Below are 56,267 nucleotides of genomic sequence, written 5' to 3' on the forward strand. Positions count from 1 at the left end.
GCCCATGATGCCGAACATGTCGGTGACGCCGTTGGCGACCAGGGTCTCCACGAAGGCCTCCGAGGGCGTCATCTTCTGCTTGCCTTCCACGACCTGACGGGTATCTGTGGTGTTCTCTGTGCTCATGGCTGGCCTCCTGAATGCGACCGATATATTTTTTATGGTACGAAAAGTTCCGCATAACGAAACCTGACTCAAATCTAGCCGCCTCCCCGAGAAAGGTCAACCTTAAATCTCGTAAAACGGTACAAATTGATTTCTTTTACAGAACACGCTACCTTGAGCGCACAAGGGAGACCTGCCATGACCAGTCACAAGACAGAGACAACGCGTATAGAAGGCGACACTCCTGCACAGCGTCTGTTGGCGCTGTTGGAAGTCATCGCTGACAAGGATCACTTCTTCACCTTGCAAAGCCTGGTGGAGGAGACCGGCATGCCCAAGCCGACGCTGCACCGCATGCTGCAGCAGCTCGAAGGTTCCGGCATGCTGCAGCGCGAGGCCGACAGCCGCCACTATGGCAAGGGCAGTCGCCTGCGCCGGCTGGCCGAGAACCTGCTGCTCAACGATACCGTGCATGGCGCGCGACACGCCGTGCTGCGTCAGCTGGTCGACGAAGTGGGCGAGAGCTGTAACATCACCGCCCTGTCGGGAAGCGAAGTCCTCTACCTGGACCGGGTCGAGACCTCGGAGGCCCTGCGATTTTATCTCCATCCCGGCTCACGGGTGCCGGTGCACTGCTCCGCCAGCGGCAAGCTCTTTCTGGCACAGATGTCGCCGGCCCAGCGCAGGCGCCTGTTGGGCGAGGTGCCTCTCAAGGCCTTCACGAAAAACACCCTGACCGATATGGACCAGCTGGAACAGGAGATCGACGAGGTACGCCAACAGGGCTATGCCTTCGACGACGAGGAGTTCCTGTCAGGGTTGTTATGCATTGCCGTGCTGGCCAATAATCCTCAGGGTGGCAAGTCCAATATCGGAATAGCCATTCAGGCGCCTATCATGCGCCTCACTCGAGACAAGGCGCTGGAGTGCCTGCCGGCACTGCAGCGAGCCGCTGACGCCATCGCCGCGATCGACAGCGACGCCATGCTTACCCAGCACCACACTGCCAGCAGCGTCTAGCGACGCGGCCGGCAAACACCAGCCGACGACCCAGCGTCGTCGGCAACCACGCTTGACGGGGTGCCGTTGAAGACGGCTGAGATCATGCCTCTCTAACCGGAGACACAGCATGGATCCCGTTGAACCTGAACTGGTTAGGACCAGCGTAGGGATCAAGCGACAGGCCGCGCGCACCCGATGCCGCGGCCCCTGTCCTCCCCGCCTGTGTCCTCCCTGACAAGACTCCGACAATCCAGGGGAGAACACCATGAGCAAGACCGCCCACTTCCTCGCCGAGAGCGCCCGCGTCGACGAGGCCGCCATCCAGCCGCTGCCCGGCTCGCGCAAGCTCTACATCGAGGGCTCGCGCCCCGATATACGCGTGCCCTTCCGCGAGATCGCTCTCTCGCCGACCCGCACCTCCGGCGAGAGCCCGGATGAGCAGAACCCACCGCTGCTGGTGTACGACACCTCCGGCCCCTACACCGACCCCGAGGCCGAGATCGACCTGCGCCGCGGCCTGCCCGAGCTGCGCCGGGCCTGGATCGATGAACGCGGCGACACCGAGTGGCTCGACGGCCCGACCTCCGAGTATGGCCGGCGCCGCGCCAACGACCCGATGCTCGCCAACCTGCGCTTCGACCTGACCCGCACGCCTCGTCGCGCCAAGGCAGGAAAGAACGTCACCCAGCTCCACTACGCCCGTCAGGGCATCATCACCCCGGAGATGGAATTTATCGCCATTCGCGAAAATCAACGCAGGCAAGCTCTGGGGTCCGAGGAAGTCGAACGCATCCTCGGCCACCAGCACGCCGGCCAGGGCTTCGGCGCCTATCTCCCCGACGAGATCACTCCCGAGTTCGTGCGCGACGAGGTGGCCGCCGGCCGGGCGATCATCCCCTGCAATATCAACCACCCGGAATCCGAGCCGATGATCATCGGTCGCAACTTCCTGGTGAAGATCAACGGCAACCTCGGCAACTCGGCAGTCACCTCCTCCATCGAAGAGGAGGTCGACAAGATGACCTGGGGCATCCGCTGGGGTGCCGATACCATCATGGACCTCTCCACTGGGCAGAACATCCACGAGACCCGCGAATGGCTCATCCGCAACGCTCCGGTGCCGATCGGCACCGTGCCCATCTACCAGGCGCTGGAGAAGGTGGGCGGCGTGGCCGAGGACCTCACCTGGGAGGTGTTCCGCGACACCCTGATCGAGCAGGCCGAGCAGGGCGTCGACTACTTCACCATCCACGCCGGGGTGCTGCTGCGCTACGTGCCGCTGACCGCCAAGCGGGTCACCGGCATCGTCTCCCGGGGCGGGTCGATCATGGCCAAGTGGTGCCTCTTCCACCACCGGGAGAGCTTTCTCTATGAGCACTTCGAGGAGATCTGCGAGATCTGCAAGCGCTACGATGTGGCGTTCTCGCTGGGCGACGGCCTGCGCCCCGGCTCGGTGGCCGACGCCAATGACGAGGCGCAGTTCGCCGAGCTCGAGACCCTGGGAGAGCTGACCCGCATCGCCTGGCAGCACGACGTCCAGGTGATGATCGAGGGGCCGGGCCACGTGCCCATGCACCTGATCAAGGAGAACATGGACAAGCAGCTCGTCGAGTGCGACGAGGCGCCCTTCTACACCCTGGGGCCGCTGACCACCGACATCGCGCCCGGTTACGATCACATCACCTCCGGCATCGGTGCGGCGATGATCGGCTGGTACGGTTGCGCCATGCTCTGCTACGTGACCCCCAAGGAACACCTGGGGCTACCCAACAAGGAAGATGTGAAGACCGGCATCATCACCTACAAGATTGCCGCTCACGCCGCCGACCTGGCCAAGGGCCATCCAGCCGCCCAGCGTCGCGACAACGCCCTGTCCAAGGCACGCTTCGAGTTTCGCTGGGAGGACCAGTTCAACCTCGGCCTCGACCCGGACACCGCGCGGGAGTACCACGACGAGACGCTGCCCAAGGACTCCGCCAAGGTGGCGCACTTCTGTTCCATGTGCGGTCCCAAGTTCTGCTCGATGAAGATCAGCCAGGAAGTCCGCGACTACGCCAGGGACAAGGGCCTCGACGGCGACCAGGAGGCGGTGATGCAGGGCATGGAGGAGCAGGCTGAGAAGTTCCGCGACCAGGGCGCCGAACTCTACAAGCCAGTCTGACAGGACGACGCCCCCACCGAACGGTGGGGGCGCTTGCATTGACGGCGACTGCCAGCGAGCATCAGAAGCGGTAGCGCACACCCACGCTTGCCGCATCGAAGGTGTACTGATCCTCGTCGAGGTAGCGCATGTAGTCGGCACCCAGTGCCACATTGGGCGCCACATCAAACTCGGCACCGGCGCCGTAGGAGAAGCCGGACTCGCTATCGACATCTCCGTCCACCTCGGTCATGCCGGCCAGGCCATAGAGACGAAACTCCTGGGAAACCGGCAGGATGCCCTTGGCGTAGAGCCCCACCAGGGAGTCCAGCTCGACCGGACCATCCGATCCGCCACCCCCCAGATGACCCTCCACGGCGAAGAAGTCGTTGAACTTCAGGCCGCCGTTGACCCGCAGGCCGACACTGTCGCGGCTGCTTGCCGGGCCATCCGGATCAAGCTCCCAGAACATGGCGTCACCGCCCACATAGCCCTGGGGATAGGGAGGCTGCTGGGCCTGGGCGGCGGTAGCACCAGCGGCAAGCAGGGCGGAAGTCACGGTGGCAATGGTAAGGGTCTTCATAACGCACTCCTCATTAACGAACAGTGTTTCCTAACACCTCCAAGTGTGGCCCCTCTACGACGAAGTATCAAGGGACAAATGTGCAACGTTGCGCTACCGAGCGTCGGCGAGTCGCGACATACCATCGACCACCCTGCCTGGCTATACTCATCTATCACGCAGGTATCACGCAGGCAGGGCTGACTCATCGGGAAAGGAATCAGGGATGCGTTACTGGTTGATCGCCAACACTCGTGCCGGAAGCGGCTCCCGCGGCGCAGACTTCTGGAAGCCGCGCCTCGAGCATGCCGGCATCACGACACATCGGGTATGCGACCTGGCCGATGATGACTGGGAGACGGCGCTCGAAACCGACGACACCGCGCTGGTCGCCGGCGGCGACGGCTCCGTCAACCGGGCCGCCAGGGTATGCCTGGACCGGGGTGCCACCCTCGGCGTGCTGCCATCCGGCACCGCCAATGACTTCTCGCGCAACCTCCACCTGCCGGAAGATCCCGACGCCCTCTGCCGGGTTATCGCCAGGGGACGAGTCGAGCGGGTCGATGTCGGCTGGCTCGACGACCAGCTGTTCCTTAATGTGGTGCATATCGGCCTGGGCACCCTGCCGACGACCCAGGCCTCGACACGCCTCAAGCGCTGGCTGGGTCGCTTCAGCTATGCGGCCATGCTACCGCAGCTGCGTCGCCTGGGCCTGACGCGTGGCTTCAAGGCCACCATCCACACCGATGATGAGCGCATCGAAGGGCGCTGGCTATCGCTGGCCATCGCCTCGGGGGCCTTCTTCGGCGGCGGCACGCGAGTCCCCGGCGCCTCTCCCCGGAGTGGACGACTGACCCTCGTCGCCGTGCGCCCCCGCCCATGGTGGGAGCTGCTGTGGACCTTTCTGATCACCCGCTACCAGGGGGCGCCCCCCAGCGAGAACGACAGCGTCGAGCAGTACGCCACTGCCGCCTGTCGCATCCAGATGGAGCAGGAACATCGGGTCACGGCCGACGGCGAACTGCTCGGCAAGTTCGCTGAACTGCAGTTGCGTATCGAGAAGGGTGCCCTGCCGGTGATTACCGGCAAGCGATAGGCGCCTCCTGCTCCTGCTTCCTACTCCTGTTTCGAGAGCCCCAGTATCACGATGCCCGTAAGCACCAAGCCGCCGCCCAGCAGCTGCACGGACGACAGCGTCTGGCCAAGCACCAGGTAGCCGAGCACCAGCGCCGCCACCGGTTCCATGTTCATGGCCGGGGCGTTACGCGCCATGTCCAGGCGCGGCACGCTGATAAACAGAATGGAGAAGGCCACGCCGTAGAACAGCCCCAGCGCGGCCAGCCCCCAGGCACCCGCAGCGCTCTGGGGCAGGTCCATGCCGCCCGGCACCAGACCGGCGGCGCCGGCCGCCAGCATGCTGACCAGCACCGTGAGCATGGTCAGCAGGCTGCGCAGGGTACTGCCCACGGCGGCCAGACGATGCTCGGTGATCCAGATGGCCACGGCGAACACCAGCGCGGCAGTCAGCCCAAGGCCCACGCCAAGCAGCCAGTCGGGCCCCATGGCGGCGGGGTCGGCGAACCAGGTCGGCACGTCCAGCACCACGACCAGGCCGGCGAGAATCACCCCCATGACCAGCGCCGCGCGCAGTGTCGGTCGCGGCCCACCCAGCGCCCAGTTGAGCAGCGCCAGCTGGATCGGCGCGGTGTTCATCAGCAGCAGTGCCACCACCACCGGAATCCGCGCCACCGCCGAATAGAGCGAGAGACTCTGCACCACGATCAACAGCCCCACCAGCAGTTGCCAACCGGCGGTACCCGCCGGCAGGCGCAGCGACTTGCGCTGCAGCAGCACCAGGCTACCCAGCACCATCACGGCCACACAGGAGCGCACCAGTATCGCCAGCAGCAGTCCGGTCCCCTCATCGAAGGCGACCCGGGCGGCGACATGGTTGGTGGCAAACAGCGTGGCCACACTGCACAGCAGCATGATGGCCAGTGGACGAGGCAGTGCGGCGGCTTTCGACATGGGGCTTCCTTGCGTAAGCGGTATTGCGAGCGTAAACGGGATGGCGACCGATGCTTCGAACCGAAGCATGACGCGCATCAAGTGCCGGGTACGACCGAGATCGAAGCCCCATGGTAGCCTAGCGTCTTATTCTTTCCACGAGGCCCCTCGATGCGTGCCCCGATCCTGGTGATCAACTGCGGCTCCTCCTCCATCAAGTACGCCCTGGTCTCCGACGCCCCCAGCCAGCCACGCCAGTCGGGCCTGGCCGAGCGCCTGGGCGGCGGCGACGCGCGCCTCAAGGGCATGGATGCCGACGGCCACGAGTTCTCCCGGCCGCTGCACGGTGCCGACCATACCGAAGCCATGGCGGCGATTCTCGATGCCCTGAGCGGTCCGGCACCGGCCGCGGTGGGCCACCGCATCGTGCATGGTGGCGAGCGGTTCACCGCCGCCACCCGCATCGACCCCGCCGTGCTGCGCGCCATCGAGAGCACAGGCGCCCTGGCACCACTGCACAACCCCGCCAATCTGGTGGGGGTACGCGCCACCCTGGAGCTGTTTCCCGAGCTGCCCCAGGTCGCGGTCTTCGATACGGCCTTTCATCAGAGCCTGCCGCCACGCGCCTACCGCTATGCCCTGCCCCAGCATCTCTATGCCCGCCACGGGATTCGTCGCTACGGCTTCCACGGCAGCAGCCATGCCTATGTCAGCGAGCGCGTCGACCACCTCTCCAATCGCCCCCATGGCGGCTGGCTGATCGCCCATCTGGGCAACGGTTGCTCGACCTGCGCGGTGTGGCAGGGCCGGAGCGTGGATACCAGCATGGGGCTGACGCCGCTGGAGGGCCTGGTGATGGGCACCCGTAGCGGCGATGTCGACCCCGGCCTGCATGCCCACCTGAGCCGCCAGCTCGACTGGTCGCTGGAGCGCATCGACACCCTGCTCAACCGGGAGAGCGGGCTGCTGGGCCTCTCCGGGCTCTCCAACGACATGCGTCGCCTGGAACAGGCCGCCGCCGAGCACCACCGCGGCGCCGAGCTCGCCATCGAGGTGTTCTGCTATCGCATCGCCAAGTCCCTGGCCGCCCTCTCCTGCGCCCTGCCCCGGCTCGACGGCATCGTCTTCACCGGCGGCATCGGCGAGAACGCCAGTGCGGTACGCGCCCGGGTGGTGGAGGCCCTGCCCCACTTCGGGCTGCGCCTCTCGGCCGCCGCCAACGCCGCCACCGTGGGCGGCCAGGAGGGGCGCATCGATGCCGGTGACAGCGGCCCCGAGCTGTGGGTGATTCCCACCGATGAAGAGGGCCAGATCGCCTTCGAGACCCGTCAACTCCTCAGCGAGGCCACCGCATGAGCACCAGCGCGACACGCCCCGAACCCCGCACCCTGCTGCTGGTCCCCACCGGCGCCAATGTCGGCCTGACCTCCGCCTGCCTGGGGCTGATACGCGCGCTGGACACCCTGGGCCTCAGAGCCGGCTTCATGCGCCCCTTTCGCCAGGATGACATCAACGGGCCCGGCTCGGATCGCTCCACGGCGCTGGCCCGAACCACGCTGGGGCTCACGCCTCCCGAGCCGCTCCCCCAGGCACGCCTGGAGCGGCTGCTGCGCGACGACCGCATTGCCGAGCTGATGGAAGAAGCCGTCGCCCGGCACACCCGCGTCGCCTGCGGCGATGAGGAGACCTGCCCCGATCTGGTCATCGTCGAGGGACTGGTCGCCGGCCCCCAGAGCAGCTATGCCGGTCTGCTCAATGCCGAACTGGCTCGCGCCCTGGACGCCCGGGTGATCCTGGTGGCCGATGGCGACCTCGAGAATCCGCGCCAGCTGGCGGAGCAGCTCGACATCCATGCCCAGCCCTTCGATGGCACGCGCTCCGCGCGTACCCTGGGGTGCATCCTGATGCGCGTGCGTCCGCTGCCTGCCGCCGCCGGCAATCCCTCGCTGGCCGCTCCGGAGCTGGCCGCCCACGGCAACGGGGCGCTTGCCGAGACCCTGCGCCAGCACCTGCCGGCGCTGGATGGCGAGCAGTTCCGGCTGATCGGTGCCGTGCCCTGGCACGACGCCCTCTCCGCCCCGCGCATCATCGATGTGGCCCGCGCGCTGGACGCCCGCTTCCTGCATGAAGGCGATGCCGCCACGCGCCGAGTGATGGGCACCAGCCTGTGCGCGCGCAGCGCCTACCGCGCACTGCACGTCTTCAAGCCGGGGCGGCTGGTCGTCTCCCCCGGCGACCGGGACGATATTCTGCTGGCCGCGGCCCTCTCCACCATGAACGGCGTGCCCCTGGCCGGCGTGCTGCTCACCCACGGCGAACAACCCGGCGAGTCGATGGTGGAGATCTGCCGCCCCGCGCTGCGCACCGGCCTGCCGGTGCTGTCGGTCGACTCGGACAGCTTCGAGACCGCCAAGAGCCTCGACCGCATGGCCAACGATATCCCCATCGATGATGCCGAGCGCGCCGAGCAGGTGACCCGCTTCGTCGCCAGCCATCTGGATCTGCACTGGCTCAAGGCCACCCTGAGCCGCGGCTACTCCCGCCGGCTCTCCCCCGCCGCCTTCCGCCATCAGCTGGTACAGCTGGCCCAGCAGGCCGACCGGCGCATCGTGCTGCCCGAGGGCAGCGAGCCACGCACCCTGGAGGCGGCGGTGATCTGCCAGCAACGCGGCATCGCGCGGTGCGTGCTGCTCGGCAGACGCGAGGAGATCGAGGAGGTGGCCCGACAGCGCGGCATCGAACTGCCCGAGGGGCTCGAGATCATCGACCCCGATACCATCCGGTCGCGCTATGTGGCCCCCATGGTGGCGCGGCGTGCCGGCAAGCTGAATGAACTCACCGCCGAGGCCCAGCTGCAGGACAACGTGGTGCTCGGCACCATGCTGCTGGCCGAGGGTGAGGTCGGTGGCCTGGTCTCCGGTGCGGTGCACACCACCGCCAGCACCGTGCGCCCCGCCTTCCAGCTGATCAAGACCTCGCCGGACTACCGCCAGGTATCGTCGATCTTCTTCATGCTGCTGCCCGAGCAGGTGGTGGTCTACGGCGACTGCGCGGTGAACCCCGACCCGAGCGCCGAGATCCTCGCCGAGATCGCCATCCAGAGCGCCCGCTCGGCGGCGGCCTTCGGCATCGAGCCGCGGGTGGCGATGATCAGCTACTCCACCGGCGAATCCGGCTCCGGTGCCGACGTCGAGAAGGTTCGTCAGGCCACGCGCCTGGCCAGGGAGCGTGCCCCCGAGCTCTGCATCGACGGGCCGCTGCAGTACGACGCCGCCGCCATCGAGAGCGTGGGACGTCAGAAGGCACCCGACTCCCCGGTAGCCGGTCGCGCCACGGTCTTCGTGTTCCCCGACCTCAACACCGGCAACACCACCTACAAGGCGGTGCAGCGCAGCGCCCAGGTGGTCAGCGTCGGCCCCATGCTGCAGGGCCTCAACAAACCGGTGAATGACCTGTCGCGTGGCGCGCTGGTCGACGATATCGTCTACACCATCGCCCTCACCGCCATCCAGGCGAGCCAGCCTGGCTAAGAGTGCCATTGCCCTTTTCGAGCCGCTGCCACGGCTGGCCCCGAACGGGCAATGCGAATATGCTTGAAATACCAATTGCCTTCACACTGGAAGGCTAGAACAACCATGGAGAGAGAGATGCCCGGCCTGCTTCCCGATGTCGACCCCGATGGCCTGCTGGAGTACTCGGTGGTCTATACCGACCGCTCGCTGAACCACATGTCGGCGCGCTTCCAGGAGGTGATGCGCGATATCTCCGCACACCTCAAGAGGGTCTACAACGCCCACAGCGCTGTAATCGTACCCGGCAGCGGCACCTTCGGCATGGAGGCCGTTGCCCGCCAGTTCACCAAGAATCGGCGTGCCCTGATTCTGCGCAACGGCTGGTTCAGCTACCGCTGGAGCCAGATTCTCGAGATGGGCCAGATCGCCGGCGATGTCAATGTGCGCAAGGCGCGTCGCCTGGACGAGGACGATGCCACGTCACCGTTCGCCCCGGCGCCGCTCCAGGACGTGATCGACGCCATTCGTGACGCCCAGCCCGACATCGTCTACGCCCCGCATGTCGAGACGGCCTCGGGCATCATGCTGCCCGACGACTACATTCGCCAGGTGGCCGACGCCATCCACGAGGAGGGTGGCCTGTTGGTGCTCGACAGCATCGCCTCCGGCGCCATGTGGGTGGACATGCAGGACCTCGGTGTTGATGTGCTGATCAGCGCGCCGCAGAAGGGCTGGAGCGCCTCGCCCTGCTGCGCCATGGTGATGCTGTCGCGGCTGGCCCGCGAGACCATCGAGGAGACCACCAGCACCAGCTTCGCCTGTGATCTGAAGAAGTGGCTCACGATCATGGAGGCCTACGAGAATGGCGGGCACGCCTATCACGCCACCCTGCCCACCGACGGCCTGGTCAAGCTGCGTGACGTCATGCTCGAGATCGACCAGTACGGCCTCGACAAGCTGCGTGACGAGCAGCAGGCGCTGGGCAGCGGCGTGCGTGAACTGCTCGCCGACTACGGCTTCAAGAGCGTGGCCGCCCCCGGCTACGAGGCTCCCGGCGTGGTGGTCAGCTACACCGATGACCCCGGCATGGTGGGACGCTTCGCCGAAGAGGGCCTGCAGATCGCCGGTGGGGTACCGCTGATGTGCGACGAGGGCGACGGCTTTCAGACCTTCCGCATCGGCCTGTTCGGGATGGAGAAGCTTCACCACCACCAGCGCGCCATCGATAGCCTGCGCCAGGCCCTGGAGAAGATCGCGAAAGCGAATCAGCCCACGCCCGACGAGGCGTAGTGTCGACTCTCGAAGGCTCGAGAGTTCAAGAGCTCGAGCAGGTGCATAAAAGAAGCGGGCGGCCCTGGGGCCGCCCGCCTCGTATTTGACGTTGGCGCCGCAAAACCATGCGGCACCCTCTCAAGCGCCGCCGAAGCCACGCGGCACATAGCCCAGGTTGTTCTTTACTTCCTTGACGCCGGCAGCATTCTCGGCCGCGACCTGAGCCGCCATGCGCTCCGTGTCGTTCTCCACCAGGCCCCACAGCTCCACCTGGCCCTGACTGACGATCACGTTGATGCGGTCCACCAACACGCCGGTGTTCTGATCGATCTCCTTGCGAATCGCCTCACGAATCTCGCGATCATCGGCGCTGGTCGCGGCAGTCTCCGGATCGACCACGGCGAACCCCTGGAGCAGGTTGGCACGGCTGACGATACCCACCAGCTTGCCGTTGCTGACGACCGGTACCCGCTTGATGTGATGCTTCTCCAGCAGCCGCGAGATCTGCGCAAGCGGCATATCTTCGCTGATGGTCAGTGGGTCGGGAGTCATGATCTCGTGAGCGCGGCGACCATGAGACTTGACGTACTCGCCGGGGTCATTGACCGCAAACAGCCGCAGCCACCAGGACTTGCGCTTGTCATCCTCGACCCGCCGAATGAGATCGCCTTCGCTGACGATACCCAGCACCTCATCGCTGTCACTCACCACCGGCACGGCACTGATGCCATGCTCGAGCAGCAGGCTGGCGATCTCTCGCACCTCGCTGTCACGGCCTACGGTGATGACGTTACGGGTCATGATATCGGCGGCTTGCATCGACGTTCTCCAGCGGGTTCAGGGGCTTGTAAACTCAAGATAGCAACGAGCCGGGCCTTTTGCCTTGACCCTGAGCAGGATCCGTTAACGCTTCTTCATCACGCCGAAGGTGACATTACTCCACCCGAGGCGACGTTGCCGGTTCGGCGTCGCTGATCAGCAGATCGATATCGTCGAGGGTGCCGAAACGGGCCGGGCGGATCACCCCCAGCTTGGTGGCATCGGCCACCAGGATACGCTCACCGGCCATGGCGATGGCGGCACGCTTGGGGGCTACCTCATGAAAGTGGAAGCAGCTCAGACCATGGCGAGGATGCACCCCCGCCGCCGAGAGAAAGGCCCGGTTGATGCCCAGGCGCCCAACGGCCGAATCCACCGCATCGCTCTCGAAGGACTGCGAGGCCGGGTGATAGAGCCCACCCAGCAACACCAGGCGAAGCCCCGGGTGGCGAGCCACGGCGCTGGCCACGTTGAGGGCGTAGGTGACCACGGTGAGCTCTCGATAGTCGGCCAGTTCGGCCACCAGCGGCGTCAGGGTGGTGCCGCAATCGATGAACAGGGTATCCCCCTCCTCGACCCGGGCCGCCGCTTGACGGCACAGTTCACGCTTGGCGGCGGCCTGGCGGTCCCGCTGATCGTCGAGATCGTAGACCGGGGCGTAGCGCGGGTCGGCGGCACGCACCAGGTAGCCCCCCATCAGCATCAATTCGCCATCACTCGCGGCCAGGTCACGACGAACGGTCATCGGCGAGACACCACACAGGGTCGCCGCCTCCGCCAGGCGCAGGCGACCCCGCTCCGCCAGCACCTCGGCCAGCCGTGCTACCCGCCGTGCGCTGCGTTCATTGATGCGTTGCGCCATGCAACGAGCCCTCGCGGCAAGATGAAAATGTTAGAAAAATAACACTGTCTGTTATACTTTTCACGTGAGCCACGCCCCCCAGGGCGACAACCGCAACGCCAGCCATCGAGACCCGTTCATGATTCGCCATCTCTCCCTTCTCGGCCTGGGCACCGGCCTGCTGTTCAGTGTCGTTCCCGCCCAGGCCGACGGCGTTGCGACCCCGCTCTGGTCCTTCGCCAACGTATCCGCCAACTACCTCGACTGGTCTAGCGGCAGCGAGACACGTACCGCGAGCAACGCCGCCAAGAGCGACTTCGTCTATCTCGAGCTCGAGGGCGGTGCTGGCTACAGCTGGGGAGAGTTCTACGGCTTTCTTGACTTCGAGAATCCGGGCAACGACCGCTTCGACGAAGACAGTGGAGGCAAGGACAACTTCCGCACCGCCGCCAAGGTGACCACGCATCTCTATATGGGCGAGACGCCGTTCTCGGTCTACGCTCACGTCTACGACTTTCGCGACTACGGCTTTGAGGCGCGTGAACAGGACCAGATCCTCGGGCTCGGCTATCGCCACACCTTCGACAACGGGCTGTGGTTCAAGCCATTTCTCGGCGCCGCGCGAGTGCAGAGTGACGGCTTTACCGGCATGAATGGCTTCATGGCCGGCTGGGTCGCCGGTTACGACTTCAGCGTCCTGGATCAGGCGTTCAGCCTCACCCAGTGGCACGAGCAAACCTTCGACCGCGACGATGACTATCTGCGCCAGAACTACATCGGTGACAAGGCCGGTGAGGTAGGGACCAACGGTGCCCTGAGCCTGTGGTGACATCCCCATCGCCGTCTCACCGCCGGGGTTCAGTACCGCTACGCCGACAACAAGCTTGGCACGCCGGGGCAGTATCAGAACGCCATGATCTATACCCTCAAGTTCAATCTGCTGTAGACCCGAACTCACGCCCAAAGGGGACACCCATGACCCTCATCATGAGCCTTGTCGGGATGATGACGCTGATCGCCATCGCCCTGCTCTTCTCCTACGATCGCCGCGCGATCCGCCTGCGCACGGTGGTCGGTGCCTTCGCCATCCAGCTCGGCATCGGCGCCTTCGTGCTCTACGTGCCCTTCGGCAAGACGGTGCTCAAGACGCTGTCCGATGCCGTCACCCAGGTGCTGTTCTATGCCAACGATGGCATCGGCTTCGTCTTCGGCGGCCTGGCCGATATGGACAGCATCGGCTTCGTCTTCGCCATCAAGGTGCTGCCGGTCATCATCTTCTTCTCATCGCTGATCGCCGTGCTCTACTACATCGGGGTCATGCAGTGGGTCATCCGCATCCTCGGCGGTGCGCTGCAAAAGGCGCTGGGCACCTCGCGTACCGAGTCCCTCTCGGCCACCGCCAACATCTTCGTCGGCCAGACCGAGGCCCCGCTGGTGGTGCGCCCCTTCATCGCCCGCATGACGCCCTCGCAGCTGTTCGCGGTGATGTGCGGTGGCCTGGCCTCGGTGGCAGGCTCGGTGCTGGCCGGCTACGCCGCCATGGGGGTGCCCATGGAGTATCTGATCGCCGCCTCCTTTATGGCCGCGCCGGGCGGGCTGCTGTTCGCCAAGCTGATCATGCCCGAGACACGCGCCCCCGAAGACAGCATCTCGAAGATCGAAGAGGAGCAGGAGGAGGACGAGGACAGGCCCAGCAACGTGCTCGACGCGGCGGCCTCCGGCGCCTCCTCGGGCCTCAGGCTGGCCGCCAATGTCGGTGCCATGCTGCTGGCCTTTATCGGCCTGATCGCCCTGATCAACGGCATCCTCGGCGGCATCGGCGGCTGGTTCGACTTCGAGGCGCTGAGCCTGGAGTGGATCCTGGGCTGGCTGTTCTCACCCCTCGCCTTCCTGCTCGGCATCCCCTGGGAGGAGGCCACGCTTGCCGGCTCCTTTATCGGCCAGAAGATCGTGGTCAACGAGTTCGTGGCCTACATCAACCTGAGTCCCTATCTCAGCGGCGAGCAGGTGGTGGCCGCCACCGGCCAGGTCATGAGCGCCCATACCATGGCGATCCTCTCCTTCGCCCTGTGCGGCTTCGCCAACCTGTCATCGATCGCCATTCTGCTAGGCGGGCTGGGCGGCATCGCCCCGAGTCGCCGCCACGAGATCGCCCGTTTCGGCCTGAAGGCGGTGCTGGCCGGTACACTGTCCAATCTGATGTCAGCCTCCATCGCCGGATTCTTCATGGCCCTGTCGGCGCTGGGCTGACACCCGCTCTTCACCACGCCCGGGCCGCCCCGGGCGCCTAACCTTCACGACCTATCCTTCACGACCTATGGACGCGACCATGACCCACGATCTCAAGCGCACCGCACGCCAGGCCCTGGCGCTGATGGACCTGACCAGCCTCAACGACGACGACACCGATTCTCGCATCGAGTCGCTGTGCCGCCGCGCCCGCACCACCGCCGGCACCCCGGCGGCGATCTGCGTCTACCCCGCCTTCGTCACCACTGCCAAGCGTACTCTCAAGGCGCTGGACCTGGCGGACAGGATCCGGGTAGCCACGGTGACCAACTTCCCCCATGGCGGCGACGACATCATGGCCGCCGCCCGCGAGACCCGCGAGGCGGTCGCCGCCGGTGCCGATGAGGTGGATGTGGTATTTCCCTACCGCGCCCTGCTGGCCGGCGATGAGGAGACCGGCCGCGAGCTGGTCGCCTGCTGCCACCAGGCCGCCGGGGACGCGACCCTCAAGGTGATCCTGGAGACCGGCGAGCTCAAGCAGCCGGCGCTGATTCGTCGCGCCGCCGAGCTGGCCATCGAGGGCGGTGCCGACTTCCTCAAGACCTCCACCGGCAAGGTGGAGATCAACGCCACCCTCGAGGCCGCCGAGATCCTGCTGGAGACCATCAAGGCCAGCGCCCCCACGCTGCAGCGCAGCGTAGGCTTCAAGGCCGCCGGCGGTGTGCGCACCGTCGAGGATGCCCAGGCCTACCTGCAGCTGGCCGAGCGGGTGATGGGCGCCAACTGGATCACCCCGGCGCACTTCCGTTTCGGCGCCTCGGGCCTGCTCGACGACCTGCTGCACACGCTGGACCTGGCGGTGGCGCCGGTCGAGGGTCAGAAGGGGTACTGAGATGACCTCGCCGCTACCCCAGGAGCTGATCCGCGCCAAGCGTGACGGCCATGCCCTGGACGCCACTGCGATCGGCGAGCTGGTCAACGGCGTCGCCGACGGCCGGCTCTCCGATGCCCAGGTCGGTGCGCTGGCCATGGCGATCACCCTCAACGGCATGAACGAGGCCGAGACGGTAGCGCTGACCACCGCCATCCGCGACTCCGGCGTCATCCTGGCCTGGGACGACCTGCCCGGTCCGGTGCTCGACAAGCATTCCACCGGTGGCGTGGGCGATCTGGTCTCGCTGGTGCTGGGGCCCTGGGTCGCCGCCTGCGGCGGTCACGTACCGATGATTTCCGGCCGCGGCCTGGGCCACACCGGCGGTACCCTGGACAAGCTCGAGGCGATCCCGGGTTACGGCATCACCCCGGACACCGCCACCTTCCGCCGGCTGGTACGCGAGGTCGGGGTGGCCATCGTCGGTCAGAGCGGCGAGCTGGCTCCGTCGGACAAGCGCCTCTACGCCATCCGTGACGTCACCGCCACGGTGGAGTCGTTGCCGCTGATCGTTTCCTCGATCCTCGGCAAGAAGCTCGCCTGCGGGCTCGACGCCCTGGTGATGGACGTCAAGAGCGGTAGCGGCGCCTTCATGCCCACCCATGCCGCCTCCCTGGAGCTGGCCGCCTCGATCGCCAATGTCGCGACCCGCGCCGGCACGCCGACCACCGCACTGGTCACCGACATGAGCCAGCCGCTGGCCCCCTGCGCCGGCAATGCCCTGGAGGTGCACGAAGCGATCCTTGCGCTGACCGGCAAGCGGGGCGACAGCCGCCTGATGACGGTGACGCGCCGCCTGGCCCGTGAATTGCTGATCGCCGGACGCCTGGCCGACACCCCGGCCGCCGCCGAGGCCCGCCTCGAGGCCGCGCTGGCCTCGGGCGAGGCCGCCGACCGCTTCGCCCGCATGGTGGCAGGCCTGGGCGGCCCTGGTGACCTGCTCGATCACCCCGAACGACACCTGCCCCGAGCGCCGGTCACCCTGGCGGTGCCGGCCGAGCGCGCCGGCATCGTCCAGCGCCTGGACACCCGCGCCCTGGGGCTTGCGGTGGTCGAGCTGGGCGGTGGACGCCGCACCCCCGGCGCCGCCATCGACCCGGCAGTCGGCCTGAGCGAGGTGGCCGCCATCGGCGAGGCGGTCGACACCGAGCGTCCGCTGGCGCTTGTCCACGCCGCCAGCCATGACGCCGCCGAGCGCGCCGCGGCCCAGGTGCGTGCGGCCATGGTCGTGGGTGACGCCGCCGCCACGGCGCCGGCGCCGATCCATCAACGACTCCCGGGAGAGACCCCATGACTCACGGCAAGCATCGCCGCGCCATCGTACTAGTCCTCGACTCCTTCGGCATCGGCGCCGGCCCCGATGCGGAGCAGTTCGGCGATGCAGGCGCCGACACCCTGGGCCATATCGCCGCCGCCTGTGCCCGCGGCGAGTGCGAGCCTACCCAGGTCTCCACCGCCGGCCCGGAGGCGGCGCGCAGCGGACCGCTGTCGCTGCCGAACCTGGCGCGCCTGGGGCTGTTCCATGCCCATCATGCCGCCACCGGCGCCTGGGCCGAGGGGGTGACGCCGCCCACCGACGTGATCGGCGCCTGGGGGCATGCCGCCGAGATCTCCTCGGGCAAGGACACTCCCTCCGGCCACTGGGAGCTTGCCGGCGTGCCGGTACGCTTCGACTGGGGCTACTTCCTCGAGCGCGACAACAGCTTTCCCGAAGCGCTGCTGGAGGCGCTGGTCCGCGACGCCAACTTGCCCGGCGTGCTGGGCAACTGCCACGCCTCGGGCACCGATATCATCGCTCGCCTGGGCGCGGAGCATCTGGCGAGCGGCAAGCCGATCGTCTATACCTCGGCCGACTCGGTATTTCAGATCGCCGCCCACGAAGAGGCGTTCGGCCTCGAGCGACTCTACGCCCTGTGCGAGACGGCCCGGCGCCTGCTCGAGCCCTACAACATCGGCCGGGTCATCGCCCGCCCCTTCACGGGCGACGCAGCGACCGGCTTCACGCGCACCGGCAATCGGCGTGACTACAGCATCGAGCCGCCATCGCCCACGGTGCTGCAGAGGCTTCACGACGCCGGCGGAGAGGTGATCGCCATCGGCAAGATCGCCGATATCTACGCCCACTGCGGCATCTCGCGTACCCTCAAGGCCAGCGGCCATGAGGCCCTGATGGACGCCACCCTGGCGGCCCTCGATGATTCGGGCGACGAGCCGGTCGGCACCCTGGTGATGACCAATTTCGTCGACTTCGACACCCTCTACGGTCACCGCCGCGACGTCGCCGGCTACGCCGCGGCACTGGAGGCCTTCGACGCCCGGCTGCCCGAGCTGCTGGCCAGGCTCAAGCAGGACGATCTGCTGATTCTCACCGCCGACCATGGCTGCGACCCCACCTGGCGCGGCACCGAGCATACGCGCGAGCAGGTGCCGGTGCTGGCCCTGGGCGGCGGCCTGGCGCCCGGCCCCCTGGGGGCCCGTGACAGTTTCGCCGATATCGGTCAGAGCCTGGCCACCTGGCTCGGCTTGCCGGCCATGGATGACGGCGTAAATTTCCTTTCTTCCTGTTCTTCAGGCTCCAACGCTCAAGGAGAGTGCTGATGGCAACCCCGCATATCGACGCCGCCCCGGGCGACTTCGCCGACATCGTGCTGATGCCCGGCGACCCGTTGCGCGCCCAGTACATCGCCGAGACCTACCTGGCCGACGCCAGGCAGGTCAACCGCGTGCGCAACATGGCCGGCTACACCGGCACGTATCGCGGCCGCAGGGTCTCGGTCATGGGCCACGGCATGGGCATTCCATCGGTGTCGATCTACGCCAAGGAGCTGATCACCGAGTACGGCGTGACGCGACTGATCCGGGTCGGCTCCTGTGGCGCGGTGCGCGATGATGTGGCGCTGCGCGATGTGGTGATTGGCCTGGGGGCCTCTACCGACTCGGGCGTCAACCGTGCGCGCTTCGCCGGCATGGACTTCGCCGCCACCGCCGATTTCGCCCTGAGCCGTGCCCTGGTCGATGCCGCCGACAAGCTGGGCGTGACCACCCGCGTCGGCAACCTGTTCTCTGCCGATCTCTTCTACGACCCGCGCCCCGACACCGCCGAGCTGCTGCGGCGCTACGGGGTCGTCGGCGTGGAGATGGAGGCCGCCGGCCTCTACGGCGTGGCCGCCGAGTTCGGCGCCCGCGCGGCCACCATCTGCACGGTCTCGGACCATATCCTCAAGGGCGACTCGCTGGACAGCAGGGCCCGCGAGCGCAGCTTCGACGACATGATGCGGGTGGCGCTGGATGCCGTGCTGCTCGACGACCACCACCAAGGTGGCAGCGAGGCCGACGCATGAACACGCTGGATCCAAGCCTGATCGAGACGCTGGTGGCGGTACGCAACCGCGCCTACGCTCCCTACTCGCGGCATCCGGTGGGTGCCGTGGTGGTCAGCGAAAGCGGTAGCCGCTACGCCGGGGCCAACGTCGAGGTGGCCCACTACAAGGGGCTGTGCGCCGAGGCCTCCGCCATCGCCGCCATGGCCAGCGCCGGCGAACGGCGCCTGCGCGAGGTCTACGTGATCGGCCCCGGTCAGCAGCTGTGCACGCCCTGTGGCGACTGTCGCCAGCGCATCCGCGAGTTCGCCGACGAGCACACCCGTATCCGCGTGGTGGACGCCGACGGCAACCTGCTCAAGCAATACACCATGGCCGAACTGCTGCCCGACGCCTTCGGGCCCGAGAACCTGGAAAATTGAGAGCTTGAGGGCCTGAAAACCGAGTGCCGAGGCGCGCCAAGGCCAGGGGCAGCCGCCCCTCGCCTCAATCGGGGTCGGACGCCTCCTCGTGCCCCGGCCCCTCGGCGTGGACCCGCTCCACATCGACGATGCGCGAGCGGCTCATGACGATCTTCCAGCGCTGCAGGGTGGCGGGGGCACTGCCCTGGGTTTCGCGAATCACCAGATTGAAGAGGTGGCGTTTCTCCACCTCCTCACGCAGGACCTGGTCCCCCTCCCCCAGCCGGTAGACACGGCGACTGCTCTTGTCCATCAACCTGGCGATCGGCGACAGATCGAGTGTCAGGGTCTCGCGGGTGTGGTCGTAGCCGCTCAGGAAGCGGGTCGGCGACATCCGCGAGCTGGAGCGATAGTGCAGCACCACCTCCTCGCGCTGTGCCACGCTGCGCTTGCGCACACGCTTGATCTCATCGTCGAGGCGGTTGAAACGCTTGTAGTCGAACCACTCCAGCTGGCGCCCCACCACCTGGTCGCGAGTCGGATCCAGATATTGGCGACGCCACTTGGGGCGGCCACGACGCAGCAGCCGCCACAGGGTATTGCGCAGATCATCCTTGAACACCTCACGCAGGGCGTAGATGCCGGCCATGGCCAGCACGAAGAGCGCGGTGAGGTCGGCCAGCACGGTGCGGATCTCGAGCAGACCCAGGGAGACGAATATCATCACCACCGCGGTGGCCATCGCCTTTACCGCCTTCTGCTCGGCACCGCCCAGCTCCTGGTTCTTCTGCTTGAGTGTCACCGGATGCTCGATCAGCCGACGCAGCAGACGCATCTTGTTGGACATCCGCGTCGGGTCACGGGTCACCCGGGCGGAGTTGTACTCTCGCTCGCGGCGGTAGGCATCCTCGGCACGACTGATCTCCACCAGCCGTGCGCGTATCGGGCGAAAGCGTGACCCCCGGGGCAGGCCGGCGAGCAGCGCCAGCAGGCGCTGCTCGGTAAACCAGGAGAGGTAGTTGTCGATGGTGGCGAAATAGCGGTGCAGGCTCTCGTCACTGGGCTCCTGACGCCGCAGGCGGCTGAGAATGCTGACCGCCAGGTCGACATGCTCGGCCAGCCTGTGCTCCAGCTCCGACATCTGCTCGCTTTCCGACGCCTTCTGCGGCTGAGAACGCGGCTCGCAGGCGCGTCTATCGACGCCCCTGACCTGGGCGTCTCCCTCCTCCTCCCTCTCCCTCTCGGCCTTTTCCACCTTCTCGTCCTTCCTGGCGCGCCGCACATCATCGATCAGCGGCTGAATCGCGCCCTCCATGGCCACCACATACTGGTAGGCATAGAGGCTCAGGCTGAGCCGATAGTGCTCGGCATCGAGCTTGCCGCGCTCGGCCAGGCGGCTGAGTACCAGCGGCAGGCGATAGCGGTCGCTGAAGTAGGTACGCTTCACATAGATGGAGCCGTGATAGAAGTCCTCTTCGGGAATCACCTGACCGGTCAGGCCCAGCTCCCCCGGCACGAACAGAAAGAGATCGAGCCGGTGCGAGGTCTCCTCCTGCAGCACACGGGAAACCTTGAGGTGGAGACTGTCCTGACGTTCGACCTGAATCATGGGCGACTCACTCTAGGCTGGGCGACTAGCCCGGATCGGGCGAGCCGCCACTGCTGCTCGTCTGGTGGTGAGGGTCGGCGATGCCGGCACGCCCCGGGGCGCGACCGGATGCATCGCGCTCACTGGCCTGGTCGTCGCCGTACTCGCTGGCGCCATCCAGGCGGCCACCACCTCGCCCCTCCATGCTGACGCTGAGCCGTGGCACGCCGAGATCGACACCCTGGGCCTCCATGCGCTGCTTGAGCAGCAGGTTGAAGGCGCGGGAGACGTCCCACTGCATTTCGGGGGCGGTACGAAAGCGCATCCGTAGGATCGGACAGCCATCCTCGAAGGCGTGGATCCCCTGCATCTCCAGCGGCGACCAGATGTAGTGACGCATCATCGGGTCCTGACGCAGCGCCTGGGCGGTCTCCTGCATCAGGGTGATGGCGTCGTCGATCGGCATCGCGTAGGGGATGCGTATCTTCATCAGCGCGATGCCGAACTGCCGCGACATGTTGTGGATCGACTCGATGCGGCTGAAGGTGATGATATGCACGATGCCATCGAGGTCACGCAGGCGCACGGTGCGCAGCGTCAGCCCCTCCACCGTGCCCATATGGCCGTTGATCTTGACGAAGTCATCCACGGCCAGGGAGTCCTCGATCAGGATGAAGATGCCGGTGATCAGGTCCTGCACCAGCGTCTGGGCGCCGAAACCGAGCGCCAGGCCGATCACACCGGCACCGGCCAGCAGCGGCGTGACATTGACCCCCAGATTGGCCAGCCCGACGATGGCCGCGATGATCACGATGGTGGTGAAGATGACGTTGCGGATCATCGGCGTGATGGTCTGGGCACGGGCCTGATTGACACGCCGCCTACGGGAGCGCACCGAACTGGTCAGGGCGCGCTGGATGGCGGTGTCGGTGAAGATCCATGCCAGCCAGGCCAGCAGCAGGGTCAGGGCGATGGCCATCAGCGCCTGGCCGATACGGGCACTGGCGACCCCCTCGCTGCCGACGCCCAGCAGCGAGCCGCCCCACACCTGCAGGAACAGCTCGGCGAAGGCGACCCAGGCCGCAACATGGCCCAGTACATACCCGAAGCGCTCGAGGCGCACGCGATACTGGCTGACGCGACGCCGGCGCTGACGCCGCTTGCGCCGCTCGCCATGGCGACGCACCAGGCCGGTGACCACCAGTGCCAGCACCAGCAGTGCCGCCGAGATGATGAAGCGCGCCAGGGCGGTGCCCACGTCACCCCCGGTCACGAAGATCGCGACCAGCGAGCCACCCACCAGCAGCAGTGCGGGCACGTGCCACAGGCTGCCCAGCACCTGCACGATACTGGCACTGGCACCGGGTTCGCGGCGCTCACGCCAGGGCCGATTGCGGATGATATGTTCGATGGGCCGCTTGAACCGGAAGATGAAACGCACGCTGAGCAGCGCCGCCAGCATATTGGCCAGCACCGAGAGCAGGCCGGCCAGCTCGACACCGAGCAGCACGGTGAGGCGTCCGGAGTTGAAGGCATCTCCCAGCGCCACCAGGGCACCGATCACGAACAACGGACGCAACCCATGGTTCTGCACCAGCTGTACCGCCACGAAGCGATGCCCCCGGGTAAACTCCGAGATAAAGGTTTCTACCACCACCGACAGGGTGCGACCACACAGCGCGACATAGGCCACCACCAGTGCCAGCACGCGCCCGCTGCTGGGCGGCACCAGCTGGCCCACCCCCAACACCAGCACGAAGGCCAGGGCCCAGGGCAGCATGCGACGCAGGAAGTGCACACTGAGCAGCCAGGCACGCGGCTCCCGGGGCAGGTCCAGGGGCCAGCCGCGACGCCTGGCCAGCAATCGCCCGAGGGCGATCAGGATCACCAGCAGCCCACCCCAGATCATCAACAGCACCATGGCTTCGATCGTGAAGCGAATCAGGTCGGCGTTACCGGTCTCGGCCACCAGGGCGCTCAGGTCATGCCAGCCCTGGTTGAGCTGCGCCTTCCAGTGTGCCACCGGTGACGCGTCCCCTTCGGCCTGCTGGCCCAGGTCGCTGATGGTCTCCGCCAGGGCCCCGAGCAGTCCCTCCCGCGGGGCGATGCCGTGCTCCTCGACTGACTCGCCATGCACGCTCTGCAGGTCCTGCAGGCTCTCCAGCAGCTGGCCACGCCGCTCGGCATCCTCGAGGGTGGCGATGATACGCTGCAGCGACTCCTGGAAGGCCTGGGGGTCATGCTGCTGCTGATCCTCCGCGGAGGTCACCAGGCCCGGCAGGTTGACCGACTGCGCCTGAGCGGATGCCACGGGCAGCAGCCAGGCGGCAAGACTCAGCAGGAGTCCAAGCAGTAACGCCCAGGTGGTTGCGTATAGGCCGGGGCAGCGGTAGGGGTACATCACACCTCCATGTCGATGGGTAAGCGAGGCGCCGTAGGCAGAGGTCAGTATGATACGCTCCCAGACGCTCCCATGTGACGCACAGGATGCCGCCATGACGCCACTATCGCCACCCGAGCCCACGACTCACGAGGGCAAAACCCGCCGCGTGGGTGTCGAGATCGAGTTTGCGGGCCTGCCACCTCAGGATACCGCCAACGTGGTGTGCGCCCTGTTCGGCGGCGAGGTCAAGGCGCTCAGTCCCCACCGTCTCAAGGTGGAAGAAACTCGCTGGGGCACCTTCACCATCGAGCTAGACACCCAGTATGCCCATCCCGACACGGAAGTGCTGGATGCCATGCCCAGCGGCGAGAGTGAATGGGAGCGTCACCGCCATCAGATGCGAGTCGACCTGCATAGCCGCGCCCGGGAGCTGATCGGCGATGTGGTCATCGGCCTGGTGCCCACCGAGATCGTCTGTCCACCGATTCCCTGGAATGAACTCGAACAGCTCGATGCGCTGTTCGCGGCGCTGCGTAAGCATGGCGCCAAGGGAACCGACGACAGCCTGCTCTATGGCTTCGGTCTGCACCTCAACCCCGAGGTCCCCAGTCTCGAAGTCGACAGCCTGCTCGACCACCTGCGCGCCTATCTGCTCACCGCCGAGTGGCTGCGTGAGCAGATCGACGTCGATATCACCCGTGAGGTCCTGCCCCACGCCAACCCCTTTCCCAAGGCCTACGCCCTGAAAATACTGGCGGCGGACTACACCCCGGATATTGATACCCTGATCCGCGACTATCTGGCCGACAACCCGACCCGTAACCGCGAGCTCGACATGACCCCGCTGTTCGCCCACCTGCGGCCCGACTACCCCCATGGACTGTTTCGCAACAAGCTGGTCAAGGGGCGTCCCACCTTCCACTACAGGCTGCCCGACGCGCGACTCTCACAGCCCGACTGGGGCTCGGCGGTCGAGTGGAACCGCTGGCTGGAGGTGGAGAAGCTGGCCGCCGACACCGACACACTCAGGCGCCGCTCCGCCGGCTATGTGGCCAAGCACACCCGCTCGCCGCTCACTCGGCTGTGGCTGAACCTGCGCCGCTGGGTGAAGGCATCATGAGCAAGCGTCCACTGATCGGCATCACCACCTCGGATCGCAAGAGTCATACCGCCTGGCTCTTCGACTGGTTTGCGGTATGGCGCCACGGCGGCCGCCCTCTTCGACTATCGCCCTCAAGGCCCTGGCCGGAACACCTCGACGGCCTGATCATCGGTGGTGGTGACGACATCCAGGCCCACCTCTATGACGCCGAGGTGCAGATCGACGTGCGTGTCGACCCGCAGCGCGACGAGCTGGAGCTGGAACTGCTCGAGACCTTTATCCCCCGAGGCACACCGGTGCTCGGCATCTGCCGTGGCGCCCAGCTGATCAACGTCTACCTGGGCGGCACCCTGGACCCGGATATCTACACCACTCACGAGGGGCTCAAGCGGCGCCGCACCGTGCTGCCGCGCAAGACCGTGGATATCGTGGGGGACAGCCAGCTGCATCGCATCCTGGGGGTCAGCTGGTGTCGCATCAACAGCCTGCACCACCAGGCCGTCAGGCAGGCCGGGCACGGCATCGAAATCGTCGCCCGGGATCGCGATGGCCTGGTGCAGGGCATCGAGTCTCGCGAGCACGACTTCCTGATCGGCGTGCAGTGGCACCCGGAGTGGCTGATCTTCAACCGCCCCCAGCAGCGTCTGATCCGTGCCCTGGCGAAGGCGGCAATGCGCCGCCGCCGTGAGGCCGAATCCCCCGCCTGAGGCGACGACGACAAGGCGGCGTCTTGGTGGCCACGATAACAACGCCGGGACCGCCATTCGGCAGCCCCGGCGTGATAGTTACCGCTTAGGGCGGTAACTATGTTTCGCAGAGTGTTCCGGAGAGGCGCTCCGTCACTCTTTCAGTGTCGCCTCCAGGGTGATCCTGGCGGTCAGCAGCTTGGAGATCGGGCAGTTCTCCTTGGCGCCGTTGGCCGCCTCCTCGAAGGCCGCCTGATCGGCACCCGGCACGCGGCCCACGGTGGTCAGGTGGACATCGGTGACCGTCAGGCTGTCCGGATCCAGGGTCACCTTGGCCTGGGTGTCGATGCTGTCGGCGGTGTAGCCCGCCTCGCCCAGCACTAGCGACAATGCCATGGAGAAACAGCCCGCATGGGCGGCCCCGATCAGCTCTTCGGGGTTGGTGCCCTCGGCACCCTCGAAGCGGCGGCGAAAGTCATAGGGCGTCTCCTTGAGTGCGCCGCTACCGGTGGAGAGCGAGCCGCCCCCCTCCTTAAGGCTACCCTTCCACTGTGCACTTGCGGTGTTCTCGATGCTCATGACGTCTCCTTATACTTGGCTCATGTGAGTCGGTCGATCATCCTTCACCATAGACTATGGGGATGAGAGCCTCTTACAGCAACCAGTCGTCATCGATCTGCCCCCGCAGCCTGGCGAGGGCCGTGCTGAGCCCAGCATGGCCCTCCTCGCGCAGCGCCGCCATATTGCGCTCGGGTATCGCCTCGGGGTCGGGGTAGTGAGCCAGTGCCTGCTCCAGCCCCGCCTCGCGCAGCAGGTGCAGCATCGGCAGGGGTGAGCGGTTGGTGAAGTTGGCGGGATCCTCCGGCTCGGCATCCGCGAAACAGTAGTCCGGATGAAAGCTGGCTAGCTGATAGACCCCTTCATAGCCCTGGTCCACCAGCAGCGCCTCCGCTATCTCGAGAAAATCCAGGTAGTCATCGAAGGCCGCTAGCCCCGGTGTCAGCACCACCAGGGTCGTCTCGATGCCGGGCGTCTCGTCGAGACGCTCACATTCGGCCACCAGCGCCAGCAGGGCAGGCTCCCAGTCGCTGGCATCCTGTACCACATAGCGGATGGTGTCGCGGGCCACCTCTCGGCCGGCAAAGGGGCAGATATTGCGGGCGACCACGAAGGTCTCCACCCACTGGCGGGTCGCGGCAAGGGGATCAACGGCTGGGGTCATGGTCGGCTCGCTGGGGGAGTGAGCCGGCAGTATAGCGCAGCGGCGGCTCGCCTCGATGTCGGCCGTAGGTCTCTCAACCGCCTCCCCTGCTCATGGCGCCGGGTCACCCTCTCCCCCGCGACGCGAGGCCAGGCGGTCCGCCAGCCGAGTCGGCTCCGGCAGCTTGGTACGCCGCAGACACGCCGTCACCCACTCGAGGGCCGTGGGCAACGAGACCCGGTGCCCGGTGGAGACGAAGATCGGCTTCACCCTGGGCCGCGAGCGCAGCACCGCCGCGATCACCTCATCGTCAGGACCGTCGACCAGCGGCGTCCACTCTCCCCGTTCGTCGCCCGGCTCGGCGTGACGACCACACAGCCGCGACTTGGCCACGCCGATGGTCGGCAGGTCGAGCCACAGCCCCAGGTGACTGGCCACCCCGAGCCGCCGCGGATGCGCGATGCCCTGGCCGTCCACCATCACCAGATCCGGTCGTACGCTCAACCGCTCGAATGCCGCCAGCGCCGCCGGCACCTCTCGAAACGACAACAGCCCCGGGATATAGGGCATCCGCGTCGGCTCGCGATGGACCACCCGCTCCACCACCGAGAGTTCACCGCCGGCCTCCGGCGGCCAGGCCAGCACCACCACGGCGGCTCGGGTGATCTCGCCGCCCTGTTCGAAGCCGATATCCACGCCGGCGAGATGGCGCACCTCGGCCAGGCGATCCTCCCGTTCGATACGCCCGGCCAGGCGCTTCTGCAGGCTGATAGCCGCCGCCGGGGCGAGGTTCCAATCGTGAAGGGGATTGAGTGACATGGGGACTCCTGTTCCACAGGATGAGGAGCGCTGGAGACAAGCCGAAGAGGAGGTCCTACGCCAGGGATGGCGTCGGTAGCGCCCAAGGAGGGGTTCACAGCGCCTCCTCGTCGGTCCGGCGCTCCGGGGCTTGTCGCCAGGTCAGCTCCGATGAGAACCCTCAGCGTGCTTCTGAACAGCGGCTCTGGAGTCACGTAGACTAACGCCTTCGGGACGCTGGATGGAAAGGGAGACCACCATGAAGTTGATTCACACCGCCGACTGGCACCTGGGCCAGAGCTTTCATGGCCAGGAACGCCACACCGAACACCGCGCCTTCCTGAGCTGGCTGCTCGACACCCTGGAGGAGCGTCAGGCCGACGCCCTGCTGGTGGCCGGCGATCTCTTCGATGTGGTCAATCCCTCGCTGCGCGCCCAGGAGCTGCTGTTCAACTTTATCGTCTCCGCCCATGAGCGGCTGCCGGCCCTGGATATCGTGCTGATTGCCGGCAATCACGACAGCGGCAACCGCATCGAGCTACCCGCCCCACTGATGCGCCGCCTGCGCACCCACGCCCTGGGCCGGGTCAGCTGGCTGGACGACGGCACCCTCGACGCCGAACGCCTGCTGGTGCCGCTCACCGGCGCCTCGGGCGAGACGCGTGCCTGGTGCCTCGCCCTGCCCTTCCTGCGCCCCGCCGAGGTGACCGGCGCGGCGCTGGCGAACGACGACGACGGTCCCGACGATACCCCCAACGACTATGTTGCCGGCATCACCCGGGTGCACCGACAGCTGATCGAGGCCGCCGGAAAGTGCCGCGAGCCGGGCCAGGCGCTGGTCGCCATGAGCCACGCCCACCTGCACGGCGCCGCGGTGTCCGAGGCCAGTGAGCGCCCCATCGTGATCGGCGGCGAGGAGTCGATCTCCGCCGCCCTGTTCCCGAACTCTATCGCCTACGTTGCCCTGGGCCACCTGCACCGCGCCCAGCAAGTCGGCGAGGCACGCATCCGCTACAGCGGCAGCCCCCTGCCGCTGGACTTCAGCGAGGTGGCCTATCCCCACCAGGTGGTGGAGGTGACCCTGGCGGGCGAGGCCCTGGATGAGATCCAGACGATTCCCGTGCCCCGCCCGGTGGCCATGCACCGCGTCGGACCCGCGCCGCTGGAGCAGGTGCTGGCCGAGCTCGAGGCCCTGGAGGATGACCATGCACAACCCGGCGCTCGGGGGCGGGAGCGGCCGAGAGACCTGTGGCCCTGGCTGGAGGTGCGCGTGGAGCTCGACTCACCGACCCCCGATCTGCGTGCCCGCGTCGAGGCCGCCCTCGAGGGCAAGGCGCTGCGCCTGCTGCGCCTCGAGCGCCGCCTGCCCCGGGTCGAAGACGACGACCAGAGGGCCCGAGTCGACCTGGAGACCCTGGGCCCGCGCCGGCTCTTCGAGCGCACCTGGGAGAAACGCTGGGGTCAGCCGCCGGAGGAGGACGTGCTCGCCGACTTCGACCGCCTGCGCCAGGACGTGCTCGACGCCGATGCCACTTCGGACGACAACACCTTGGCTGAACAGTCACCAACCGAGGAGGCTCGCTCATGAGAATCCTCGCCCTGCGCCTGGAGAACCTGGCCTCCCTGCCCGGCCCCCTCGAGCTCGACTTCACCACGCCCCCCCTCGGCGAGGCCGGCCTGTTCGCCATCACCGGCCCCACCGGAGCCGGCAAGAGCACCCTGCTCGACGCCCTGTGCCTGGCGCTCTACGGCGGTACACCGCGGCTGCGCCAGGCACCGGCCCGGGACAGCCAGGTCGACGACACCCCAGATTCCACGCTGACCACCAGTGACCCGCGCACCCTGCTGCGCCGGGGCACCGCCTCGGGCTTCGCCGAGGTGGACTTCATGGGCCGCGACGGGCGCCGCTACCGCGCCCGCTGGGCGGTGCGTCGCGCCAGGGAGAGGGTCACCGGCAAGTTGCAGAAGGCCGAGCAGTCGCTGCGCGACCTCGAGGATGACCGCCTGCTCACGACCCAGAAGCGTGAATTCGATCGTCTGCTGCCGGAGCGCCTGGGACTCACCTTCGACCAGTTCACCCGCGCCGTGTTGCTCGCCCAGAGCGAGTTCGCCGCCTTCCTGCAGGCCGACGACAACGCCCGCAGCGACCTGCTGGAACGCCTGACCGGCACGCATGAATACTCCGAGATCTCGATGGCCGCCTACCACCGCGCCAGCCAGGCAAGAAAGGGAGTGGAGGCGTTGGAAACGCGGCTCGCCGAGGACCTGCCCGCCACGCCGGAGATCCGCGCCGAGCTGGAGCACGCCGCCCAGGTCAGCCGCCAGGCACTGAACGATCTGCAGAAGCAGGCGGAGTCACTCAAGAGCGAGCAACGCTGGCTCCATGAGGACGCCCGGCTGCACGAAGGCTATCGGGACGGCCATGCCGAGCAGCAGGCCGCCGAGCATGCGTGGCAGGCCCTCGCCGAGCAGCGTGCCGACCGTGACTGGCGTCGGCTGATCGCCCCGAAGCGCCATGCCCTCGCCCGTCATGCCGAGCTGCCCGGCGAGATCGCCGAACTGCAGTCGACCCACACCAGGACCGTCACGGCTCGCGACACCGCCGACGCCGAGCAGCAGACTGCAGGCACGGCGCTCGAACGGGCCGAGCAGGCCATGAACGAGGCGCGTGAGAGCTACCGCCGCGCCGAGCCCGAGCTGCGCCAGGCCCGCGAACAGGCCCAGAGCCTGGCGACTCTGGATCAGCGCCTCGAGGAGCTGCAAGCGGCACGCGACAAGCAGCAACGACTCGCCAACGACATCACGGAGCAGCACCGTCACGCCCAAGCCAGCCAGCATGAGCGTCAGCGCCAGCGCGACGAGTGGCAGGCAAGGCTACACGAGCTGATGGGCACTCACACCGACCTCGACGCCGCCCGCCAGGCCTGCCAGCAGGCCCATGACCGGGCGGCCCAGCGTCATCTCGCCCTGGAGGAGCTAGGCAGCCGCTGGCAGGAGCTCACTCGCGCCCAGCAGGCCCACCAGAGGCTCGCCACCCAGCTGGGGCAGGAGCGCGACCGCCGCGACAAGTTGCTGGCAGAGGGTCAGGCCGCCCGTGAGCGCCTCGACCGTACCCAGGCACACTTCACCACCGTCTCCGCACTGGTCGAACGCAGCCGCGCGGTGCGCAGCGAGAGCGTGATACGCCTGCGCGAGGCCCTCGAGGAGGACACTCCCTGCCCGGTCTGCGGCGGCCTCGACCACCCCTGGCGGCACCACCCGCCGTCAACGCCGGAGGCCGCCCAGCTCGTCGCCCAGCAGCAGGAGGAGAGCCGTCAGCTGGAGGAGGCGCGCAGCGCCCTGGATACCGCCCAGCAGCAACGCGATGAGCTGGTCGGCGACTATCGCGCCCTGGAACGCTCCCTCAAGCAGCTGAATCACGACCTCAAGGCCGCCGAACAGTGGCGCGACGACACCCTCCAGGCGCTGACCAGGCATTCGCTTTGCGGGGAACTCGAGGCCATCGACGAACCCGAGCGCGACGCCTGGCTACAGGCCCAGCGCCGGCAGAGCGAAGAGCAGCGCCACCGGCAGCGCCAGTCGCTGGAAGCCCTGAACCGCGCCAGCGCCGAACTGACCCCACTGGAGAAGGCCCTCCACGAGGGGCAGCTCGCGCTGGCCCGCCTGGAGACCGAAACAACCAGCGCCACCAAGCGGCTGGCCGAGCTCGACGCCCAGCTGCCTCCGCTGCGCCAGCAACGCGACACGCTCGCGCGGACCCTTGCCGAGTGTCTCGGCGAACACGCCTCGCCCGACGCCTGGCAGCAGCGACTCGACGCGCACCAGGAGAGCGCCCGCCGGGCCTATGACGGCGCCCTGGCCCGGCTGCATCAGGCCCAGCGTGAGCAGCAGCGGCTTGCCCAGCAGACAGAGCACGAGGCCAGACAGCTGGAGCAGCAAAAGCGGGAACAACAGCGCCTGACTCAGGAGCTCGACGCCTGGCGCCAGGCAAATCCCGAGCTGACCGATGCCACCCTCACCCGGCTGCTCGCCCAGACAGAAGAAGCGGCTCGCGAGGAGGAGCGGAGGATCGAGGCAGCCGATGCCCGGCGCCAGCGCGCCACCGCCACGCTGGCGGAGCGCCGCACCGCCCTGCTGAATCATCGCCGCGGACAGGAGCTGGTCGAGGACGAGAGCCTTGAAGGCAACGACCAGGCGTTGCTGAACGAGGCCGTGACCGCCGAGCTGCAGCGACGCCAGGAAGCACTGGAACAGGCCCAGGCCGAGCTCGCCCCCAGGCTGGAGGCGGCCCAGAAGGCGCGGGACGAGGCCGCCTTCGCACTCAACGATGATGATCGCCGGCGCGAGCGCCAGCAGGCCGGGCAGAGCGAACTGGAGGCCGCCCGGGCCGAGTACCGTCGCTGGGGGCGTATCAGCGAGCTGATCGGCTCCGCCGACGGCAAGGTATTCCGGCGCATCGCCCAGGCCTACAACCTGGAGCAGCTGCTCGAGCACGCCAACGCCCATCTGGCGGGCCTGAGCCGCCGCTATCGACTGGTTCGCGGCGGCAGCGAGCTGGGGCTGCTGGTGGTGGATCTGGACATGGCCGACGAGCGCCGCTCGGTGCACTCGCTCTCCGGCGGCGAGACCTTCCTGGTCTCGCTGGCCCTCGCCTTGGGGCTCGCCTCCATGGCCTCGGGCGAGCTCACCATCGAGTCGCTATTTATCGACGAGGGCTTCGGCAGCTTAGACCCACAGTCGCTGGCGCTGGCCATGGAAGCACTGGATGGCCTGCAGGCCCTGGGCCGCCGGGTCGGCGTGATCTCCCACGTGCAGGAGATGCACGAACGCATCTCGGTACAGATCCAGGTGGAGCCTCAGGGCAACGGCACCAGCCGGGCGAAGCTAGTCAACCAGTAAAGGTAGAGAAACGGCTCGCTAAGGTGGATAAACTCATCGTCAGCGAGCCGGTTTTACCTGCATCGAGTAGGTAACTTTCGGCCATAAGCTGTCATTCAGAAAAATGAAAAAGAACATCTATATGATAGCTCAACAACATTAAAGCTAGACTTAACCAAGCCACGCTCTAGTCTCTAATCTCGTAGCCACTAAGTTCAAGAAGTGCCTTGTAAGCACGCAAAGCATCACCCCAATCTTCGATAGTAAATGTTCTATGATATCCTTTCCCAGTTACAGTCACGCCCTTACCCCCGTTATAACCATGAGCATATATAGCAGGAAAATTTCCAGAACCACCCAAGTTTCCTGAGAAATATTTAAAACCTATGTAAGTCGGAACATCAGCAATCCGAGCTTTCCCAAGCTCCTCTGGTGAAGAAGATAATTCTGATTGATCATCAGAAAAACAGTATGGTGAGGCTAACAAAAAAAACAAACACACATTAGTGAAAACTAAAATCCTCATAGTCCACCTCACGCACAAGAAAAACTCTGGGTACAGTTAGGGATCTTTCCTATTTCTAAACATTCATTTTGGCGCCGTGCCCTACCGCATTCATTTTTTAGAATAGTCTAAAATTCTCCTTGCGGCCATAAGCGGTCCTTCAGGACTCCCTCATACAACGCTTTGCTCACCGGCACATACTGCGGAGAACGTTTTTGTGTAAAGTAGAGCGCAGCGATACACAAAAACGAGCGTAGCAGTATGTGTCCGCGTGCAGCAACTTGTTATACGGTGTTTTAAGCGGCCTCGAGCTAACTTTATTCATCTCTTCGAAGGCAGTATTTGCACCTGCTCGCTATCTAACAACTCACTTTCGACGAGTGCAACACGAGCCGCTTTTGCATCCTGACAATAAAGAAATATTCTTAGATTCATCCGAGCTCGTGAAAAACAAACGTATGCCAATTTCCTGCTGCGAGCTAATTGACCTTCTGTGCCATCTCCAGCAGCAGCGGGCGTCAGAAGCTTATTGAAGCTGTACATGTTCCAGCTGGCTTCAATATCATCAAAAACAACTAAGACATCTTCGTATTCTTCCCCTTTTGATCCGTGCTGAGTACTGAGTGCCGTGTGATCAGAAACGAAACCGTAGTATGGGAGGAGCTCATTCGTTGACATTGATAAAAATTCGTCGGCTAACCAATCAGACTTTTCTTCAGCGTGAATTGCCTTATCGTAAGCCTCATTTCTTGGTTCTCTATCTAATGTTTCAGCCAAACGGTCAGAAATATTGCAAAGTCGATTTTCTTTTGCATATCTCAAGATGTCTCCAATTGGACGTTTTGTCCACATTTCGGAAAGCTCGGTCACAAGATTATGAGCACTATCTAGCATCTCCTTAAGAGGGCGATCCTTATTTATGCCCAATATATCGAAAGCAGGTGTCTCTTCCCGTAATATATTGACAATCTGTTTTTTGTTGCCGCTCTGTAGTGAAGCTATCAAAGGGCATAGCGATTTGATAAATGGCTTAACTAAGAAATGGTCCCCATCGATATACTCATCTTGTGCTTTGTTCGAGGCATATTCTCCCGTAAATAGATTTTGTAGTGATGAAAACCCAAGACGTCTTGCAATCATCTGTCGCACCAAGAACAGTCTTTTAGCTCCCTCATTATTCTGCCAACCGATGTATTGCAGGGCTTCATCGAATTTCGATAGAGACTGGTCTAGTTGTTCGGGGGTATATCTTCCACGAGGCCCAGCAGGTGCTTCTGTTTCAATCAAGGTCAGTAGCACACTACCTACATTCAAGACGCTTTCGCCAGCGGGCACCTGCTGAATGTCATTCCGAAGCTTATTAGTCAGCGCAACGATTGAGGTAGCCGATCGAAAATTTTCCTCTTTCTCGATTAACCGGAACCCTTCAGGCCCATCAAATACACCGGCTCCATTATCATAAATCTGTTGCATAGGGTCACCAAAATAGGCAACCATCGGAAGACCTTCACCTGAACAAATTGTGTTGAATGCGCCAATAACACTATCAAATGTATCCTGCGCTTCATCGACAAAAATGTAGGGAAACTGGAAGCCAAGCCCACGTTGCAAAATAGGACTCTCGGATATCAAGTATGCAGCTAAGTCGATGACGTCATCATGACCGATTTGCCCTTTCGAAAAGCTACTAAACTGGCTCTCATCGTATTTAAACGTAGTCACTTGATCTAAAAGTTCTAATTCTGCCGTCAATTCAGCAACTCGAGCGCGTGCTCTATGGGCTGTTTGAGAGTTACCACCATTGTCTTTTTCGCGTGCTTTTGCGATATGGGTTGGAATGAGGTTATCACGAAGAGCTATACGAATATCTTTCGTAAATCGGCCGATGGAACTCCAAAGGAAACTATGAATTGTTGAAACCAAATAAAGTTCATCGAACCCAAGCCGTTCCTCAATTACAGCAGTTGCTCGCTTAGTATAGGTAATACAAACGATTTTCTGACCATTTTTTCTTAAATCACGTCCAACTTCATCACGAAGAAAATTCAGTGCCGTCACAAGTGAAGTTGTCTTCCCAGAACCGGCTCCTGCTACTACAGAAAAAGACTGAGCGGCCAAAATGCATTCTTCGATTTCCTTATCTGCTTTAGTCGGCTTGAGCAATTTGGTCATTTGACAGACTCCTCAATTGCCTGATCTTGGCTTCGTAGCCTCTGTTCAAGCCATTCCAATCCTTCACGGATGTATAAAGGTACTTGCCAATCATCAGAAGACAGGACAGTGAGTGCAAAATCGGTTTTCTTGAAGCTCGATTCTCGAATGAGCTCAAACATTGACTGGTTCAACTCTTCAGCTTTCGCTGGAAGTACAACGCCTTTGAACGTTTCTCCTTCACCAAAGACTTGGATGTTTTCATAGATGAATGCTTCTTCTAAAGTTCGACCATGAACCATTATATTCTCACCTAAAAAATCCACTTCAACTGGACGCTGAAAAGCAACAAAACGGTCAAAATCAGCCTGCGATTGATCCTGAGCAGAAATCTCATTGAAATCACTGATCGACAGTTTTCCTACGAACATGTCTTTGAGGCTAGCATTAGAAGTTATTGCACCAGCATCAACGGCACAGCAGGCTTTGGCTCGGCCGCCACCCTCTGGAGGCTTCACAGAGTCTATGTCGGTAATAACCAAGTAGGGTATGTGCAGGAAGGTCATTAGTTCTGCGAACCGATGAGCATACGCCCCGCCAACTTCTAGCGTAGTGAGGTACTTCGTGTTCAAGTTTGGTGATGTCTTCGTGATCATTTGTGGCAGAAGAAGCCGCTCCACAGTGCCTTCAATCAATATTGCTGCATCAGCAAAAAATAGGTCGCAATGGATCAGAGCTAGATAGCGCTTTAAAAAATCAAGAGCAGCATCCGCATCTATTTCACCGTCATCCGTAGCGACTGCTGAAGCTTGAAAGTCTCTTAGGTTATGTATCTCTGACACGCGTAGAATTTGAGAGGCAGTAGGATCTTCATCTGAACGATGACATCTTCGAAAATACCTAACTTTTTCAAAATCAACTGAATTGAGAACATGTGATGAATGCGTTGTAATAACAAGTTGCGGGCTACCAATTCCATCTTCATCGAGATTGTTAAGAATATTCCATATATTACCGATGAATGTTTGTTGAACCTGAGCGTGTAAATGGACCTCGGGTTCTTCGATAAAGATTAGGTGGCATAATGGCCGGTCCTCTAGGGTTTGCAACCACTGCAGCTGAAAATCCCGGATCTGGATCGCCATTAGCACCAAGTTTTTGAACCCCAATCCATTATATGCCTCGGGAAGTTCATGAGCAGTTTCGGCATCTATGTAGATTAAGTCTGTGCTGCCTCGTAGTGCGACATCGGCACTGATAGATGAAATTATCTTCAAACGACGTTCATGTGCTGCGGGCACACCCAATCCATCCAATACACCCATAAGACTCCCGAAATTCTCATCGTAATGTTTCGTGAGTTTTTCGTTGTTCTCATCGATAATTTGGATGGCCGCATCGCTGATATCAGCTTGATCTAAGTTGTTGCGATAGAACGAGGCAAACGCGGTGGAGAGTTTACTGCTACGACTAGCTTCCTCATCATCATTCATGTTTCGTTGGGCATCAACGAAGTCCGCTCGCACCAAAGAATTCAATATGCGTTTGCCATCAGATGGCTTGAGTATTGTTTCCTCAATCTCATCGTTATCCAGACGTGAAAGTGAAGAGTACTGAACGGAAAAATGTTTCTTGAAGTTACCATCAAGGCCTAAAAAGTGGCTTAGGCTTCTTTTTCGGTTACCGTCATCATCACTTGGGAAAATGGTGGCATATTCAGCCCATAACTTAGCAATATCATCTACTGCATACTTGCAGCGCATGCCGACTTTATATGTTTCTATGGAGACACTTGAAAGCAACGCAAAAGCACGACCAAAGGAGATATTCTCGGGATCAAAGTCGAACCATAGGTCTAGCTCTATTGTGGGAAAAACAATATCTCCTTCAGGCGAATAATGGTCAATCTCCGAGATGCGCTCTATCGAGAAATCATGAATCTTAAAATCCCTGGAAGAGAGAAAACATCGAAATATGCTGGTTGCCGAAGTCTTTCCACTATTATTTGGCCCAACGAAAACAGTTTCCGAATCTTCGAAATCTAATTCGACCTCTTCAAGTCGACGAAAATTCCTAATAAAGACTTTAGCTAACTTCATTTCTCACTTCCCTATTGAATGTGGCAACCAGTCTTTACCAAATAACTTTTTTCTTCAGTGGTATGCGACACCAATGCTCACTCTGAGACAAAAGTACGGCCACGATCGGTGCCGTATAACAGCTGTATTATATAGCATGCTTGATATTCCACTTGAACGAGCACGCGCGTTAAAGAATGTTATTCTACGCGCCAGCAGATCACCTAAGCCATTGAAATAACAGAATATTAAGTTCTTCTCGGCTACATAACACCAACCGCCGCGCATGCAGCATAACACCGGTGAACATACTGGCTGCCTTTGCCGGCATGGCCGCTTTGGGTCGATAGCTGTCATATTATCTCCCCCCCCTACTCCTGACGAAAGACCAGAAACTGGTGGGTGCATTTCCGACAAGTTCCGGTGTAGTCAGGGCCATCCTTGGACACGCGTACGCTCTTCCAGCCGCAGGCGGGGCAAGACTGCTTCATCGAGGTGTTGGTGCTGCAGTGGCCGCATTTCACGTAGTAACCATACTGACCATACATGCCGGTGAGGCCACTGGCCTCGCCACACTGCTTGCAGGTCATCAAGCCTTGGACCTGGGCAGGGGGCTCGGTCGGTGAAGAGCTGGTAGTTGGCGCCGGCGTAACCGAGTAATTCGGCACGGGCTCGGCAACGGAAGCGGCCGGTTCTGGCGTGGCAGGGGCGCTATCGCCGTCTGCCGTGGCAGTGCCTACTTGGGTGGTGTGCTCAAGCAGGAAATTGGCGATATTGTCGAGTTCTCCCACGAAGAACCCGGCCCGCCCCTTGAGAAACCCTATTTTCAAACTCCCCACGAGCTCCTTCACCTTGCTGGCCACGAACTCGGTTTTCACGACTCTGCTCGCTACATCCTTTGGCATCTTGTCGCGATGAAGGATGGCGGTGCTGGAAATGGCGCAGAGCGTACGCCATTCCCGATGGGCAACTTGAGTCTGGACACCCAACAGCTTGCCAAGAAAATGCTCGACGTTATCGCTCAGTAACGCCTTGAGAAGATCCAGCTGTAACTCCGCTTGGCGAATCGGCGACGGAATCCCCATCCAGTTGCCCTGATAGCTGCGTGACCACTCGCCGGCGGCATTGACTGTCACCTCGCCGGCGATGCTCTTGGACTCGACGATGATGAAACCGTAAGGATGAAGAATCAGATGGTCGATCTGCGCACGCTCGCCACGGTGTTCAATACGCAGGTCGTTGATGACGTGGATCTGCTTGTGCTCGCCAAACTCGCGACGCAGCTGGAAGGCGACGTCCTGTTCCTGTTTGTGACCGTAAAAGGCGCGCTCGTCGCCGCCACGGCCGTTTCCGTTTGGCGTAGCATCCTTTTCCTTAAGGATCATAGACTTATTCCTTAAAACCGACCCGGCTACCGGGCTTTCACTGTCGCTTGGCAACATTATGTAAACCGATAGCCTGACAACAAAGTGGCCTGAGGGCCAGCTATGCAATGGTCGCAAGGTGGACTAAAACCGCCTGGCCCGCGCCGAGGCGGATGCTCCAGACTCGAGGATGAGGGTTCGGGGCCCTTAGGTTCACCTCGACAGCAGCTCCTCCATCGAGGCCGTCGTGGCGACGGGCAAGGCCCTGGGCCGCCGGGTCGGCGTGACCTCCCACGTACAGGAGATGCACGAGCGCATCCCGATGCAGATCCAGGTGGCGCCTCGGGACAATGGCACCAGCCATGCAAGGCTGGTGAGCCAGTAGAAGTAAAAAAAGGCTCGCCGATGTGAATAAGCACATCGCGGCGAGCCACTTTGCACACTATCAAGTGTTGAGCACGACGCCCCCGTTAAGGTGGAGAGTTTGCCCGGTCATATAGGATGACTCTTCGCTGGCTAGGTAGACATAGGCCGGGCCTATCTCGCTGGGCTGTCCGGCACGATCCATAGGCACCTGGCCGCCGAAGCCCGCAACTTTTTCGGCATCGAAACTGGCAGGTATCAGCGGTGTCCAGACCGGCCCGGGCGCTACCGCATTGACGCGGATGCCCTGATCGACCAGCGAGACCGCCAAAGAGCGCACCAGCCCTTGTATCGCGCCCTTGGTGGCGGAATAGTCGATCAGGGTATCGTTGCCCTTGAAGGCGTTGATGGAAGAGGTGGCGATGATACTGTCACCTTCCTGCATATGGGGCAGAGCAGCCTTGGTCAGGTAAAAGTGGCTGAAGATGTTGGTCTTAAAAGTGCGCAGAAGCTGATCATCTGGTATCTGGGTGATATCGTCCCAGTCATACTGCTCAGCGGCATTGTTGATCAGGATATTGACCTTGCCGAACGTCGCGAGAGACTGGTCTATCGCTTCCCGGCAGAACGTCGACTCACCCACGTCCCCCTGGAGCAGCAGGCAGCGCCGCCCCTCGGCCTCGACCAGCTTTTGGGTCGTTTCGGCATCGCGGGTTTCGTCCAGGTAGATAAGCACGCAGTCAGCGCCTTCGCGGGCGAAATGCAGCGCAACCGCACGACCGATACCGCTATCGCCACCGGTAATCACGGCCACTTTATCGTTGAGCTTGGCGCTTCCCCGGTAACTCGCGCGAATGTACTCGGGCTCCGGATGCATTTTGTGCTCCGCGCCAGGCTGATGTGATTGCTGCTGCGGGGGTTGTTTACGCTCTGACATGAATAAGCCCTCCGTCTTTACATCTTTAACAATCGCTCCTCTCGCCGGAAGAAGGCGGCAGTTAGGGTTCCGCGCTGTCGACTACGCCGCCCTATTTGCAGCTACGAACGATTGCTGTCGCTTACGGGCTTGAGGGGCTCCCAGTCCTTGCGCGCAGCAAGAAATTCCGGGCGCGGCTTGTTGCCGCAATAAGGGTCGTGAAGAGTATTTTCTACGCTGTTGTAGACGAAGAAGAGGTTACTCCTCGGCCAACAGGACATGTTGATATTGGAGCCATGGAGCGTATTACACTCAAACATCACAAGCGAACCTGAGTCGCCCTTGGGCGCTTCGATACCGTTCTCCACCATCATTGTCTTCAGGCTCGCGGCATCCGGCACGCCGATTTCCTGACTCTTGAGCGATTCCTTGTAGTTGTTCTCGGGGGTGCGTCCAACACAGGGAATAAAGTACTTGTGAGAGCCGGGGATCAGCATCAGCGGACCGTTAAATTCACCGTTGTCGGTCAGAATGATCGAGCAGCTCAGGGAGCGCATGCGCGGCATACCATCTTCGCTGTGCCAGGTCTCGAAGTCAGAGTGCCAGTTAAAGCCCTTGCCTTTAAAGCCCGGCTTATAGTTGATGCGCGACTGGTGGATATATACATCACTGCCGAGAATTTGCTGGACCATGGCCAAAAGCCGCGGGTCCCGTGTCAGGCGGCTAAAGCGCTCGGAGATCGTGTGAATGCCGAAGATGGAGCGAATTTCCTGTTTGCCCGGCTCCAGAACGGCACCCTCCGAGAGCTTCAGGTCCTCGTCCTCCTCATATTCACGCAGCTCCTGGATAAAGGCCTGCATCTCTTCCCTATCGAAGAAATTCTCGAACGAGAGGAAGCCATTTACTTCGAACTCATCCAGTTCCTCTTGGCTCAATGGTCCACTCACGCGCTGTCCGTCATCGCTGTGAACGACGGGATCAATGCGCTCGAACATGCCCAGCTTGCGTTCCAAACGGGTCGGAAAAAGATCCTGCATATCACGCATAGCTCCTCCTCCTGAGTTATCCGAGGTATAAATCTAGTCCACAAACTAAGGCCTCATCAACCTTTTGCTGCCATCCTGTTGGATATTGCATACTTTACTTCAGGAGTGGCAACACACCTTGAACAGCAGAGGAGAAAGCAACATGCCGGCAAAATCAAAGGCTCAGCAAATGGCGGCTGGTGCGGCGCTGGCAGCCCGGCGCGGCGAGCAGAAAGTCAGCGATCTCGACGGAGCAGCAAGATCGATGTACGACTCCATGAGCGAGGAGGAGCTGGAAAAGATGGCTGCCACTCAGCGCCGAGGCAAGCCGCAGCACAACAAACAGTCGGAGTGACCCGTTCCTTACAGGCGCCTCGGCGCTGGTGAAGGCATCTATTCCGTCTATTCGGAGCTCTCCGCTTGTTTTCTTGGAGATGGCTTCCTTGCTCTCCGTGGGGTAACGCACGTTGATCACCTCTCAATTCGTTTAGGCGACAACTACGGGGACAGGTAGGACCCTGCTCCAGCGCCCCGCCGTGTTGATACGGCAGTTTGGCAGACCCTACAACGCAGGCTCAGCGCGTGCGGCACTCGCGATTATGCCGCCGGGGCAGGCGATGGTATCGTCTGCGCACATCTCCACACAGGACACCATCGATGTCACAGAAGATCTACTGCATCGCCAGCTTCAAGCCCAGGCCCGGGCGGGAAGACGCCGTGTTTCGCGCCCTCCAGGCGCTGGAGCCCAACGCCCACCGCGAAGATGCCTGCCTGCACTACACCGTGACCCGCCAGATCGACAACCCCTTCGCCCAGGGCACGAGCTACCCCATCGTCTTCCATGAGGTGTGGGCCAACCGGGCGGCCTTCGAGGCTCACTGCCAGCGCCGCGAGATCCGCGAGTTCTTCGCCACCCACCTGGAGGCTGAGGACGGCGATATCGAAGATGCCAACGTCTGCGTCTATACGGATGAGCCGGCCGACTTCGATGCGCCGGACCTGAGCGCGGCCGGGCTCAAGGAGGCGTGACATGGACCGGCCTCTCGGACTGATCACGCTCGCCGGTCGCTAGGGAGAACCGCATGGCCCTTGCACAAGAGACCCCACCACGCAGCATCCTGATTACCGGCTGCTCGAGCGGTATTGGCCATGCCGCGGCCCATGCCCTGATGGGCCGGGGCTGGCGGGTGTTCGCCACGGCCCGCGCCGAGGCGGATGTGGCCAGGCTCGCGGAGGAGGGCCTCGAGGCCCTGAGGCTCGATCTAGACAGCAGCAGCTCCATCGAGGCCGCGGTGGCAACGGTCAAGGAGCGTACCGGTGGCCGACTGACGGCACTGTTCAACAACGGTGCCTTTGGTCAGCCCGGTGCGGTGGAGGATCTGTCACGGGAGGTGCTGCGGGCTCAGCTGGAAACCAATCTGCTCGGTACCCACGAGCTCACCACACGGGTACTGCCGATGATGCGCGCCCAGGGTCACGGGCGCATCGTGCACAACAGCTCGGTGCTGGGCTTCGCCGCCCTGCCCTATCGCGGCGCCTATGTATGCTCCAAGTTCGCTCTCGAAGGCCTGACCGACACCCTGCGTCAGGAGCTTGTCGGCAGCGGCATCCATGTCAGCCTGATCCAGCCGGGGCCGATCACCAGCCGCTTTCGCGACAACGCCTATCGCGCCTTCAAGGCCAACATCGACCCCATCCATAGCGCCCACGCCGTCACCTATCGGCAGGTGGAGGCGCGCCTCGCCAGCCAGGATGGCAAGGCCCCCTTCACCCTGGGTCCCGAGGCGGTGGTCGAGAAGCTGATCCACGCCCTGGAGAGCAAGCGACCGCGGCCGCGCTATGCGGTCACGCTGCCTACCCATCTGTTCGCGGTACTCAGGCGGGTGTTGAGCACCGGGGGCATGGACCGGGTGCTGCTGCGCTCGACCCGGGACGAACGCGAGTAGAGAGCTCTTCACCAGGGAACCACCGGTCATCGCGACCTGATCGTGGCCGGAAGCCGCGGCGTCACGATCGGTGGCGGCTGTGGGGGCCTCGGCAGTGCTGATCAACTGCTCGGTGCCCGAGGCAGTCACCACCTCCATGGACGAGCTTGTCGACCTTGGCGTGCCGTTCGGCGGCTACGCCAATGTCTTTGCCTCGGGCGCGGTCCTGACCCCAGGCGGTAGGTGGATGGCCTCGAGGCTCGCCTGGATCTCGACCCCGCGGGCTATGCCGCCCAAGCCTGTGGCTGGGTCGAGCGGCGAGCAACACGCTCAGGCGGCCGGCGCGACTACCCCTTGAACCTAAGCAACAAGCGCCAGTCGACTCCGCCGTGGTTACCAGGGCAGCGTCTCGCCATTGCTGTGCCAGAAGCCGCCGCTGTTCTCCAGTGTCAGCGCCTCGATACGCTGGGCGATGCCCGTGGCGGCTTCCTCGGCGCTGATCATGCCGCCGAAGTTGACCATGCGCGTCTGCACATAGCCCGGGTGAATCTGGGCTACGGCAATACCCCGCGGCTTGAGGTCCACGGCCAGCGACTTGCCGAAGGCGTTGAGCGCCGCCTTGGAGGCACGGTAGCCATAGCGCCCGCCGGAATCGTTATCGGCGATGGAGCCCATGCGGCTGGTGATATTGGCGACCTTCGCGCCCTCCCCCAGATTGTCCAGCAGCGTCTCGGTCACGCGCAGCGGTGCATAGGCATTGATCTCCATCTGCGTGCGGATGGAGTCGAAGTCGAGCTCGCCGAGCACCTCATCCTGCAACAGGCCGGCGTTATTGATCAGCAGGTCGAGGCGGCGGCCCGCCAGCTCCTGCTTCAGCCGTGTCACGTCCTCCTCACGGGTCACGTCGATGCCCTCGATCAGGGTCTCGGCGATGTCACGCAACTCGGCCGCTTCCTCGCCGCCACTGCGGCACACGCCGATCACCGCCCAGCCGGCGGCATGGTAATGGCGAGCCAGGGCGAGTCCGACGCCACGGTTGGCACCGGTGATCAGTACGCTAGATGACATATCAACTCCAGAGCAGGAAGTGTGGGTACATGACGTGTGAGTACATGACGGTAGGTGGGGGCTCTGCCCTGCTCTTCAAGCCTGCCCGCTCAAGCAGGGCCTACCTGTCTAGCCATCGCTCCCATCCAGGTTCGGCCGATCTGCAGTGGAAGGCGAAGCACCAAGCCATTCCCCCCCTGCCGGACGTGGCGCTGATCACCTGAGCTGGCTATCCTTGCTGCCCCGCCGGTTGATGGCAGCAACATCCACCCCCTTGGCCTCCAGGCTCGACTGGCATGCGACACAGAGCTGCACACCCGGGAGTGCCTTGCGTCTTCCCTCCGGGATGGGTGCATCACACTCCACGCAGAACTCGGCGCTCTCACCGCTGCTCAGGCTGGTCCGCGCCCTTTCGACCGCCTCCTCCACGGTGGCGTCAATCTGATCCTGTACGGCTCCATCTCGAGTCCAACCACCGGCCATGATGCATTACCCCCATATCGATACATAAGCCATTGAGTGCTCAGCACGGGAAGGCGGGACTGGGTTGTCCTCAACGGCACTACCCAGTAATCCCAAGATATGAGAAAGGCCGACCACGGGCAACCGTGGCCGGCCTGGCACTCTAAATGAAGTGGCATTCTGGGCGCAGTAGCCCAATCGGAAAACGGCATCCTGCCGCTGGCGGTACCACAGCCCCAGCGCCCCTGCGGACACCGGGCAGAGATATCAGCGGCTGGAGAGGTATCAGCGGCTGGCGGAGCTCGCCAACTGCGCCTTGCTGCGCAGGCGTGTGTTGTTCCAGCGAACGCCCAGGGCAACGATCAGGATCAGCCCCACCACGCCCAGCATGGGATAGACGGTACCGATCAGGGTGCTGAATCCGAACTGGCTGAGCACCAGCCCGACAAGGGTGAAGATGACGCTGAACAGCTTGAAGCGGCCCGACTCGGGCGCGGCGAAGCGGGCGCTGAAGGCGAAGAACATGCCCACGGCGGTGCTGTAGATCATGCAGATCAGCGCCACCGACATCACCATTGCCACCACCGGAGAGACCGCCGTGGCAAGCATCAGCGAGGGCATATCCACGCCGGCCAGACGCTCGAGATTGGCGAACAGGCCGATATTGAGCAGGAAGATCAGCACACCGAGCCCCACGCCGCCGAGAATGCCTCCCAGGGATGCCTCACGCGTATTGCGGGTCAGACCACCGATCACCGAGAGCATGGGAAAGCCCACGGCAATATTGAAGGAGGCATAGAGCACAGCACCGATAAACCAGTGCGAAATCGACCAGCCATCACTGATGGTGGGCACCTCGGCAGCCGCGGCCTCCAGTGTCTCCAGAGAGGCGCTGCTGGTGAAGAAGGAGTAGACGGTGATCGTCAGCACCAGCAACAGCAGTACCGGCATGATAAGGCTGATCAGGTTGATGATGCCGCGAACACGCAGGCACAGGGTCAGGATGACTAGCACGCTGAGCAACACGCCGCCAAACAGCGGTGGCAGGCCGTACTGCTGGGCGAAGATGGAACCGCTGCCGGCCAGCATCACCACCCCGACACCGAACAGGAAGAAGGAGAGCACCAGGTCGATGACCAGCCCCGCTCGCTTGCCGAAGAGCGCCTCCAGCACCTCCTTGTGGGAGCTCGCCTGCATGGTGGAGCTCATCCGCGCGATCTGCATGCCGAGAAACGCGAACAGCAGACCACTGACCAGGGTGCCGGCAATGCCGATCGCCCCATAGCCGGTAAAGAACTGCAGCACCTCCTGTCCCGAGGCGAAGCCGCCACCGATGATGATCGACATGAAGGTCATGGCGATCAGGAAAGGCTGTTTGCTCATGGAAAGACACCTCAATACAAATGGCTTCTATGGCCCGTCCCAACCGCGGGCCGGCTCATCGGAAATCAATACAAGCACTCTGTCGGGTCCATCGCAGACGGACCCGATTCGGGAGCACTGGCGTTGCTGTAATGATCAGATGCGCGGGAGTATACGATAGGAAACTTAGTTTATTATCGGGAATATAGGCGCCAATCAGAAAGAAATACCCCGCAATACGCCTTTGGTCTCATTTTACTGATTTTAATATGGTATTCAGAGACCAGAGAGGCCATCCACGCCATGACGTATGGTGGCTTATCCCCTTCACGCTACGAATGGAGACCCCATGCACCTTGGTATTCTCACCCTGACCATCTCACTGCCCGGTTGCCGTTCCCTTAAGGAGAAACGCCAACGCATGGGTGGCCTGCACGAGCGTTTCGGGCGCAACCCGGCCATCGCCGTCTGCGAAAGCGGCGAGCTCGATCGCCTGGACGCCAGCGAATGGACCTTTGTTGCCGTCGCCCCCGCCAAGCCCCAGGTAGAGGCCCTGCTCAGCGAGATCGAAGACAAGATACAGCGCACCGTGGATGGGCGAGTGATGGGGGCGACCCGGGAGATGCTGTAGTGGCGCCATGCAGCCGAACCGCCGGGCAGCCAGCGAAACAGCATTCCAGCAGACCACCGACGGCAGAACAGGTCACGCCAGTGGCCCTGACCGGCGTCTCACCTCCTCGGGCGACGCCCTGAACATATCGACGATCTCCTCTCCGTCGCGCCACAGGCCCGGCACGCTGGCCGGGCCTGTGGCTTTCAGGGCTTGGCGACGGCTCAGCCGAGGCGGTCGAAACCGCTATCGAGGAAGGGGTAGTCGGTGTAGCCCTTCTCGTCGCCGCCATAGAAGGTGCTGTGGTCGGGCTCGTTGAGCTCCGCTTGGGTGCGGAAGCGCTCGGGCAGGTCGGGATTGGCGATGAAGGGACGGCCGAAGGCAATGGCATCGGCGCTGCTTTCGTCGAGCCGCCTCTGGGCACGTTCGGCGTTGTAGTTGCCGCAGTAGATCAGCCCGCCCTTGAAGCGTTCGCGCATCTGCTCACGGAAACCATCCGGGTAGCTGACGTCGGCACCCGCGAAGTCGGGCTCATTGAAGTGGAGATAGGCCAGGCCACGGCGGTTGAGCTCGTCGGCCAGGTAGAAGGCCATCGCCTCGGGCTCATCGTCGGTGAGGCCGAACAGCTCGAGAAAGGGCGTCAGGCGGATACCGACGCGCTCGGGCCCGAACACCTCGGCCACCGCATCGACTACCTCCAGCGGGAAGCGTGCACGGTTCTCCAGCGAGCCGCCATACTGGTCGGTGCGCTGGTTGGTGCCGGTGGCCAGGAACTGGTTGAGCAGGTAGGCGTTGGCGGCGTGGATCTCGACCATGTCGAAGCCGGCCCGCTTGGCACGCACGGCGGCCTGGCGGTAGTCCTCGACGATGCCGGGGATCTCATCGGTCTCAAGGGCCCGCGGCGTGCTGGTGGGGTGCGGCCCCGCCGTGCCATCCTCGAATTCGACGAAGCACTCCGCGCCCTCCCCCTTCAGCGCGCTGGGTGCCACGGGGGACTGGCCGTCGGGCTGCACCATCGCGTGGGAGACACGGCCAACGTGCCACAACTGCAGGGCGATGCGTCCCCCCTTGGCATGTACCGCCTCAACGACACCCTTCCAGCCGGCCTCCTGGGCATCGGTCCAGATCCCCGGCGTATAGACGTAGCCGAGGGCGGTAGGCGAGATATTGGTGGCCTCGCTTATGATCAGGCCGGCACTGGCGCGCTGACCATAGTAGGCCTGCTGCAGCTTGCCGGGCACGCTGTCCGGCGTGCGCGAGCGAGTCAGCGGCGCCATGATCACCCGGTTGGGTAGGGTGAGTCGGCCGACCTGCAGCGGCGTGAACAGGCTGAGGCTGGTGTCGGTCATGGATCGTCTCCTGTGGCAAAGGGTCTGACATTGGGTGAAAAGATGCGAGACACCATAAGCCTGTTAACGGTCAGCGCCAAACCAGTTTGTGGATCGATCTGATAGCCTGGCACTATCGGGAAAGCATCCTGTCCCGTCTCCGGCCCACCCCGCGGGCGTGGTAGTCTGCTGCAACTCAATTCCTCACCCTTGCCTGTCATCCTTATCTCTCATCCTCAGTTCAGGAGTACGCCATGACCGCCGCCGAGATGCTCAACCGCCTGGTGGGCTTCCCCACCGTGTCGCGGGACTCCAACCTGGAGCTGATCGCCTTCGTCGAGTCGCTGCTCGACGAGCATGATGTGCCCCACTGGCGGGTGGAGAGCGACGATGGCAGCAAGGCCAATCTGTTGGCGCGCATCGGCCCCAACGTGGCCGGCGGCGTGGTGCTTTCCGGCCATACCGATGTGGTCCCGGTGGACGGTCAGCCCTGGTCGACCGACCCCTTCACGTTGACCGACAAGGGCGACGGCCGCTTCTATGCCCGCGGCACCTGCGACATGAAGGGCTTTATCGCCTGTGCGCTCAGCGAGGTGCCGCGCTGGGTGCGCCTCGAGCTTGAGAAGCCGATCTGGCTGGCGCTCTCCTATGACGAGGAGGTGGGCTGCATCGGCGCGCCACGCATGATCGAGAGGCTGATGGCCGAGCACCCGCGGCCAGCGGCGGTGATCGTCGGCGAGCCGACGCTGATGCACCCGGTGGTGGCCCACAAGGGTGCCACCAACCTGCGCACCACGGTGACCGGCCGCGCCAGCCACTCCAGCCAGGTCAACCAGGGCGTGTCGGCGATCCATGTGGCGGCGCGCCTGGTGACCCATATCGAGGACGTGATGGCCGACCTCAAGGCCGAGGGGCGCATCGATGAAGCCTTCAACGTGGTTCACTCGAGCCTGCATGTGGGCAGGATCAGTGGCGGCACCGCGATCAATATCATGGCCCGTGAATGCACCTTCGAATGGGAGATTCGCCACCTGCCATCGGACCGTTTCGAGGAACTGATCGAGCGGGTCAACGCCTACGCCGCCGAACTCGAAAGTGAGATGCAGAGGCGCGCCCCGGAGACGTCCATCGTGACTGAAGCGCTCAACGAGACGGTGCCGGCCCTGGCCGATGATAACAATGCCGAGGTACTGGCCCTGTGCCATGCGCTGCTCGGCGAACGCCCCGCCGGTGCGGTGGCCTACGCCACCGAGGCGGGCCAGTTCCAGCGCCGCGGACTGCCCACGGTGATATGTGGCCCCGGCAGCATCGCCCAGGCCCACCAGCCCGACGAATACATCGAGCATGAGCAGCTAGAGGCAGGCGTACACTTCATGAAGGCACTGGGCGAGCGCCTGCAACGAAAGTAGAATACGAGGTTGGAGTACGTCATGTTCAACCCTTACATCAGGAACCCCCATGCCCCGCCTGCTGATCGTCAAGACCGGTGACGCCTTCCCCGAGGTGATCGAACACCATGGTGATTTCGAGGCGCTGTTCCAGCAGACCCTGGCCCGCGCCGGCTTCGAGGCCGAGGTGTTCGATGCGCGCCATGAACCGCTTCCGGAGCTGGCCGACATCGATGGTCTCTACATCACTGGCTCCCACGCCATGGTCAGCGACGCCGAGCCCTGGAGCGAAGCGCTCAAGCCGTGGCTGCTGGCCGCCCGGGAGCGCAACGTGGCCATGTTCGGTGTCTGCTATGGGCATCAGTTGATGGCCGCCGCCTTCGGCGGGGTGAGCGACTATCACCCCGCGGGGCGCGAATCGGGTACCCATGAGGTGACGCTGACCGAATCGGGGCACGAGGACCCGCTGCTGGGCACGCTACCGGCACACTTCCCCGTGCAGCTGACCCATGCCCAGTCGGTGCTCGAGGCACCCAGCGGTGCGGTGGTGCTGGCCCGCAACGCCCACGACGCCAATCAGGCGCTGCGTTATGGCCCGCGCCAGTGGAGCGTGCAGTTCCACCCGGAGTTCACCCCAGAGGTGATGCGCGCCTACCTCGCCCGCCAGATCGACAAGCTGCGCGACCAGGGTGAGGATGCCAATGCTCTGATGCGTGGCGTCACCACCACGCCGGAGGCCAACTCATTGCTGATTAGCTTCGCCAGGACGGTGGCCGAACGCGAAGGTGCCGTAGCGGAAACCAACTGATCTCCGAGAGCTCGGCCCCAATACAGCCTTGAGCCCGATACAGCCTTGAGCCCGACACAGCCTTGAGCCCGACACAGCCTTGAGCCCGATACAGCCTTGAGCCCGACACAGCCTTGAGCCCGACACAGCCTTGAGCCCGATACAGCCCTGAGCCGCCCAACTTAGAGCGCTTTTCAAAACCTTGATTCACGCCAGTGACAACACCAGCCTGTTGGTATGGCTAAGAAGATCGTATCCGACGAGCTTTGGGAGATCGTGGAGCCGCTGTTGCCGCTGGAGAAGCCAAAGCCGAGTGATTGCCGACCTCCCATCTCCAACCGTGCCGCCTTGACCGGGATCCTCTTCACTCGACAACAGCGGGGTCATCCAGGCGATGCTGCCGCGGCTTCTGGCCTGCCTCCGCCGGCGGCAGCACATTACCTTAGGTTACGGACCCTGCCTTTTTTGTTTGGAGAACACCTGCCCTGCGTTTGAAATGCCTTCAACCTAGGATGCCAGACCCATGCTGGTATTCCGGCATAGGCATAATGCTGTCTGTGAGGCGAGTCAGGTGGCCCCCTTCACTTGCCGAGCTGCCCAGAGTTGTCAGAGATGGCGTTGGCATGATGAATGTGCAAATACCTCGACCAGATAATCAATCATCGCCCTGGTCTTGGCCGGTGGACGCCGGTCAGGCGGGAAAAGTACGTGCAGGTCGCCTATCTCAAGCGTGGGATAGTCAAGTTCCAGAGCCACCAGCGTCCCGCGCTCCAGAGCCTCCCCCACAATGAAGTGGGGCTGATAGATCACTCCCTGTCCTCCCAGTGCCGCCGCCAACAGCGCATCGCCATTGTTGCCCTTGAGGTTGCCGTGTACGGGCACCTGGATATTGCCTTTCTTGCCGAAGCTCCAGGCGCCCTCTCGCTGGGAGGACGACAGGGTATAGCTCAGGCAGTTATGGCGGGAAAGGTCCGCAACGCACTGCGGCGTACCGTGTCGTTTTAGATACTCCGGCGCCGCACACACCCGCATCGGGCAGTCGCCCAGACGCCGCGCCTGCAGCGAGCTATCGGCAAGATGACCGATGCGGATCGCCAGATCCCACCCCTCCTGAATCAGGTCGTGCTGGGCATCGCTCAGGCCCAGTTCGACCTCTACCCCGGGATAGCGGCGACTGAACGCCGGTAGCAGCGGCGCAATGAAACGCATCCCAAAAGAGAGCGGTATGTTCATGCGCAGCCGTCCGACCGCCTCGGTGCGCTGGGCCGACACCTCCGATTCCGCTTCGTCGAGCTCCTGCAGAATGTGCCTGCTGGCCTCAAGGTAGTGGCTGCCGGCATCCGTCAGCGTGAGTCGCCGAGTCGTGCGGTGCAGCAGCTTGACCCCCAGCCGAGATTCCAAGGCGTCCATGTGCTTGGTGGCCATGGCCGGCGACATGCCCAGGGCACGCCCCGCCGCCGACAGGCTGCCGCTGGTCACCGCCTGAATAAAGACTCGCATGCTCGTAAAGCGATCCAACGGCTCGCCTCACACCAATAGTTAAAAGTGTTCTCTAAAAACAGCATATTCCCCCACTTATAGTAATCAATGTAGAGTCATTTCTGTTAGTCTTGATCGGGCCGCACGGCCCCGGGAGTGCCACCATGACCAACAGCAGTGAATCGCCTGTCTCTTCCACTCTCCAGCCGGTGCTATTTGTTCCCCATGGCGCCGGCCCGTGCTTTTTCATGGACTGGAATCCACCGCACACTTGGGCGGGGACAGCAGACTTTCTCAAGGGCGTGGCGTCTTCGCTGCCGGCCCGCCCTCGCGCCATCCTGATGGTCTCTGCCCACTGGCAAGCGCCGGGTTTCTGCGTGACCGCCGGTGAACAGCCCAAGCTGATCTTCGATTATTACGGGTTTCCCGACCATACCTATGAGCTTACCTATCCGGCACCCGGCGACCCGGCGCTGGCCAAGCGAATCGACCCGCTGCTCTCTCAAGCCGGCCTACCCGGCCAGCAGGACACCGAGCGGGGCTTCGATCACGGCATCTTCGTGCCGCTGAAGCTGATGTTTCCCGAGGCAGATATTCCCGTGGTGCAGCTGTCGTTGCGGGATGATCTCGATCCTGCCGCTCATCTTGCGGCTGGCGAAGCCCTGGCGTCGCTACGCGATGAAGGTGTGCTGATCGTTGGCAGCGGCATGAGCTTTCACAACATGCGCGGCTTTGGCGATGCGCGTGTCACCGCCCCCTCCGAAGCCTTCGATGACTGGCTGACCCGGGCCGTGGAGGCTGAACCCGATCGACGCCACGCCGCGCTCAGCAACTGGGCGCAGGCTCCCCATGCCCATCAATGCCACCCGGCAGGCGGTGAAGAACACCTGCTCCCGCTGATGGTCGCCGCAGGCGCCGCGGGGAATGACCGGGGCCGCAAGATCTATTCCGAACAAGTGCTCAAAACGCAGCTATCGGCGTTCCGGTTTGGTTGAGTCAACGACATAAACTTCATACTTCTTAAAAACGCCAGGAGATTGATGATGCAAATTGAACTTTCGGAAAAACACGCCTTGGTCACAGGCTCCACCGCGGGCATTGGTCTAGCCATTGCCTCCGGTCTCGCTCAGGCGGGGAGCCGCGTGACCGTGGTCGGTCGTGATCGGTCCAGGGTGGACAAGGCCGTGGCCCATATCCATCAAGCCAGCGGTCGTGACGATGCCAGCGGCGTGGTCGCCGACCCCGGCACCGCCGAGGGCTGCCAGGCGGTGATCGAGGCCCGCCCCGAGGTCGATATCCTGGTTAACAACCTGGGTATTTATGGCGCTCTCCCGTTCTTCGAGATCGACGATGCTGCCTGGGAGGAGATCTTCCAGGTCAACGTCATGAGCGGCGTTCGTCTGGCGCGGCACTATGCGAAGGGCATGCACGCCAAGGGCTGGGGGCGTATCCAGTTCATTTCCAGTGAGTCGGCGCTGAACATTCCGGCCGAGATGGTGCACTACGGCGTCAGCAAGGCGGCGCTGCAGGGCGTCTCCCGCGGTCTGGCCAAGGTGCTGGCCGGCAGCGGCGTCACGGTCAACACCATCCTTCCCGGCCCGACCCGCACAGAAGGCGCCCTGGGGATGATGGCAGAACTGGCCGCAGAGCGCGGCGTCTCGGTCGAGGAGATGGAAACCCTGTTCTTGGATGAGAACCGACCCTCGACGCTGCTCAAGCGCTTCGCGACGCCCGAAGAGGTGGCCAGCCTCAGCGTCTATGCGGCCTCGCCCCAGGCCAGTGCCACCACCGGCACGGCACTGCGGGTGGAAGGCGGTATCGTCGAGAGTATTACCTGACGGCCCATCAACCACAGGAGACATGAACAATGCTGACATCCACCGCTTGGATTCAGACCCAAAACGCGCAACGCCTGATGAACCGGCTGTGCAAACACTGGGGCCACAAGTTTCCCGTCACCCTTGACGCGCAGCAAGCCGAAATAGAGCTGCCGTTGGGGGTGTGCCGGATGCACGGCGCAGACGCGCTGGCCGTGGAGCTGCAAAGCGATGCCGCACAAATGCCCAAACTACAGCAGGTAGTGGCCGATCACCTGCAGCGTATGGCAGCCAGAGAGACGCTTGATATCGAATGGCAATAACCGGCTTTTACGACGGCCACAACAAAAGGATTAAAGCATGAAACATGACTCGAAAAAACGCTATGGCAGCATCAGCAAGACCTTTCATTGGCTGATGGCCGGGCTGATCGGCTGGCAGTTATTCAAGTTTGGGGACCGTATCGCTGAGGGCGAACATTGGGTAGGCGAGATCCTGGTACCCTGGCATGTGTCTATCGGCACCCTGCTGCTGGTGCTGATCGTACTGCGCCTGGCATGGGTGATAACCCAACGTCATCGGCGCCCGGCCCATGACCCGGCCATCGCTAGGCTGGTCAAGGCCGGACACGGGCTGCTCTTTGCCGGCATGCTGCTGATGCCGATCACCGGAATGATGGTGATGCTCGGCGGAGGACATGGCGTGAGCGCCTTCGGGATGGAATTGTTTGCGGAAAGCGAAGAGATTGCCTTGGCCGCCGCTATCGGCAACTTGCATTCACCGCTGGCTTGGATATTAACCGTGCTTATCATCGGGCATATCGGCATGGCCCTGATTCACCATTTTATTCGCAAAGACGATACCCTGAAGCGGATGCTGTAGTGTCGCTCTTTGTACGACGCCATACACCAGGAAGGCCAAGCGTATTGAAAAGAGAACATACAATGAAAGTTTTAGCCATTAGCGGTAGCTTACGCTAGGACTCCCTCAACACTCGGCTACTGAAATCCATAGCTAACTCCGTCGATGAAAATATATCGATTGACCTGTTTGATCTTGCTGATATTCCCCTCTATAACGGCGACCTGGATGGCGACATCAAACCCACACCAGTGCAGGCATTGCTGGATAACATCGCCGATGCCGACGGCATACTGATCGCTACGCCGGAATACAATTACAGCGTCCCCGGCGTGCTTAAAAACGCCATTGACTGGGCCTCACGGCCGGCATTCAACTCGGTAATGCGCGGCAAGCCCACCGGGGTCATCAGCGCCTCAATGAGCCATACGGGCGGGGTCCGAGCTCAAGTGCATCTGCGCGACATAATCCTGGCCACCTTAACGCCGGTTTATTTGGCTCCGGACTTTGCATTAGCATCTGCGCATACCGCTTTTGATGAGCAAGGCCGCCTGGCTGACAAGAAGACCCGGGACTTTATACAGCAGTACCTGAGCGGCTATACCCGGTGGGCCGCCAGCCAGTGACGGACTCCATTGATAGGGCGTTGGGCCGGCCATCGGCAAAAGCGTTGGCATCATCACTCAGCGCTCACTGTGAACCCGGGCGGGTAGTGTCAGCCGTGCGACGAGCCCGCCGCCTTCACGAGCACTGAATACCAGCTCACTGTTAAAGCGCTCGGTAATCGCCGCAACGATAGCAAGCCCCAGCCCGTTGCCCTGCTGCCAGAAGCGCTGTGTCAGGCGCGGTGCTCTTGCCGGCCAGTCGCCGCGATCGCGCATCGTAAACACAACGTCCGCTTCCCTTGAATGCACCTCAAGCTGCACGGGCGCGCCGTCAAAGGCAACACGGCCTGGGTACTGAGCGCGTTTTCCCCTGGTGCTTATTGCCTTCGCCGCGTCAATGATTGCCCTTTATGAAATAAAGCTGCAGGCCGGCTTGCGCAACAAGTTCGAGCGTGCCAATAGCCGCCAGCGTGGTGGCAGCCTCGGCAGCACTGTGGTGATGGGCGCTGCTGGTGGAGCCGTGTATGACCGCGCCGCTGGCGGGAGCACTGCTCTATATTGCCGGATGTAGATGTAGCACCCGAACTCGCCGCAAACCGTATACCAACTCAGGACAAACGCCGCAGATCGGTAAGCAGCGGCGCGCCGCTCGCCGGGTCATGAATCAGGGTACAGCCGACGCCGTAGAGCTCCGCTACCAGCGCCTCGGTGACCACCTCGGCCGGCGAGCCCTGGGCGATGATGGCGCCATCGCGCATGGCGACCAGGTAGTCGGCGTAGCGGCAGGCGCTGGCCAGATCGTGGAGCACCAGGGCGATGGTGCGCCCGCGGGCCGCCAGCCTGCACACCAGCTCGAAGACCTCCAGCTGGTGGCCCAGGTCCAGTGCCGAGGTGGGTTCGTCCAGCAGCAGCAGCGGCGTCTGCTGAGCAATGGTCATGGCGATCCAGGCGCGCTGACGCTGCCCGCCAGACAGTGACTCCAGCGGGCGTTCCGCCAGGGCCTCGAGGCCGGCGGCTGACAAGGCATCGTCTACCGCCCGCCGATCATCGGACGACCACTGGCGCAGCCAGCCTTGATGGGGCTGGCGCCCGAAACGCACCAGGTCCCCCACGGTCAGGCCCTCCGGCGCCCCGGCCTCTTGGGGCAGCAGCGCCAGGCGTCGAGCCAGCTCCCGAGCTGGCAGGCGCTGGACATCGGTACCGTCGAGTAGCACCGCACCGCCGCCCGGAGCGTGCATCCGGGCCAGGCCCGCCAGCAGGGTCGACTTGCCGCAGCCGTTGGGACCCACGATGGCGGTTACCCGACCCGGCGGCAGGGTCAGGGCCAGGTTCTCGATAATGGTCGTGCCGCCGTGGGCCAGGCGGAGCTCACTGGCCTGCAGCAGGTTGGCGGGATACGTGGGGGCATTCATGCAGGGTTCCTCGAGGGTCTCAGCAGGATCCACAGCAGCCAGGGGCCGCCGACGATGGCGGTGACGATGCCGACCGGCAGCTCGATGGGTGCCAGCAGCAGCCGGCCGACCAGGTCGGCCAGCACCATCACCAGGGCGCCGGCCAGTGCCGAGGCTATCAGGGGGACGCTCCGGGATGAAGACAGCGAGCGCGCGATCTCCGGGCCGATCAGGCCCACCATGCCCACCGGCCCGGCTACTGCCACCGCCAGGGCGGATAGCACCACCGCAAGGCTCAGCACCTGAAGACGGCGACGTCTCAAGGGCACGCCGAAACCCTGGGCGATGGCATTGGAGAAGCGCATATTGCCCAACGAGCGAGCCAACACCAGCGCCAGGGGCAGCCCCATGGCGCAGCCACCGGCCAACGCCAGAACCGCGCCACCGGTGCGTGCATTCAGCGTGCCGACGGTCCAGGGATAAGCCGCATTGGCGCTGTCGATATCGATCTGGGCCAGCAACAGCTGGGTCACGGCACCGAACACCGCGCCGATCCCGATGCCGGCCACGATAAAGCGATAGCCACGGGTATCCCCACCGCTGGCCAGGCCGAAGGTGATGGCTGCCGCGGTGGCACCGCCGACCAGAGCCATGGCGGGCGGCGCCAGGGAGGTGCCGAGCCCCACCACCGAGGCCACCGCGAAGGCCGTGGCGCCGTTATCGATGCCGATGATGCCCGGCGTGGCCAGCCGATTGCGGGCCAGGGTCTGCATCAAGCAGCCGGCCAGCGCGAAGGCGGCGCCGGTCAACCATGCCGCGACCAGTCGCGGCAGGCGTAGCTCCTGCACCAGGAAGGTAGCGACCGGATCCCCTTGGCCGACGAGTGCCCGCCAAACGACCGGCGGTGCCAGCCGTTCGGTACCCAGCGCCAGATAGGCCAGCGATGCCACCAGCAGGGCCAGCAAAAGCAACGCGCCGACCCACAGGGCACGACGTTCGACCAGCAGGCTGATATCTCCCGCCGCC

General features: G+C 63.4%; 51 protein-coding genes, 2 pseudogenes and 1 riboswitch (1 of these 54 running past the window's edge). Of the genes and pseudogenes, 30 read left to right on the forward strand and 23 right to left on the reverse strand.

Annotated elements, in window-relative coordinates; all coding sequences use genetic code 11:
* Positions 1 to 303 precede the first annotated feature (303 nt).
* Together RM463_RS13905 and thiC are read left to right on the forward strand one after the other, a co-directional pair.
* Positions 304 to 1,125 carry an IclR family transcriptional regulator gene (locus RM463_RS13905; RefSeq protein ID WP_195687975.1) on the forward strand — a complete coding sequence of 274 codons (822 nt, stop codon included), beginning with the start codon at positions 304 to 306 and terminating at the stop codon, positions 1,123 to 1,125.
* 46 nt (positions 1,126 to 1,171) lie between these two features.
* Positions 1,172 to 1,294: riboswitch (TPP riboswitch) on the forward strand.
* 78 nt (positions 1,295 to 1,372) lie between these two features.
* Positions 1,373 to 3,268, forward strand: coding sequence for a phosphomethylpyrimidine synthase ThiC (gene thiC, locus RM463_RS13910; protein ID WP_311430311.1), 1,896 nt, complete (start codon positions 1,373 to 1,375; stop codon positions 3,266 to 3,268).
* A 61-nt stretch (positions 3,269 to 3,329) separates the two neighbouring features.
* Here the strand turns inward: thiC and RM463_RS13915 are convergent, their stop codons facing one another.
* A complete protein-coding gene (locus tag RM463_RS13915) occupies positions 3,330 to 3,830 on the reverse strand; it encodes a porin family protein (RefSeq protein WP_195687973.1) in 501 nt (166 codons plus the stop codon).
* Between the two features lie 205 nt (positions 3,831 to 4,035).
* On the opposite strand from RM463_RS13915, the gene RM463_RS13920 reads away from it, so the two are divergent.
* On the forward strand, positions 4,036 to 4,905 hold the full coding sequence (locus RM463_RS13920; protein WP_195687972.1) for a diacylglycerol kinase family protein: 870 nt from the start codon (positions 4,036 to 4,038) through the stop codon (positions 4,903 to 4,905).
* 20 nt (positions 4,906 to 4,925) lie between these two features.
* On the opposite strand, the gene RM463_RS13925 is transcribed toward RM463_RS13920, so the two are convergent.
* Positions 4,926 to 5,837 carry an EamA family transporter gene (locus tag RM463_RS13925; RefSeq protein ID WP_195687971.1) on the reverse strand — a complete coding sequence of 304 codons (912 nt, stop codon included), beginning with the start codon at positions 5,835 to 5,837 and terminating at the stop codon, positions 4,926 to 4,928.
* 150 nt (positions 5,838 to 5,987) lie between these two features.
* Between RM463_RS13925 and RM463_RS13930 the strand changes: the two genes are divergently transcribed.
* The 3 genes from RM463_RS13930 to RM463_RS13940 all read left to right on the forward strand — a co-directional run bounded on the left by RM463_RS13930 (position 5,988) and on the right by RM463_RS13940 (position 10,618).
* Complete coding sequence (locus RM463_RS13930; RefSeq protein WP_311430312.1) at positions 5,988 to 7,172, forward strand: acetate kinase; 1,185 nt, start codon at positions 5,988 to 5,990, stop codon at positions 7,170 to 7,172.
* Entirely contained in the window at positions 7,169 to 9,346 is a 2,178-nt protein-coding gene (gene pta, locus RM463_RS13935) for a phosphate acetyltransferase (RefSeq protein ID WP_311430313.1), read from the forward strand. The genes RM463_RS13930 and pta overlap by 4 nt, the downstream gene beginning before the upstream one ends.
* A 117-nt stretch (positions 9,347 to 9,463) precedes the next feature.
* Entirely contained in the window at positions 9,464 to 10,618 is a 1,155-nt protein-coding gene (locus tag RM463_RS13940) for an aminotransferase class V-fold PLP-dependent enzyme (protein WP_195687968.1), read from the forward strand.
* 120 nt (positions 10,619 to 10,738) lie between these two features.
* Here RM463_RS13940 and RM463_RS13945 read toward each other — a convergent pair whose 3' ends face one another.
* Both RM463_RS13945 and RM463_RS13950 read right to left on the reverse strand, forming a co-directional pair.
* A complete protein-coding gene (locus RM463_RS13945) occupies positions 10,739 to 11,419 on the reverse strand; it encodes a CBS domain-containing protein (protein ID WP_311430314.1) in 681 nt (226 codons plus the stop codon).
* 115 nt (positions 11,420 to 11,534) lie between these two features.
* Complete coding sequence (locus RM463_RS13950; protein ID WP_229332963.1) at positions 11,535 to 12,281, reverse strand: DeoR/GlpR family DNA-binding transcription regulator; 747 nt, start codon at positions 12,279 to 12,281, stop codon at positions 11,535 to 11,537.
* Positions 12,282 to 12,345: 64 nt separating this feature from the next.
* Here RM463_RS13950 and RM463_RS13955 point away from each other — a divergent pair, with 64 nt between their 5' ends.
* From RM463_RS13955 to cdd, 7 genes are all read left to right on the forward strand, one after another.
* Positions 12,346 to 13,089 (forward strand): outer membrane protein OmpK, encoded by a 744-nt coding sequence (locus RM463_RS13955; protein ID WP_311430315.1) that lies wholly within the window; start codon positions 12,346 to 12,348, stop codon positions 13,087 to 13,089.
* A gap of 146 nt (positions 13,090 to 13,235) precedes the next feature.
* Positions 13,236 to 14,510: a NupC/NupG family nucleoside CNT transporter gene (locus RM463_RS13960; RefSeq protein ID WP_311430316.1), complete on the forward strand. Its 1,275-nt coding sequence runs from the start codon at positions 13,236 to 13,238 to the stop codon at positions 14,508 to 14,510.
* Between the two features lie 67 nt (positions 14,511 to 14,577).
* Positions 14,578 to 15,381, forward strand: a complete 804-nt coding sequence (gene deoC / locus RM463_RS13965; protein WP_409228801.1) for a deoxyribose-phosphate aldolase — start codon at positions 14,578 to 14,580, stop codon at positions 15,379 to 15,381.
* 1 nt (position 15,382) lies between these two features.
* Positions 15,383 to 16,714, forward strand: coding sequence for a thymidine phosphorylase (gene deoA / locus RM463_RS13970; protein WP_311430318.1), 1,332 nt, complete (start codon positions 15,383 to 15,385; stop codon positions 16,712 to 16,714).
* Complete coding sequence (locus RM463_RS13975; RefSeq protein ID WP_311430319.1) at positions 16,711 to 18,018, forward strand: phosphopentomutase; 1,308 nt, start codon at positions 16,711 to 16,713, stop codon at positions 18,016 to 18,018. Before deoA ends, RM463_RS13975 begins: the two co-directional genes overlap by 4 nt.
* Complete coding sequence (deoD, locus tag RM463_RS13980; protein ID WP_311430320.1) at positions 18,018 to 18,761, forward strand: purine-nucleoside phosphorylase; 744 nt, start codon at positions 18,018 to 18,020, stop codon at positions 18,759 to 18,761. Before RM463_RS13975 ends, deoD begins: the two co-directional genes overlap by 1 nt.
* Positions 18,758 to 19,162, forward strand: coding sequence for a cytidine deaminase (cdd, locus tag RM463_RS13985; protein WP_311430321.1), 405 nt, complete (start codon positions 18,758 to 18,760; stop codon positions 19,160 to 19,162). Before deoD ends, cdd begins: the two co-directional genes overlap by 4 nt.
* 64 nt (positions 19,163 to 19,226) lie before the next feature.
* On the opposite strand, the gene RM463_RS13990 is transcribed toward cdd, so the two are convergent.
* Together RM463_RS13990 and RM463_RS13995 are read right to left on the reverse strand one after the other, a co-directional pair.
* Positions 19,227 to 20,750, reverse strand: coding sequence for a hypothetical protein (locus tag RM463_RS13990; RefSeq protein WP_311430322.1), 1,524 nt, complete (start codon positions 20,748 to 20,750; stop codon positions 19,227 to 19,229).
* 25 nt (positions 20,751 to 20,775) lie between these two features.
* The gene (locus RM463_RS13995; protein WP_311430323.1) at positions 20,776 to 23,130 is read right to left on the reverse strand and encodes a mechanosensitive ion channel domain-containing protein; all 2,355 of its coding nucleotides are present in this window, start codon (positions 23,128 to 23,130) and stop codon (positions 20,776 to 20,778) included.
* Between the two features lie 94 nt (positions 23,131 to 23,224).
* On the opposite strand from RM463_RS13995, the gene RM463_RS14000 reads away from it, so the two are divergent.
* Positions 23,225 to 24,232, forward strand: a complete 1,008-nt coding sequence (locus RM463_RS14000; protein ID WP_311430324.1) for an amidoligase family protein — start codon at positions 23,225 to 23,227, stop codon at positions 24,230 to 24,232.
* Positions 24,229 to 24,921, forward strand: coding sequence for a gamma-glutamyl-gamma-aminobutyrate hydrolase family protein (locus tag RM463_RS14005; RefSeq protein ID WP_311430325.1), 693 nt, complete (start codon positions 24,229 to 24,231; stop codon positions 24,919 to 24,921). The genes RM463_RS14000 and RM463_RS14005 overlap by 4 nt, the downstream gene beginning before the upstream one ends.
* A gap of 132 nt (positions 24,922 to 25,053) precedes the next feature.
* Here RM463_RS14005 and RM463_RS14010 read toward each other — a convergent pair whose 3' ends face one another.
* From RM463_RS14010 to nfi, 3 genes are all read right to left on the reverse strand, one after another.
* Positions 25,054 to 25,479 (reverse strand): OsmC family protein, encoded by a 426-nt coding sequence (locus RM463_RS14010; RefSeq protein ID WP_299231182.1) that lies wholly within the window; start codon positions 25,477 to 25,479, stop codon positions 25,054 to 25,056.
* A gap of 73 nt (positions 25,480 to 25,552) precedes the next feature.
* Positions 25,553 to 26,122 (reverse strand): DUF1415 domain-containing protein, encoded by a 570-nt coding sequence (locus RM463_RS14015; RefSeq protein WP_311430326.1) that lies wholly within the window; start codon positions 26,120 to 26,122, stop codon positions 25,553 to 25,555.
* A gap of 90 nt (positions 26,123 to 26,212) precedes the next feature.
* A complete protein-coding gene (nfi, locus tag RM463_RS14020; protein ID WP_311430327.1) occupies positions 26,213 to 26,920 on the reverse strand; it encodes a deoxyribonuclease V in 708 nt (235 codons plus the stop codon).
* A gap of 238 nt (positions 26,921 to 27,158) precedes the next feature.
* On the opposite strand from nfi, the gene RM463_RS14025 reads away from it, so the two are divergent.
* Both RM463_RS14025 and RM463_RS14030 read left to right on the forward strand, forming a co-directional pair.
* Positions 27,159 to 28,487 (forward strand): exonuclease SbcCD subunit D C-terminal domain-containing protein, encoded by a 1,329-nt coding sequence (locus RM463_RS14025; RefSeq protein ID WP_311430328.1) that lies wholly within the window; start codon positions 27,159 to 27,161, stop codon positions 28,485 to 28,487.
* Complete coding sequence (locus RM463_RS14030; RefSeq protein ID WP_311430329.1) at positions 28,484 to 31,798, forward strand: AAA family ATPase; 3,315 nt, start codon at positions 28,484 to 28,486, stop codon at positions 31,796 to 31,798. Before RM463_RS14025 ends, RM463_RS14030 begins: the two co-directional genes overlap by 4 nt.
* 166 nt (positions 31,799 to 31,964) lie before the next feature.
* Here RM463_RS14030 and RM463_RS14035 read toward each other — a convergent pair whose 3' ends face one another.
* The 4 genes from RM463_RS14035 to RM463_RS14050 all read right to left on the reverse strand — a co-directional run bounded on the left by RM463_RS14035 (position 31,965) and on the right by RM463_RS14050 (position 37,896).
* On the reverse strand, positions 31,965 to 32,303 hold the full coding sequence (locus tag RM463_RS14035; protein ID WP_311430330.1) for a hypothetical protein: 339 nt from the start codon (positions 32,301 to 32,303) through the stop codon (positions 31,965 to 31,967).
* A gap of 300 nt (positions 32,304 to 32,603) precedes the next feature.
* Complete coding sequence (locus tag RM463_RS14040; protein ID WP_311430331.1) at positions 32,604 to 34,454, reverse strand: UvrD-helicase domain-containing protein; 1,851 nt, start codon at positions 34,452 to 34,454, stop codon at positions 32,604 to 32,606.
* Positions 34,451 to 36,532 carry an AAA family ATPase gene (locus RM463_RS14045; RefSeq protein WP_311430332.1) on the reverse strand — a complete coding sequence of 694 codons (2,082 nt, stop codon included), beginning with the start codon at positions 36,530 to 36,532 and terminating at the stop codon, positions 34,451 to 34,453. Before RM463_RS14045 ends, RM463_RS14040 begins: the two co-directional genes overlap by 4 nt.
* Positions 36,533 to 36,882: 350 nt before the next feature.
* Entirely contained in the window at positions 36,883 to 37,896 is a 1,014-nt protein-coding gene (locus RM463_RS14050) for an NERD domain-containing protein (RefSeq protein ID WP_311430333.1), read from the reverse strand.
* A 226-nt stretch (positions 37,897 to 38,122) separates the two neighbouring features.
* Between RM463_RS14050 and RM463_RS14055 the strand changes: the two genes are divergently transcribed.
* A complete protein-coding gene (locus RM463_RS14055; protein WP_311430334.1) occupies positions 38,123 to 38,260 on the forward strand; it encodes a hypothetical protein in 138 nt (45 codons plus the stop codon).
* A 60-nt stretch (positions 38,261 to 38,320) separates the two neighbouring features.
* Here the strand turns inward: RM463_RS14055 and RM463_RS14060 are convergent, their stop codons facing one another.
* Together RM463_RS14060 and thpD are read right to left on the reverse strand one after the other, a co-directional pair.
* Positions 38,321 to 39,175: an SDR family oxidoreductase gene (locus RM463_RS14060; RefSeq protein WP_195688391.1), complete on the reverse strand. Its 855-nt coding sequence runs from the start codon at positions 39,173 to 39,175 to the stop codon at positions 38,321 to 38,323.
* A 101-nt stretch (positions 39,176 to 39,276) separates the two neighbouring features.
* Entirely contained in the window at positions 39,277 to 40,200 is a 924-nt protein-coding gene (gene thpD, locus RM463_RS14065; RefSeq protein ID WP_311430335.1) for an ectoine hydroxylase, read from the reverse strand.
* Positions 40,201 to 40,342: 142 nt separating this feature from the next.
* On the opposite strand from thpD, the gene RM463_RS14070 reads away from it, so the two are divergent.
* The 3 genes from RM463_RS14070 (at position 40,343) to RM463_RS14080 (ending at position 42,125) form a co-directional block, all read left to right on the forward strand.
* Positions 40,343 to 40,534, forward strand: coding sequence for a DUF3008 family protein (locus tag RM463_RS14070; RefSeq protein ID WP_195688392.1), 192 nt, complete (start codon positions 40,343 to 40,345; stop codon positions 40,532 to 40,534).
* A 302-nt stretch (positions 40,535 to 40,836) separates the two neighbouring features.
* Positions 40,837 to 41,208, forward strand: a complete 372-nt coding sequence (locus RM463_RS14075) for an antibiotic biosynthesis monooxygenase (RefSeq protein ID WP_311430336.1) — start codon at positions 40,837 to 40,839, stop codon at positions 41,206 to 41,208.
* A gap of 53 nt (positions 41,209 to 41,261) precedes the next feature.
* Positions 41,262 to 42,125: an SDR family oxidoreductase gene (locus RM463_RS14080; protein WP_311430337.1), complete on the forward strand. Its 864-nt coding sequence runs from the start codon at positions 41,262 to 41,264 to the stop codon at positions 42,123 to 42,125.
* A 372-nt stretch (positions 42,126 to 42,497) separates the two neighbouring features.
* On the opposite strand, the gene RM463_RS14085 is transcribed toward RM463_RS14080, so the two are convergent.
* The 3 genes from RM463_RS14085 to RM463_RS14095 form a co-directional block, all read right to left on the reverse strand.
* Positions 42,498 to 43,172 (reverse strand): SDR family oxidoreductase, encoded by a 675-nt coding sequence (locus RM463_RS14085; protein WP_311430338.1) that lies wholly within the window; start codon positions 43,170 to 43,172, stop codon positions 42,498 to 42,500.
* Between the two features lie 195 nt (positions 43,173 to 43,367).
* Positions 43,368 to 43,634, reverse strand: coding sequence for a DksA/TraR family C4-type zinc finger protein (locus RM463_RS14090; RefSeq protein WP_195688396.1), 267 nt, complete (start codon positions 43,632 to 43,634; stop codon positions 43,368 to 43,370).
* Positions 43,635 to 43,898: 264 nt separating this feature from the next.
* A complete protein-coding gene (locus tag RM463_RS14095) occupies positions 43,899 to 44,996 on the reverse strand; it encodes a hypothetical protein (RefSeq protein WP_195688397.1) in 1,098 nt (365 codons plus the stop codon).
* A 328-nt stretch (positions 44,997 to 45,324) separates the two neighbouring features.
* Between RM463_RS14095 and RM463_RS14100 the strand changes: the two genes are divergently transcribed.
* Positions 45,325 to 45,606 carry a DUF503 domain-containing protein gene (locus tag RM463_RS14100; protein WP_195688398.1) on the forward strand — a complete coding sequence of 94 codons (282 nt, stop codon included), beginning with the start codon at positions 45,325 to 45,327 and terminating at the stop codon, positions 45,604 to 45,606.
* Positions 45,607 to 45,809: 203 nt separating this feature from the next.
* On the opposite strand, the gene RM463_RS14105 is transcribed toward RM463_RS14100, so the two are convergent.
* The gene (locus tag RM463_RS14105) at positions 45,810 to 46,934 is read right to left on the reverse strand and encodes an alkene reductase (protein WP_311430339.1); all 1,125 of its coding nucleotides are present in this window, start codon (positions 46,932 to 46,934) and stop codon (positions 45,810 to 45,812) included.
* Between the two features lie 233 nt (positions 46,935 to 47,167).
* Here RM463_RS14105 and argE point away from each other — a divergent pair, with 233 nt between their 5' ends.
* The 3 genes and pseudogenes from argE to RM463_RS14120 form a co-directional block, all read left to right on the forward strand.
* Positions 47,168 to 48,322 (forward strand): acetylornithine deacetylase, encoded by a 1,155-nt coding sequence (gene argE, locus RM463_RS14110; protein WP_311430340.1) that lies wholly within the window; start codon positions 47,168 to 47,170, stop codon positions 48,320 to 48,322.
* A 49-nt stretch (positions 48,323 to 48,371) separates the two neighbouring features.
* Positions 48,372 to 49,109 (forward strand): glutamine amidotransferase, encoded by a 738-nt coding sequence (locus RM463_RS14115; protein ID WP_311430341.1) that lies wholly within the window; start codon positions 48,372 to 48,374, stop codon positions 49,107 to 49,109.
* Positions 49,110 to 49,325: 216 nt separating this feature from the next.
* Positions 49,326 to 49,454 (forward strand): annotated as a pseudogene (locus RM463_RS14120) (transposase); the annotation flags it as partial.
* Positions 49,455 to 49,694: 240 nt separating this feature from the next.
* Here RM463_RS14120 and RM463_RS14125 read toward each other — a convergent pair.
* Positions 49,695 to 50,588 (reverse strand): LysR family transcriptional regulator, encoded by an 894-nt coding sequence (locus RM463_RS14125; protein ID WP_311430342.1) that lies wholly within the window; start codon positions 50,586 to 50,588, stop codon positions 49,695 to 49,697.
* A 143-nt stretch (positions 50,589 to 50,731) separates the two neighbouring features.
* On the opposite strand from RM463_RS14125, the gene RM463_RS14130 reads away from it, so the two are divergent.
* From RM463_RS14130 to RM463_RS14150, 5 genes and pseudogenes are all read left to right on the forward strand, one after another.
* On the forward strand, positions 50,732 to 51,562 hold the full coding sequence (locus RM463_RS14130) for a class III extradiol ring-cleavage dioxygenase (RefSeq protein WP_311430343.1): 831 nt from the start codon (positions 50,732 to 50,734) through the stop codon (positions 51,560 to 51,562).
* A 48-nt stretch (positions 51,563 to 51,610) separates the two neighbouring features.
* Positions 51,611 to 52,405, forward strand: a complete 795-nt coding sequence (locus tag RM463_RS14135) for an SDR family NAD(P)-dependent oxidoreductase (RefSeq protein WP_311430344.1) — start codon at positions 51,611 to 51,613, stop codon at positions 52,403 to 52,405.
* A gap of 29 nt (positions 52,406 to 52,434) precedes the next feature.
* Positions 52,435 to 52,707 carry a DUF2218 domain-containing protein gene (locus RM463_RS14140; protein ID WP_311430345.1) on the forward strand — a complete coding sequence of 91 codons (273 nt, stop codon included), beginning with the start codon at positions 52,435 to 52,437 and terminating at the stop codon, positions 52,705 to 52,707.
* A gap of 37 nt (positions 52,708 to 52,744) precedes the next feature.
* Positions 52,745 to 53,266, forward strand: coding sequence for a cytochrome b (locus tag RM463_RS14145; RefSeq protein WP_311430346.1), 522 nt, complete (start codon positions 52,745 to 52,747; stop codon positions 53,264 to 53,266).
* A 110-nt stretch (positions 53,267 to 53,376) separates the two neighbouring features.
* Positions 53,377 to 53,871: pseudogene (locus RM463_RS14150) on the forward strand (NADPH-dependent FMN reductase); the annotation flags it as partial.
* Between the two features lie 57 nt (positions 53,872 to 53,928).
* Here the strand turns inward: RM463_RS14150 and RM463_RS14155 are convergent.
* From RM463_RS14155 to RM463_RS14165, 3 genes are all read right to left on the reverse strand, one after another.
* Positions 53,929 to 54,171, reverse strand: coding sequence for an ATP-binding protein (locus RM463_RS14155; protein WP_311430347.1), 243 nt, complete (start codon positions 54,169 to 54,171; stop codon positions 53,929 to 53,931).
* Positions 54,172 to 54,458: 287 nt separating this feature from the next.
* A complete protein-coding gene (locus RM463_RS14160) occupies positions 54,459 to 55,262 on the reverse strand; it encodes an ABC transporter ATP-binding protein (protein WP_311430348.1) in 804 nt (267 codons plus the stop codon).
* Positions 55,259 to 56,267, reverse strand: the 3' portion of a protein-coding gene (locus tag RM463_RS14165; RefSeq protein WP_409228809.1) for a FecCD family ABC transporter permease. Its footprint extends 101 nt past the window's final position; the window shows 1,009 of its 1,110 coding nt (coding positions 102-1,110); its start codon lies beyond the right edge, outside the window; it ends in the stop codon at positions 55,259 to 55,261. The genes RM463_RS14160 and RM463_RS14165 overlap by 4 nt, the downstream gene beginning before the upstream one ends.

This window comes from Halomonas sp. LES1 (assembly GCF_031846005.1).
Classification (GTDB): Bacteria; Pseudomonadota; Gammaproteobacteria; order Pseudomonadales; family Halomonadaceae; genus Halomonas.

What these genes read in the sequence shown, in the direction of transcription:
- RM463_RS13905 (WP_195687975.1), top strand. Translation starts at nt 304, where the DNA reads ATGACCAGTCACAAGACAGAGACAACGCGTATAGAAGGCGACACTCCT.
- thiC (WP_311430311.1), top strand. Translation starts at nt 1,373, where the DNA reads ATGAGCAAGACCGCCCACTTCCTCGCCGAGAGCGCCCGCGTCGACGAG.
- RM463_RS13915 (WP_195687973.1), bottom strand. Translation starts at nt 3,830, where the DNA reads ATGAAGACCCTTACCATTGCCACCGTGACTTCCGCCCTGCTTGCCGCT.
- RM463_RS13920 (WP_195687972.1), top strand. Translation starts at nt 4,036, where the DNA reads ATGCGTTACTGGTTGATCGCCAACACTCGTGCCGGAAGCGGCTCCCGC.
- RM463_RS13925 (WP_195687971.1), bottom strand. Translation starts at nt 5,837, where the DNA reads ATGTCGAAAGCCGCCGCACTGCCTCGTCCACTGGCCATCATGCTGCTG.
- RM463_RS13930 (WP_311430312.1), top strand. Translation starts at nt 5,988, where the DNA reads ATGCGTGCCCCGATCCTGGTGATCAACTGCGGCTCCTCCTCCATCAAG.
- pta (WP_311430313.1), top strand. Translation starts at nt 7,169, where the DNA reads ATGAGCACCAGCGCGACACGCCCCGAACCCCGCACCCTGCTGCTGGTC.
- RM463_RS13940 (WP_195687968.1), top strand. Translation starts at nt 9,464, where the DNA reads ATGCCCGGCCTGCTTCCCGATGTCGACCCCGATGGCCTGCTGGAGTAC.
- RM463_RS13945 (WP_311430314.1), bottom strand. Translation starts at nt 11,419, where the DNA reads ATGCAAGCCGCCGATATCATGACCCGTAACGTCATCACCGTAGGCCGT.
- RM463_RS13950 (WP_229332963.1), bottom strand. Translation starts at nt 12,281, where the DNA reads ATGGCGCAACGCATCAATGAACGCAGCGCACGGCGGGTAGCACGGCTG.
- RM463_RS13960 (WP_311430316.1), top strand. Translation starts at nt 13,236, where the DNA reads ATGACCCTCATCATGAGCCTTGTCGGGATGATGACGCTGATCGCCATC.
- deoC (WP_409228801.1), top strand. Translation starts at nt 14,578, where the DNA reads ATGGACGCGACCATGACCCACGATCTCAAGCGCACCGCACGCCAGGCC.
- deoA (WP_311430318.1), top strand. Translation starts at nt 15,383, where the DNA reads ATGACCTCGCCGCTACCCCAGGAGCTGATCCGCGCCAAGCGTGACGGC.
- RM463_RS13975 (WP_311430319.1), top strand. Translation starts at nt 16,711, where the DNA reads ATGACTCACGGCAAGCATCGCCGCGCCATCGTACTAGTCCTCGACTCC.
- deoD (WP_311430320.1), top strand. Translation starts at nt 18,018, where the DNA reads ATGGCAACCCCGCATATCGACGCCGCCCCGGGCGACTTCGCCGACATC.
- cdd (WP_311430321.1), top strand. Translation starts at nt 18,758, where the DNA reads ATGAACACGCTGGATCCAAGCCTGATCGAGACGCTGGTGGCGGTACGC.
- RM463_RS13990 (WP_311430322.1), bottom strand. Translation starts at nt 20,750, where the DNA reads ATGATTCAGGTCGAACGTCAGGACAGTCTCCACCTCAAGGTTTCCCGT.
- RM463_RS13995 (WP_311430323.1), bottom strand. Translation starts at nt 23,130, where the DNA reads ATGTACCCCTACCGCTGCCCCGGCCTATACGCAACCACCTGGGCGTTA.
- RM463_RS14000 (WP_311430324.1), top strand. Translation starts at nt 23,225, where the DNA reads ATGACGCCACTATCGCCACCCGAGCCCACGACTCACGAGGGCAAAACC.
- RM463_RS14005 (WP_311430325.1), top strand. Translation starts at nt 24,229, where the DNA reads ATGAGCAAGCGTCCACTGATCGGCATCACCACCTCGGATCGCAAGAGT.
- RM463_RS14010 (WP_299231182.1), bottom strand. Translation starts at nt 25,479, where the DNA reads ATGAGCATCGAGAACACCGCAAGTGCACAGTGGAAGGGTAGCCTTAAG.
- RM463_RS14015 (WP_311430326.1), bottom strand. Translation starts at nt 26,122, where the DNA reads ATGACCCCAGCCGTTGATCCCCTTGCCGCGACCCGCCAGTGGGTGGAG.
- nfi (WP_311430327.1), bottom strand. Translation starts at nt 26,920, where the DNA reads ATGTCACTCAATCCCCTTCACGATTGGAACCTCGCCCCGGCGGCGGCT.
- RM463_RS14025 (WP_311430328.1), top strand. Translation starts at nt 27,159, where the DNA reads ATGAAGTTGATTCACACCGCCGACTGGCACCTGGGCCAGAGCTTTCAT.
- RM463_RS14030 (WP_311430329.1), top strand. Translation starts at nt 28,484, where the DNA reads ATGAGAATCCTCGCCCTGCGCCTGGAGAACCTGGCCTCCCTGCCCGGC.
- RM463_RS14035 (WP_311430330.1), bottom strand. Translation starts at nt 32,303, where the DNA reads ATGAGGATTTTAGTTTTCACTAATGTGTGTTTGTTTTTTTTGTTAGCC.
- RM463_RS14040 (WP_311430331.1), bottom strand. Translation starts at nt 34,454, where the DNA reads ATGACCAAATTGCTCAAGCCGACTAAAGCAGATAAGGAAATCGAAGAA.
- RM463_RS14045 (WP_311430332.1), bottom strand. Translation starts at nt 36,532, where the DNA reads ATGAAGTTAGCTAAAGTCTTTATTAGGAATTTTCGTCGACTTGAAGAG.
- RM463_RS14050 (WP_311430333.1), bottom strand. Translation starts at nt 37,896, where the DNA reads ATGATCCTTAAGGAAAAGGATGCTACGCCAAACGGAAACGGCCGTGGC.
- RM463_RS14060 (WP_195688391.1), bottom strand. Translation starts at nt 39,175, where the DNA reads ATGTCAGAGCGTAAACAACCCCCGCAGCAGCAATCACATCAGCCTGGC.
- thpD (WP_311430335.1), bottom strand. Translation starts at nt 40,200, where the DNA reads ATGCGTGATATGCAGGATCTTTTTCCGACCCGTTTGGAACGCAAGCTG.
- RM463_RS14070 (WP_195688392.1), top strand. Translation starts at nt 40,343, where the DNA reads ATGCCGGCAAAATCAAAGGCTCAGCAAATGGCGGCTGGTGCGGCGCTG.
- RM463_RS14075 (WP_311430336.1), top strand. Translation starts at nt 40,837, where the DNA reads ATGTCACAGAAGATCTACTGCATCGCCAGCTTCAAGCCCAGGCCCGGG.
- RM463_RS14080 (WP_311430337.1), top strand. Translation starts at nt 41,262, where the DNA reads ATGGCCCTTGCACAAGAGACCCCACCACGCAGCATCCTGATTACCGGC.
- RM463_RS14085 (WP_311430338.1), bottom strand. Translation starts at nt 43,172, where the DNA reads ATGTCATCTAGCGTACTGATCACCGGTGCCAACCGTGGCGTCGGACTC.
- RM463_RS14090 (WP_195688396.1), bottom strand. Translation starts at nt 43,634, where the DNA reads ATGGCCGGTGGTTGGACTCGAGATGGAGCCGTACAGGATCAGATTGAC.
- RM463_RS14095 (WP_195688397.1), bottom strand. Translation starts at nt 44,996, where the DNA reads ATGAGCAAACAGCCTTTCCTGATCGCCATGACCTTCATGTCGATCATC.
- RM463_RS14100 (WP_195688398.1), top strand. Translation starts at nt 45,325, where the DNA reads ATGCACCTTGGTATTCTCACCCTGACCATCTCACTGCCCGGTTGCCGT.
- RM463_RS14105 (WP_311430339.1), bottom strand. Translation starts at nt 46,934, where the DNA reads ATGACCGACACCAGCCTCAGCCTGTTCACGCCGCTGCAGGTCGGCCGA.
- argE (WP_311430340.1), top strand. Translation starts at nt 47,168, where the DNA reads ATGACCGCCGCCGAGATGCTCAACCGCCTGGTGGGCTTCCCCACCGTG.
- RM463_RS14115 (WP_311430341.1), top strand. Translation starts at nt 48,372, where the DNA reads ATGCCCCGCCTGCTGATCGTCAAGACCGGTGACGCCTTCCCCGAGGTG.
- RM463_RS14125 (WP_311430342.1), bottom strand. Translation starts at nt 50,588, where the DNA reads ATGCGAGTCTTTATTCAGGCGGTGACCAGCGGCAGCCTGTCGGCGGCG.
- RM463_RS14130 (WP_311430343.1), top strand. Translation starts at nt 50,732, where the DNA reads ATGACCAACAGCAGTGAATCGCCTGTCTCTTCCACTCTCCAGCCGGTG.
- RM463_RS14135 (WP_311430344.1), top strand. Translation starts at nt 51,611, where the DNA reads ATGCAAATTGAACTTTCGGAAAAACACGCCTTGGTCACAGGCTCCACC.
- RM463_RS14140 (WP_311430345.1), top strand. Translation starts at nt 52,435, where the DNA reads ATGCTGACATCCACCGCTTGGATTCAGACCCAAAACGCGCAACGCCTG.
- RM463_RS14145 (WP_311430346.1), top strand. Translation starts at nt 52,745, where the DNA reads ATGAAACATGACTCGAAAAAACGCTATGGCAGCATCAGCAAGACCTTT.
- RM463_RS14160 (WP_311430348.1), bottom strand. Translation starts at nt 55,262, where the DNA reads ATGAATGCCCCCACGTATCCCGCCAACCTGCTGCAGGCCAGTGAGCTC.